Annotated in this window: 68 protein-coding genes and 5 pseudogenes; 56 read left to right on the top strand and 17 right to left on the bottom strand. The window is 39.0% G+C overall.

All coding sequences use genetic code 11. The annotated features are described in order from the left end of the window. Positions 1-128: 128 nt before the first annotated feature. Positions 129-650 carry an ImmA/IrrE family metallo-endopeptidase gene (locus tag CW370_RS20025; RefSeq protein WP_101169926.1) on the bottom strand — a complete coding sequence of 174 codons (522 nt, stop codon included), beginning with the start codon at positions 648-650 and terminating at the stop codon, positions 129-131. Between the two features lie 170 nt (positions 651-820). On the opposite strand from CW370_RS20025, the gene CW370_RS20030 reads away from it, so the two are divergent. Further along, positions 821-1309: a GNAT family N-acetyltransferase gene (locus tag CW370_RS20030; protein WP_101169927.1), complete on the top strand. Its 489-nt coding sequence runs from the start codon at positions 821-823 to the stop codon at positions 1307-1309. Positions 1310-1354: 45 nt separating this feature from the next. On the opposite strand, the gene CW370_RS20035 is transcribed toward CW370_RS20030, so the two are convergent. Then, positions 1355-1714, bottom strand: coding sequence for a hypothetical protein (locus CW370_RS20035; protein WP_101169928.1), 360 nt, complete (start codon positions 1712-1714; stop codon positions 1355-1357). Between the two features lie 241 nt (positions 1715-1955). Then, positions 1956-2315, bottom strand: a complete 360-nt coding sequence (locus CW370_RS20040) for a helix-turn-helix domain-containing protein (RefSeq protein WP_101169929.1) — start codon at positions 2313-2315, stop codon at positions 1956-1958. A 148-nt stretch (positions 2316-2463) separates the two neighbouring features. Between CW370_RS20040 and CW370_RS20045 the strand changes: the two genes are divergently transcribed. The 14 genes and pseudogenes from CW370_RS20045 to CW370_RS20105 all read left to right on the top strand — a co-directional run bounded on the left by CW370_RS20045 (position 2464) and on the right by CW370_RS20105 (position 9352). Next, the gene (locus CW370_RS20045) at positions 2464-2685 is read left to right on the top strand and encodes a helix-turn-helix transcriptional regulator (protein WP_095315165.1); all 222 of its coding nucleotides are present in this window, start codon (positions 2464-2466) and stop codon (positions 2683-2685) included. Between the two features lie 29 nt (positions 2686-2714). Further along, positions 2715-2855 (top strand): hypothetical protein, encoded by a 141-nt coding sequence (locus tag CW370_RS20050; protein ID WP_088679343.1) that lies wholly within the window; start codon positions 2715-2717, stop codon positions 2853-2855. Positions 2856-2928: 73 nt separating this feature from the next. Continuing rightward, positions 2929-3498, top strand: a complete 570-nt coding sequence (locus CW370_RS20055; RefSeq protein WP_015714341.1) for a helix-turn-helix domain-containing protein — start codon at positions 2929-2931, stop codon at positions 3496-3498. After that, positions 3495-3751: pseudogene (locus CW370_RS20060) on the top strand (YqaH family protein). Before CW370_RS20055 ends, CW370_RS20060 begins: the two are co-directional and overlap by 4 nt. Next, positions 3748-3921, top strand: coding sequence for a hypothetical protein (locus CW370_RS21380; protein WP_157829195.1), 174 nt, complete (start codon positions 3748-3750; stop codon positions 3919-3921). The pseudogene CW370_RS20060 and the gene CW370_RS21380 overlap by 4 nt, the downstream one beginning before the upstream one ends. After that, entirely contained in the window at positions 3881-4075 is a 195-nt protein-coding gene (locus CW370_RS20065) for a YqaI family protein (protein ID WP_101169931.1), read from the top strand. The genes CW370_RS21380 and CW370_RS20065 overlap by 41 nt, the downstream gene beginning before the upstream one ends. Before the next feature lie 106 nt (positions 4076-4181). Then, positions 4182-5141, top strand: a complete 960-nt coding sequence (locus tag CW370_RS20070) for a YqaJ viral recombinase family nuclease (protein WP_101169932.1) — start codon at positions 4182-4184, stop codon at positions 5139-5141. 2 nt (positions 5142-5143) lie between these two features. Further along, positions 5144-5998, top strand: a complete 855-nt coding sequence (locus tag CW370_RS20075; RefSeq protein WP_101169933.1) for a recombinase RecT — start codon at positions 5144-5146, stop codon at positions 5996-5998. Between the two features lie 76 nt (positions 5999-6074). Continuing rightward, positions 6075-6752 (top strand): DnaD domain protein, encoded by a 678-nt coding sequence (locus CW370_RS20080; RefSeq protein WP_157829196.1) that lies wholly within the window; start codon positions 6075-6077, stop codon positions 6750-6752. Beyond that, on the top strand, positions 6634-7575 hold the full coding sequence (locus tag CW370_RS20085; RefSeq protein WP_101169935.1) for an ATP-binding protein: 942 nt from the start codon (positions 6634-6636) through the stop codon (positions 7573-7575). Before CW370_RS20080 ends, CW370_RS20085 begins: the two co-directional genes overlap by 119 nt. Then, positions 7566-7715 (top strand): hypothetical protein, encoded by a 150-nt coding sequence (locus CW370_RS20090; protein ID WP_101169936.1) that lies wholly within the window; start codon positions 7566-7568, stop codon positions 7713-7715. The genes CW370_RS20085 and CW370_RS20090 overlap by 10 nt, the downstream gene beginning before the upstream one ends. Positions 7716-7810: 95 nt before the next feature. After that, positions 7811-8239, top strand: coding sequence for a RusA family crossover junction endodeoxyribonuclease (locus tag CW370_RS20095; protein WP_101169937.1), 429 nt, complete (start codon positions 7811-7813; stop codon positions 8237-8239). An 81-nt stretch (positions 8240-8320) separates the two neighbouring features. After that, on the top strand, positions 8321-8527 hold the full coding sequence (locus CW370_RS20100) for an XtrA/YqaO family protein (protein WP_101169938.1): 207 nt from the start codon (positions 8321-8323) through the stop codon (positions 8525-8527). A gap of 213 nt (positions 8528-8740) precedes the next feature. Then, positions 8741-9352 (top strand): sce7726 family protein, encoded by a 612-nt coding sequence (locus CW370_RS20105; RefSeq protein WP_069703855.1) that lies wholly within the window; start codon positions 8741-8743, stop codon positions 9350-9352. Here the strand turns inward: CW370_RS20105 and CW370_RS20110 are convergent. After that, positions 9279-10379: a beta family protein gene (locus CW370_RS20110; RefSeq protein WP_061573736.1), complete on the bottom strand. Its 1101-nt coding sequence runs from the start codon at positions 10377-10379 to the stop codon at positions 9279-9281. The two genes, CW370_RS20105 and CW370_RS20110, sit on opposite strands and share 74 nt — an antisense overlap. 185 nt (positions 10380-10564) lie before the next feature. Between CW370_RS20110 and CW370_RS20115 the strand changes: the two genes are divergently transcribed. The 33 genes from CW370_RS20115 to CW370_RS20280 all read left to right on the top strand — a co-directional run bounded on the left by CW370_RS20115 (position 10565) and on the right by CW370_RS20280 (position 37747). Continuing rightward, a complete protein-coding gene (locus CW370_RS20115; protein WP_046663737.1) occupies positions 10565-11020 on the top strand; it encodes a sigma factor-like helix-turn-helix DNA-binding protein in 456 nt (151 codons plus the stop codon). A gap of 670 nt (positions 11021-11690) precedes the next feature. Beyond that, positions 11691-12299, top strand: a complete 609-nt coding sequence (locus tag CW370_RS20125; RefSeq protein WP_133063222.1) for a hypothetical protein — start codon at positions 11691-11693, stop codon at positions 12297-12299. A gap of 162 nt (positions 12300-12461) precedes the next feature. Next, on the top strand, positions 12462-13181 hold the full coding sequence (gene terS / locus CW370_RS20130) for a phage terminase small subunit (RefSeq protein WP_101169939.1): 720 nt from the start codon (positions 12462-12464) through the stop codon (positions 13179-13181). Beyond that, on the top strand, positions 13174-14469 hold the full coding sequence (locus tag CW370_RS20135) for a PBSX family phage terminase large subunit (protein ID WP_101169940.1): 1296 nt from the start codon (positions 13174-13176) through the stop codon (positions 14467-14469). The genes terS and CW370_RS20135 overlap by 8 nt, the downstream gene beginning before the upstream one ends. Before the next feature lie 3 nt (positions 14470-14472). After that, positions 14473-16005 carry a phage portal protein gene (locus CW370_RS20140; RefSeq protein WP_101169941.1) on the top strand — a complete coding sequence of 511 codons (1533 nt, stop codon included), beginning with the start codon at positions 14473-14475 and terminating at the stop codon, positions 16003-16005. Continuing rightward, positions 16002-16919 carry a phage minor head protein gene (locus CW370_RS20145; RefSeq protein WP_101169942.1) on the top strand — a complete coding sequence of 306 codons (918 nt, stop codon included), beginning with the start codon at positions 16002-16004 and terminating at the stop codon, positions 16917-16919. Before CW370_RS20140 ends, CW370_RS20145 begins: the two co-directional genes overlap by 4 nt. Positions 16920-16962: 43 nt before the next feature. Beyond that, the gene (locus tag CW370_RS20150) at positions 16963-17574 is read left to right on the top strand and encodes a hypothetical protein (RefSeq protein ID WP_101169943.1); all 612 of its coding nucleotides are present in this window, start codon (positions 16963-16965) and stop codon (positions 17572-17574) included. A gap of 48 nt (positions 17575-17622) precedes the next feature. Further along, complete coding sequence (locus CW370_RS20155; protein WP_101169944.1) at positions 17623-18597, top strand: XkdF-like putative serine protease domain-containing protein; 975 nt, start codon at positions 17623-17625, stop codon at positions 18595-18597. A gap of 18 nt (positions 18598-18615) precedes the next feature. After that, positions 18616-19551, top strand: coding sequence for a phage major capsid protein (locus CW370_RS20160; RefSeq protein ID WP_101169945.1), 936 nt, complete (start codon positions 18616-18618; stop codon positions 19549-19551). Positions 19552-19561: 10 nt separating this feature from the next. After that, a complete protein-coding gene (locus CW370_RS20165) occupies positions 19562-19873 on the top strand; it encodes a YqbF domain-containing protein (RefSeq protein ID WP_101169946.1) in 312 nt (103 codons plus the stop codon). Positions 19874-19877: 4 nt separating this feature from the next. Next, positions 19878-20273 carry a protein YqbG gene (gene yqbG, locus CW370_RS20170; protein WP_015714318.1) on the top strand — a complete coding sequence of 132 codons (396 nt, stop codon included), beginning with the start codon at positions 19878-19880 and terminating at the stop codon, positions 20271-20273. Then, complete coding sequence (locus CW370_RS20175) at positions 20270-20632, top strand: YqbH/XkdH family protein (RefSeq protein WP_085186548.1); 363 nt, start codon at positions 20270-20272, stop codon at positions 20630-20632. Before yqbG ends, CW370_RS20175 begins: the two co-directional genes overlap by 4 nt. Further along, the gene (locus CW370_RS20180) at positions 20629-21132 is read left to right on the top strand and encodes an HK97 gp10 family phage protein (RefSeq protein WP_101169947.1); all 504 of its coding nucleotides are present in this window, start codon (positions 20629-20631) and stop codon (positions 21130-21132) included. The genes CW370_RS20175 and CW370_RS20180 overlap by 4 nt, the downstream gene beginning before the upstream one ends. Before the next feature lie 12 nt (positions 21133-21144). Next, positions 21145-21582, top strand: a complete 438-nt coding sequence (locus CW370_RS20185) for a phage tail terminator family protein (protein ID WP_101169948.1) — start codon at positions 21145-21147, stop codon at positions 21580-21582. Then, entirely contained in the window at positions 21579-21770 is a 192-nt protein-coding gene (locus CW370_RS20190) for a hypothetical protein (RefSeq protein WP_033880532.1), read from the top strand. The genes CW370_RS20185 and CW370_RS20190 overlap by 4 nt, the downstream gene beginning before the upstream one ends. Next, entirely contained in the window at positions 21771-23171 is a 1401-nt protein-coding gene (locus CW370_RS20195; protein ID WP_101169949.1) for a phage tail sheath family protein, read from the top strand. A 2-nt stretch (positions 23172-23173) separates the two neighbouring features. Continuing rightward, a complete protein-coding gene (locus CW370_RS20200; protein ID WP_003229930.1) occupies positions 23174-23617 on the top strand; it encodes a phage tail tube protein in 444 nt (147 codons plus the stop codon). Between the two features lie 614 nt (positions 23618-24231). Next, positions 24232-24681, top strand: a complete 450-nt coding sequence (locus tag CW370_RS20205) for a phage tail assembly chaperone (RefSeq protein WP_101169950.1) — start codon at positions 24232-24234, stop codon at positions 24679-24681. Positions 24682-24722: 41 nt separating this feature from the next. After that, positions 24723-24860: a hypothetical protein gene (locus CW370_RS20210; RefSeq protein WP_021480099.1), complete on the top strand. Its 138-nt coding sequence runs from the start codon at positions 24723-24725 to the stop codon at positions 24858-24860. Positions 24861-24862: 2 nt separating this feature from the next. Next, positions 24863-29614, top strand: a complete 4752-nt coding sequence (locus tag CW370_RS20215; protein WP_101169951.1) for a phage tail tape measure protein — start codon at positions 24863-24865, stop codon at positions 29612-29614. After that, a complete protein-coding gene (locus CW370_RS20220; protein ID WP_021480096.1) occupies positions 29607-30266 on the top strand; it encodes a LysM peptidoglycan-binding domain-containing protein in 660 nt (219 codons plus the stop codon). Before CW370_RS20215 ends, CW370_RS20220 begins: the two co-directional genes overlap by 8 nt. A gap of 12 nt (positions 30267-30278) precedes the next feature. Further along, a complete protein-coding gene (locus tag CW370_RS20225; RefSeq protein WP_101169952.1) occupies positions 30279-31259 on the top strand; it encodes an XkdQ/YqbQ family protein in 981 nt (326 codons plus the stop codon). Continuing rightward, the gene (locus CW370_RS20230) at positions 31256-31522 is read left to right on the top strand and encodes a DUF2577 family protein (RefSeq protein WP_101169953.1); all 267 of its coding nucleotides are present in this window, start codon (positions 31256-31258) and stop codon (positions 31520-31522) included. Before CW370_RS20225 ends, CW370_RS20230 begins: the two co-directional genes overlap by 4 nt. Positions 31523-31534: 12 nt before the next feature. Further along, on the top strand, positions 31535-31960 hold the full coding sequence (locus tag CW370_RS20235; protein ID WP_087961243.1) for a DUF2634 domain-containing protein: 426 nt from the start codon (positions 31535-31537) through the stop codon (positions 31958-31960). Next, positions 31953-32999 (top strand): baseplate J/gp47 family protein, encoded by a 1047-nt coding sequence (locus tag CW370_RS20240; RefSeq protein WP_095317836.1) that lies wholly within the window; start codon positions 31953-31955, stop codon positions 32997-32999. The genes CW370_RS20235 and CW370_RS20240 overlap by 8 nt, the downstream gene beginning before the upstream one ends. Beyond that, positions 32983-33561, top strand: coding sequence for a YmfQ family protein (locus tag CW370_RS20245; RefSeq protein ID WP_042976562.1), 579 nt, complete (start codon positions 32983-32985; stop codon positions 33559-33561). The genes CW370_RS20240 and CW370_RS20245 overlap by 17 nt, the downstream gene beginning before the upstream one ends. After that, positions 33558-33830 (top strand): hypothetical protein, encoded by a 273-nt coding sequence (locus tag CW370_RS20250; RefSeq protein WP_101169954.1) that lies wholly within the window; start codon positions 33558-33560, stop codon positions 33828-33830. Before CW370_RS20245 ends, CW370_RS20250 begins: the two co-directional genes overlap by 4 nt. A 3-nt stretch (positions 33831-33833) precedes the next feature. Continuing rightward, positions 33834-34934, top strand: a complete 1101-nt coding sequence (locus tag CW370_RS20255; RefSeq protein ID WP_101169955.1) for a hypothetical protein — start codon at positions 33834-33836, stop codon at positions 34932-34934. An 11-nt stretch (positions 34935-34945) separates the two neighbouring features. Further along, the gene (locus tag CW370_RS20260) at positions 34946-35275 is read left to right on the top strand and encodes an XkdW family protein (protein WP_101169956.1); all 330 of its coding nucleotides are present in this window, start codon (positions 34946-34948) and stop codon (positions 35273-35275) included. Then, a complete protein-coding gene (locus CW370_RS20265) occupies positions 35272-35436 on the top strand; it encodes an XkdX family protein (RefSeq protein WP_101169957.1) in 165 nt (54 codons plus the stop codon). Before CW370_RS20260 ends, CW370_RS20265 begins: the two co-directional genes overlap by 4 nt. A gap of 86 nt (positions 35437-35522) precedes the next feature. Next, entirely contained in the window at positions 35523-36416 is an 894-nt protein-coding gene (xepA, locus tag CW370_RS20270; RefSeq protein WP_101169958.1) for a phage-like element PBSX protein XepA, read from the top strand. A gap of 45 nt (positions 36417-36461) precedes the next feature. Further along, on the top strand, positions 36462-36884 hold the full coding sequence (locus CW370_RS20275) for a phage holin family protein (protein ID WP_101169959.1): 423 nt from the start codon (positions 36462-36464) through the stop codon (positions 36882-36884). A 44-nt stretch (positions 36885-36928) separates the two neighbouring features. Further along, the gene (locus CW370_RS20280; protein WP_101169960.1) at positions 36929-37747 is read left to right on the top strand and encodes a peptidoglycan recognition protein family protein; all 819 of its coding nucleotides are present in this window, start codon (positions 36929-36931) and stop codon (positions 37745-37747) included. Between the two features lie 38 nt (positions 37748-37785). On the opposite strand, the gene CW370_RS20285 is transcribed toward CW370_RS20280, so the two are convergent. Together CW370_RS20285 and CW370_RS20290 are read right to left on the bottom strand one after the other, a co-directional pair. Further along, entirely contained in the window at positions 37786-38085 is a 300-nt protein-coding gene (locus CW370_RS20285; RefSeq protein ID WP_101169961.1) for a contact-dependent growth inhibition system immunity protein, read from the bottom strand. A gap of 4 nt (positions 38086-38089) precedes the next feature. Next, complete coding sequence (locus CW370_RS20290; protein ID WP_101169962.1) at positions 38090-39970, bottom strand: ribonuclease YeeF family protein; 1881 nt, start codon at positions 39968-39970, stop codon at positions 38090-38092. Positions 39971-40552: 582 nt separating this feature from the next. Here CW370_RS20290 and CW370_RS21640 point away from each other — a divergent pair. Further along, positions 40553-40702 (top strand): helix-turn-helix domain-containing protein, encoded by a 150-nt coding sequence (locus tag CW370_RS21640; RefSeq protein ID WP_234398249.1) that lies wholly within the window; start codon positions 40553-40555, stop codon positions 40700-40702. A gap of 200 nt (positions 40703-40902) precedes the next feature. Here CW370_RS21640 and CW370_RS20300 read toward each other — a convergent pair whose 3' ends face one another. Then, on the bottom strand, positions 40903-41346 hold the full coding sequence (locus CW370_RS20300) for a MerR family transcriptional regulator (protein ID WP_029318107.1): 444 nt from the start codon (positions 41344-41346) through the stop codon (positions 40903-40905). A gap of 170 nt (positions 41347-41516) precedes the next feature. On the opposite strand from CW370_RS20300, the gene CW370_RS20305 reads away from it, so the two are divergent. From CW370_RS20305 to CW370_RS21740, 3 genes are all read left to right on the top strand, one after another. Further along, positions 41517-42368, top strand: a complete 852-nt coding sequence (locus CW370_RS20305) for an aldo/keto reductase (protein WP_101169963.1) — start codon at positions 41517-41519, stop codon at positions 42366-42368. A 355-nt stretch (positions 42369-42723) separates the two neighbouring features. Next, a complete protein-coding gene (locus tag CW370_RS20310; protein WP_101169964.1) occupies positions 42724-43851 on the top strand; it encodes a Rap family tetratricopeptide repeat protein in 1128 nt (375 codons plus the stop codon). Between the two features lie 349 nt (positions 43852-44200). Continuing rightward, positions 44201-44323: a hypothetical protein gene (locus CW370_RS21740; RefSeq protein ID WP_267892372.1), complete on the top strand. Its 123-nt coding sequence runs from the start codon at positions 44201-44203 to the stop codon at positions 44321-44323. Between the two features lie 198 nt (positions 44324-44521). Here the strand turns inward: CW370_RS21740 and CW370_RS20320 are convergent, their stop codons facing one another. From CW370_RS20320 to CW370_RS20335, 4 genes are all read right to left on the bottom strand, one after another. After that, a complete protein-coding gene (locus CW370_RS20320) occupies positions 44522-44875 on the bottom strand; it encodes a cyclophilin-like fold protein (protein WP_101169965.1) in 354 nt (117 codons plus the stop codon). Positions 44876-45195: 320 nt separating this feature from the next. Beyond that, positions 45196-45600 carry a cupin domain-containing protein gene (locus CW370_RS20325; protein ID WP_101169966.1) on the bottom strand — a complete coding sequence of 135 codons (405 nt, stop codon included), beginning with the start codon at positions 45598-45600 and terminating at the stop codon, positions 45196-45198. Between the two features lie 77 nt (positions 45601-45677). Next, complete coding sequence (locus CW370_RS20330; RefSeq protein ID WP_101169967.1) at positions 45678-46541, bottom strand: aldo/keto reductase; 864 nt, start codon at positions 46539-46541, stop codon at positions 45678-45680. Positions 46542-46656: 115 nt separating this feature from the next. Next, a complete protein-coding gene (locus tag CW370_RS20335) occupies positions 46657-47412 on the bottom strand; it encodes a carboxymuconolactone decarboxylase family protein (protein ID WP_014477411.1) in 756 nt (251 codons plus the stop codon). A gap of 202 nt (positions 47413-47614) precedes the next feature. Between CW370_RS20335 and CW370_RS21645 the strand changes: the two are divergent. After that, positions 47615-47899: pseudogene (locus tag CW370_RS21645) on the top strand (TetR/AcrR family transcriptional regulator); the annotation flags it as partial. A gap of 494 nt (positions 47900-48393) precedes the next feature. Here the strand turns inward: CW370_RS21645 and CW370_RS20345 are convergent. From CW370_RS20345 to CW370_RS20360, 4 genes are all read right to left on the bottom strand, one after another. Continuing rightward, positions 48394-49563 (bottom strand): MFS transporter, encoded by a 1170-nt coding sequence (locus CW370_RS20345; RefSeq protein WP_101169968.1) that lies wholly within the window; start codon positions 49561-49563, stop codon positions 48394-48396. Positions 49564-49700: 137 nt separating this feature from the next. Further along, the gene (locus CW370_RS20350) at positions 49701-50447 is read right to left on the bottom strand and encodes an SDR family oxidoreductase (RefSeq protein ID WP_014112741.1); all 747 of its coding nucleotides are present in this window, start codon (positions 50445-50447) and stop codon (positions 49701-49703) included. A gap of 248 nt (positions 50448-50695) precedes the next feature. Then, on the bottom strand, positions 50696-50971 hold the full coding sequence (locus CW370_RS20355) for an HPr family phosphocarrier protein (RefSeq protein ID WP_014477407.1): 276 nt from the start codon (positions 50969-50971) through the stop codon (positions 50696-50698). Between the two features lie 169 nt (positions 50972-51140). After that, the gene (locus CW370_RS20360) at positions 51141-52265 is read right to left on the bottom strand and encodes an alpha/beta hydrolase (protein ID WP_101169969.1); all 1125 of its coding nucleotides are present in this window, start codon (positions 52263-52265) and stop codon (positions 51141-51143) included. A 223-nt stretch (positions 52266-52488) separates the two neighbouring features. On the opposite strand from CW370_RS20360, the gene CW370_RS20365 reads away from it, so the two are divergent. Continuing rightward, positions 52489-53034, top strand: a complete 546-nt coding sequence (locus CW370_RS20365; protein ID WP_014112744.1) for a TetR/AcrR family transcriptional regulator — start codon at positions 52489-52491, stop codon at positions 53032-53034. Between the two features lie 41 nt (positions 53035-53075). Here CW370_RS20365 and CW370_RS21780 read toward each other — a convergent pair. Next, positions 53076-53469 (bottom strand): annotated as a pseudogene (locus CW370_RS21780) (SMI1/KNR4 family protein). Positions 53470-53990: 521 nt separating this feature from the next. On the opposite strand from CW370_RS21780, the pseudogene CW370_RS21660 reads away from it, so the two are divergent. Together CW370_RS21660 and spoIVCA are read left to right on the top strand one after the other, a co-directional pair. Next, positions 53991-54169, top strand: a pseudogene (locus CW370_RS21660) (hypothetical protein). Next, positions 54127-55587, top strand: a complete 1461-nt coding sequence (gene spoIVCA, locus CW370_RS20380) for a site-specific DNA recombinase SpoIVCA (protein WP_234398263.1) — start codon at positions 54127-54129, stop codon at positions 55585-55587. The pseudogene CW370_RS21660 and the gene spoIVCA overlap by 43 nt, the downstream one beginning before the upstream one ends. Before the next feature lie 27 nt (positions 55588-55614). Here spoIVCA and CW370_RS21665 read toward each other — a convergent pair. Further along, positions 55615-55751: pseudogene (locus CW370_RS21665) on the bottom strand (sigma factor); the annotation flags it as partial.

Consider the following 55751-nt stretch of genomic DNA (forward strand, 5'->3'; position numbering starts at 1 on the left):
CGTTTTCGGATTTCAAAACGTCAATCAGGCTTATTTCATTCCCTTCCTTATCCTGCCCGATCGGATCGTGAAGGGAGACGTCTTTTTTTGTTTTTTTCAATGCGCGCAAATGCATGAGGATTTCATTATTAATTACAAAAGGGGGGTGCGTAGATTTCCCGTAACGTTTGGCTAAATAAATGTTGGGTCAGCTTCCTGTAATAAATGCTCAAACGTTTCTTTGCGAAAGAAGGGGATACCTTAAATAGCCAAGCCACATTTTCAATTGCATGTGATTGTATGTACGAAAGATTAATATTACGCAACATGAAAGTTGGAATGCAAAAGTGGTATGTAAAATAATTGGACTGCCACTCTAAATAATCTGTCCAAGTTGCAGGCATTGTTTTTTTATCACCTTCATGTCTATATATATGGCAAAATTCATGAGCGAAATCATACCATTGTTCAGTTCGGCTCTTTCGGCTGTCCAAGCATATATTATAAATTCCGCTGTGTTTAAGTGCGAAGCTTGTAACAGGTTTAAACGAAAGCCTGATATCTAATGACTCAGCAATCCGTTCAAAATTAATTTGTTCAGGTTCTGTAATATCAATCTTTCTGTATAAGTTTTCAATCCAATCCTCTAAATGACTGTTTGTATACCTCAAGATAAAAAACCTCCTTAAAGACGACAATCTAAAAATTGGATTCGTTTAAATATTATAGGAAAATCAAGACTTTTTTCATAGGAAAATGCGTCTAAATAGAATTGACTTCACAAGGAAAAAGGAATGTTTATGAACGAGATTGTATTTAGTACTTGTAAGGAGGGCATATGATGATACATATTTGCAAGGCGAATTTCGCCCATGTGCAAGGAATTTCAAAAGTTTGCTCGGATGCCAATTGGGCAACATATCGAGATATCTATCCAAAAGATTACTTAGAATCAATTATAAGAGAGTTTTATAATCCAGATAGAATATTAAAAGAAGTGTCGAGTTCAACCAAAGGATGGGGCGGTTATTTTGTTGCTTTGGAAAATGACACAGTTATTGGAGCAGGAGCGGGTGGAATGATTAGTGGTACATCCGGAGAAATATATGTTTTATATTTAAGTCCCGACAGGAGGAATGAGGGAATTGGCAGTCTATTGCTCGATGCGATAACCAAACAGCAAAAAGAATTTCATGCTACTGAACAATGGATTTCTGTACAGAAAGGAAATCAAAAAGGGATACCTTTTTATGAAGCAAAAGGTTTCACATTACAATATGAGGAGAATGCAGATGGTTATATCTCTTTGAGGTATAAAAGGCAAATATAAACGAAGTCAATTGAAGCTTCATAAAGTTATAAAAAGAAGAGTCTCTTAGAAGGCTCTTCTTGAATTTATTTTATCTTTTCTAATGAACACCATGATTCCAGGAATGATCATAAGTATTGCTGGTATTAAGTAGAACCAATCAATACATATAAGTCCTCCCCCTGAGACAAATAGTAGAACACTGCTCAACTTTGGCTTAAATAAGACAACAATTGAAGCTGTAAACCCAATACATGAAAGGATCAAAGATACCCATGCCTCAACAAGAAGGTCGCTCGTCATTTCAAAGTATCTAATTAAATGAAAAAATAAATCAAGATAGGCGATAACTAAAGCAAAAATAGATGCTACAACACCCAATAGGCTCCCTGTCAAACTTAAAAAAAACTCAATGGTTCTCTTCACAATAAACGCTCCTTATGTAATCAGGCCACTTCATTTTTATATATGAAAATGTAAAAGAAACATAAATGAAAATATAAATGAGAAAAACAACAAAAACCCTTGCCGTGTAAGGGTTTCTAAGGGATTCAAAAATCATTTTGTAAATGAGGATCTAAATGAGATATAAATGAGAATCTAAATCTTATTAGTAAACAGAATTAAACATAATAAACAGAAACAAATAATAATAAACTAACTGCGTTTATTTATCTGATTTCCGTCTTTCCTTTAATTGCTCCGTTATAATCTCCAAAGCAGCCTGTAAGATCTCATCTGTTACCTCACCGTCTTTTGCTGCAAGGAATGTTTCAGGATCGTTTAACACTTTTTTTGCTTGTTCTTTATAGGTTCTATCAAGGTTTTCGCTTTCTGTATCTCTAAGGAGATAGTCAGTAGTAACTTCAAAAAAATCAGCTATTTTAACCAGCGTTTCATAATCTGGTTGGCGGTGTCCTCTCTCGTAGTTAGCATATGTTCCTCTATGAACACCTATTTTTGATGCCATTTCTTCTTGTGTTAGCTTTTTTGATTTTCTAAGAGCAATTAATTTTTTATTAAACATTGGACACACCTCTCCAATAATTATAACGTGTCAAAATGAAACAAATAAAGTTTTGTTTCAAATCGACGAAAAATATATTGACAATGTTTCATATCGACGATATTATAATGTCGAATGATTCGAAATGACACAAAAGGAGTTGAAAATTATGAGAGAATGGTTAATTTCACAACGAGGTAATCAAAGTCAAAAATCAGTTGCCCAAAAAGTTAACATTTCTCGAGGAGCTTACGCCAACATTGAATTAGGGAAAAGAAATCCATCCGTTCAATTAGCTAAAAAAATAGCACGAGAGCTTAACTTTGATTGGACAATTTTTTTTGAAGAAAATGTTGTCGAAACGAAACAAAAAGCTAAAAATCCAGCCTAATAAAAGTTGTAACCAAGGAGGCATTTCTTATGAAAGTCATCTTGAAAAAAGGACCGTTGTTTGAACAGGCAGAAGCCAAAGCTTACAAATACCTCAGAGGCATACTTGTTCAGCGCATGAATGAACACCAAGAGAAGCTTGCACAACAAAATAAAAAGGAATCAGCCTAAGTCATTTATAAACAGCATGGTCTTTTAACTTCAATTTTAAAACTGAAAACTCAATATATCAGGAGGCAAACATATGGAGAACAACCCATACAACATGCGGAATTTACCGCAGATTATGCGTAGTGCCCGAAAGGCTGCAGGTCTTTCCCAATACCAAATCGGCAAGTTAATCGGAGGTAAGGATCAAAGGTATGTTTCAGATGTTGAAAATGGACTTGCCAAGCTTACTCCGGAATTATGTATTAAATGGTTTGAGAAGTGCGATGCCTATGAACATATTGATCTTGTCCATTACTTATTCAAACTTCACCCAACAGCCGCTGCTCCAATAGATCCGGCACTTAATGAATGTGCAAGTAATGCGGTGATTAATATGGTTCACCAATTGGAGGAAGCACTGCAAGCAACCAAACATTTAGCCCGTTGGCTAACGGATAACCGACCAGGTAAAACAGAGGAACTGCCGATGGCTGATATTAAACAGATTTTTGATTTAATCGCGGCTAACAAAACATTGATTTATTCACTTGTTCGTACTCACGGCTTGAAAATGCAGGAGCTTGCAGATAGATGGACGCGGAAAGCACTAGTCGATCAAGTTGCTATGGCAAAACAAGAAGGAAGGCAGGCGGTTTCAGTATGAATACTAATCATTTCTTGAAATCAGATGTTCCTATCGCAAAAAGAAAAATCGAATCAGCAGAAGAGCTATCAATCATGCTGTCAGAAGCATTACGTGATGGTGATTATGAAGAAGCGATTAGTCTCGCTGGAAGCATCAAGGTTCTTACTGAGGATATCAGCCGACTGGCAAACAAAGGACAACTTTATGAAACAGCATTGAAAATGCAACAGCGAGGCATCAACTTAACAGTAGTAGCAGGTGTATAGGATGATGGTTCATTTTGTTCATAAGCCTGCAACTGCTCTGGAAGTTCGTAAATGGTGTGCGATGATTCGTAACAATAGTGAATTCCATCTGTTATGGGATAGACGTGCAGTCAAATTCAGAGAGGAGAATAAGAATGGTCGAAAATCCAATGGTCATAAACAACTGGCACGATAAGCTGCCTGAAACGGATGTGCAAATAGATTTTTACGGTGATGAAGTAACTCCAGTTGATGATTATGTAATTGATGGCGGCGAAATCATTCTCAGAGAGAACTTGGAAAGATATCTAAGGGAGCAACTTGGTTTTGAATTTAAAAATGCGCAATAAAAAAGCCCACTCGGCAAAGTGGACTTCTTTAAAGGCTATCAATAAAAACTCATGTGCAAAATATTTTATCAGATAGCCTCAATAAACACAATGGGGGTTAGGTAGTATGACAAGCAAAAGGGCTGAGATTCATGCTAAGACTACTGAAATGAGCCGTGATGAATGGCTCATTGAAAGAAGAAAAGGAATTGGCGGCTCAGATGCATCTATTATCTTGGGGTTAAACAAGTGGAAGACACCTTTTGAATTATGGTTAGACAAAACAGGACAGGTCCCTGTTAGTGAATCGCAAAGTGAAGCTGCTTACTTTGGATCATTGCTTGAAGACATTGTTGCAAAAGAATTTGAAATACGTAGTGGCAAGAAGGTTAGACGTAAAAAAGCAATACTTAGACATCCAGAACATGATTTCATTTTGGCTAATGTAGATCGAATGATCGTTGGTGAAAAAGCGATCCTTGAGTGTAAAACAACCTCTGCTTACAACTTAAAAGAATGGGAAGACGAAGAAATCCCCGAGAGCTATATCGTGCAGGTCCAGCATTATCTGGGTGTGCTTGGACCTAAATATCGGAAAGCTTATTTTGCTGTGCTGATCGGCGGGAACAAATTTGTCTGGAAAGAGATTGAGAGAGACGACGAGTTAATTGACATGATCTTTGAAGCAGAGATTGAGTTCTGGAATGACAAGGTCTTAGGCGGACAAGCACCTGCTTTAGATGGTTCAAGTGCTGCTGAGGAATACCTCAAAAAACGATATGCCGAAACGGAAAATAACAAAGCTATTGATTTAACTGCGGCTAATCGAGAACGTATTCAACAATACTTGCTTCTTAAAGAACAGATCTCAGAACTTCAAAGCCAGGCAAAAGAATTAGAGAACCAGATCAAACATGAAATGAAGGACGCAGAGTTTGGATTTATCGGAAACTATCAAGCTTGTTGGAAGCCTGTTGTCTCAAATCGAGTTGACACGAAAAAGCTCAAAGAGCAGTTTCCGGATATTTACGAGAAGGTCAAAAAGGAAACTCATTTCAGACGTTTTGCAATCAAGGAGGTTAGCTGATTATGGCTACTAATCAATCAATTAAAAACAACATCCAAAAGAAGCAAAAAAACGCACCTGTGCAACAACAAGGAGCAACCATGAAAGGGCTACTTTCCTCACCATCCGTTATTAAGCGATTTGAGGAAGTGTTAGGGAAGAGGGCTACACAGTTTACTGCCTCTATCTTAAGCCTATATAACAGCGAGCAGATGCTGCAGAAAACAGATCCTATGAGTGTCATCTCATCTGCAATGGTAGCAGCTACACTCGACCTTCCTATAGATAAAAACTTAGGGTATGCCTGGATTGTGCCTTATGGAGGAAAGGCTCAATTCCAGCTTGGATACAAAGGATATATCCAGCTTGCCTTGCGAACAGGCCAATATAAATCCATCAATTGCATACCGATTCATGAAGGCGAATTGCAGAAGTGGAATCCGTTGACTGAGGAGATCGACATTGATTTTGAAAAACGAGAATCAGATGCAGTGATTGGTTATGCAGCTTATTTTGAGTTGATAAATGGCTTCCGAAAAACAGTGTACTGGACAAAGGCACAAGTAGAGAAGCACAAAAAGAAATTCAGTAAATCTGATTTTGGATGGAAAAATGATTGGGATGCGATGGCTCTTAAGACTGTATTAAAAGCAGTTTTGAGTAAGTGGGGGATTCTCTCTGTGGAAATGCAAAAAGCCGTTATTGAAGAAGATGAAACAAGGGAACGGATTGACATTACCAATGAAGCAGACAGTTCAGAAATTATCGATTCCGAGCCTTCAGATAAAGAAGAAACAGAAAAAACAACCTCGCAGGAAGCTGATCCTTTTGACGGAACGCCTGTAGATATAAAAGACGATGAACTTCCGTTTGATTGAGGTCGGCATCTGTGACATACCTGCACTCTGTGAAAGGAAGTAGGTGAGTGACTTGGACATAAAAGCAATGGGGTATGTGGTCATACCCCGACTACCATTCAAAGAGTTTAGGGATGAAAAAATTTATGACCACTTGTTCAAAAGAGCTGAATACAGGCCAAATCAAGAGCTAGAACTTGGGCAGACCATTATCAAAGTTGTGGAACTTGCAAAAGATTTTAACTGGTCAGCTGCACAGATCAAATACTCACTAGACCGAATGGAGAAACAGGGATATATCAAATTGCACCGTCTTCCGCAAAAAAGAGGATTCATCGTCACTATACTTCATTATGCAGACTACATACAGCTAGGAAATTACATGAAGAAAAAAGCTTTGGAACCAGCTGAGATTGAACATCAGGAGGTCGATGACAAAATGAAAAATGCCTTTGAGCTATATGAAAACAAAGTTGCTCGGTCAGTCGGCCCGATGGAGGCACAGCGAATTGGATACATGGTCGACGATTATGGTGAAGAAAAAGTGATGGAGGCTATCAAGACAGCGTTTCAATTAAAGGGGAAAGCTGCAAGTTTGTCATATGTTCAAGCCATCTTATCAAATCCATTCACTCAAAAGAGAAAGGAGAAACAATATGGCTATAAACAAAGCAGTCAGTATAGACACCGCATTTCAAACGATCATGCAGGAACTTCGGGAAAAGTCAGCCCGCTTTTTGGGAACAAAACAGGCCGCATCCGAAGAAAAGGCTGAATTTGATTGTCCTTATTGTAAGGATCGTGGAATTATCGTTTATCGGGTTCATAAGGACACTCCTTGGCGTTTGGATGAACAGTTAGATCTTATGATTCCAGATGAAATGGTGCCTGAAGATGATTTTCTTTTGGGGAAGGTTTGCACGCCGAACAAAGCTAGTGAATGGAAAGATACTTATTCAAAACAGTGTGAATGTGTGAGACGAAAGAAACTTGCCAGACTCATGGCAGCTAGTGGCATTACAGAAGAATTTGAAAAGCTTCTCTTTGGTAACTTCATCACGGACGGTAAGCCAGACATGATCAAGGACGCTTATGAGTGTGCAGTGGAATATTATAAAGATTTTCAAAAGATCAAAGGAGAAAGGCAAAACAGTATCGCATTACTTGGACAGCCAGGCAGTGGCAAAACTCATTTGCTCACAGCGATTATGAATAATCTGATCAAGAAAAAATCAGTACACTGCATGTATTTCCCTTACGTAGAGGGCATGGGTGATTTGAAAGCTAACTTTGATAACTTAGAAGCGAAACTCGATGCCATGAGAAAGGTCGAAGTTCTATTCATTGATGACTTATTCAAACCAATAAACGGTCAGCCAAGGGCAACCGATTGGCAGGTTGAACAAATCCAGTCAGTCTTAAACTACCGATATTTAAATCACAAGCCTTTGCTGATTTCTTCGGAGTTAACAATCGATGAGATTTTGAATATAGACGAGGCCCTTGGTTCACGGATTCACCAGATGTGTCGTGATTACATAGTGATTATTAAAGGCGATCGAATGCAATTAAATCATAGGTTAGGTGATTGGGAATGAAGGAGAAAACGAATGTAAAAGCAGCTGATGGACTTTATATATTCGGACCTCTAAGTCCTACAGAAGGTAAAGATCTTACGCCAACTATCCGTTTACTTGAGGAAAAAATAAAGCAAATGGAGCGGATGCTGAGTGCTTAAAGCAGTCGTGTCTCTGCTGGCAATTTTAATCTCGGCATCGAGAGTAGAAAAAGAAATTCAGCTATGGGAACAGCTTGACGGGAGGTAAAGAACAGTTGGATTGCATTAAGTTCACTGTTTATGGTGAGCCAGTCGCACAAGGACGGCCGCGTGGATCAATACGAAATGGGAAGGTGCATATGCGTGATCCAGCGAAATCAAAGCACTTTAAGCAGTATGTGGCATTGGTTGCATCTCAGCATCGCCCAGAAACAATTATTACTGGTCCTGTCTCAATGGATGTCAAAGTGTACAGACCAATGCCAAAATCACTTTCAAACTCAAAAAAGAAGAAAGAACAAGCCGAAAAAGGTCTTCTGAGGCCTACTACAAAGCCTGATGTTGATAACTATGTAAAAGGCGTGAAAGATGCATTGAATCATCTGATATACAAAGATGATAGTCAGGTTGTGGATCTGAAAGTTAGCAAGTTTTATAGCGAAGAGCCGAGAGTGGAAGTCATGATAAGAGAGGTTTCTGCTTAAAAATAAAAAACACCGAAGCGCTTAGCCTCAGTGTTCTTGATATGGACTGGTACTTATATCATAACACAGGGGGCGCTTTGAGTGTACAATCCAAGAGAAATAAACATCAAAAATGACTTCACTATTCTACAGAAGATTGACCCAGGGAAAGTTCAGATTATCGTTTTAGATGGGAATCAGGGAACTGCTCATGTCTTAGATGCTCCGGTACACGGTAAAACGGTTATTCAAACTGTAAAGGGGAGCTTTGCGCGGGTTGATCATGAGATAGGATACAAAGTCAGGTAAGTTATTGAAGGGGTGGCTACTTAGGCTATTGCAGTGTTTTTTTATTCTACAGGATTGCGGTTCTGCGGGAGATAGGAGACGAATTCTTTAAATTTCATACAACAACCTTAATTGATTTCAACTAAAATTTAGTATATTTTTAAGAAGGAATTTTTACATGAATTGCATATATACTTTTAGTATAGAAATTTTAAGTTTATAAAAGGTGATACTATGTACAAGTTAAAAGACATAGATCTAAGGAGAAGCCTCTTAGATGTATTATATACAGAATGTGAAAATGAACAAGATACTCGCATTGTAAATGAAATGGGTATACTTTATGGAAAGTCTAGAGTGGATGTGGCGGTTATTAATGGGATTAGACATGGTTATGAAATAAAAAGTGAAAGTGACACATTAATAAGATTGCCGTCTCAAATCTCTCACTATAACTTGGTTTTTAATAGGATGACAATAGTCGTTTCTAAAAATTACCTTGATCAAGTAAAGGAGTTAGTTCCTAAATGGTGGGGAATTATTGTTGTTTATAATAATAAAGGAATTCCGCGACTTAAAAGGGTTAGGAAGGGAAGGGAAAATAAGAAATTAGATCCTATGTCAATCTCGCAGTTATTATGGAAAGAAGAAGCATTAGACATTCTGAAAGAAAAGGGTTTACAAAGAGGTTATCTAAGTAAACCCAAGAATGCGATATTGAACTATTTAGCAGAATCACTGGGGTTAGAGGAACTTCAACAGGAAGTTAACTCTAAATTGAAACAACGAGAGAACTGGATAACTGGGAAGCAACATATTCAAGGTGATGATTTACATTTACAGTAACCCAAGAGGTTGGGTTTCCTCTAGAACTTTCAGGGTTAGTAGCGCGTTCATATATGAAATTATCGCCATAGGAGAAGGCTGCACCCATGTATGCTGGATTAGATATAACATCCTGCGCTAAAGCTTTGGTTTGACCAAAGCCTTCTCCACTTGCTTTAACACCTGATCCTCTATAAATTAAAAATTCTGATTTTGTGGTGTATTTAATTGCTGGAGCCATGTCCATTATTCTTGGGTCAAAATCAGTAGAAGTCATAGGGTTAGTGATTGTATAATCACCGAAACTTGGGATTCTTGCGAGATTTAGTTTTAAAAGTCTTTGATAAGTTAGCCATTCAACTCTCGGAATTGAACCGTTATTTTTAGTCGGAACTTTTTTACTTAACTGCACAGGGAAGGAGGTACCGCAAAATGTAATGGTTCTCCAACTATTTAATTTGGGGAAATTAAGTAAAATTTGAATTAACTCATCTACTACTTGATCAACTGATCTGGTTGAAATATCTTTAAAATCTAAAATAATGTCTACATTTTCTTCGGTTAGACCGAAATATTCAAGTTCATCAGTTATATCAGAAGATAATGTTTGTAAATCACTTAAATCATCGGGAGTTAATCTGATACAAAGACCTCTTTTATACTGATCTATTAACTCCTTTAAAACAATGTCGTATTGTTCTTCAGTATTGTATCTATAGAAACTATACACGGGTATACAATGAGTTCCTGCCATTTCTACTGATGAGACGATATATTTTAAAGGGTGAACGTCTCCGTCAATAAAAGTATCATTTTCGACACTAGAATATAGAGAATCAACATCTACAAAAATTGGGTCTTCTTTTGACCACGACTCTTCAATACTTTGCTGAAATCCAGATAGGTGGTCCTCAATAGTTTTGTTTTTGTCGGGTGATTGAATTTCTAATAAAGGTGTTATGTCTTGTTTGCGATGTAGGTGTTTAAGTGCGTTTCTTTCGCCTTTTTTCCATTTTAAAACAGGTACATAGTGTTTTTCGTCAAACATGTTATAACCTCCATTTTGTTTAGGATAAAAGTAATACGATAAAGGAAGAAATAGGTTTCAAAAAAATTCAAAAAAATTCAAAAAAATTAGATTGTCCAAGATGGAAAGCCTGCGGACACTGAACTACAGCATTTACGCTGTTGGTTTGGTGTCCGTTTTTATTTGTTTAAAAAGGAGGACGTTTTATGAATCGAAAAGAAATTGAAAATCTAATCAATAGCTATCATTGGATGGTGAAAGAGGTTCGTCGTTTGCAGAGGGTACTCTATGGTTCAGTAATTCCAATGAAGAATTGGGGGGTTGCTCAATATGGATTAGAAGCTGCTATGCCAAAAGGAAGTCCTGGGAAGAGTCAGGCTGAATTGCGGCAAATGGATATGAGAGAGGAACGTCTTTTCAAGCGTCTTAAGTATTATGAAGAGCGAGTATATGCAGTGGAGTTAGGGGCTGAAAAAATCAAAGGAGAGCAACACAAAGTTATTTATGATTGCATGATGGAGGGGATGAGCTACCGTGCTATTGGTCTTCACCTTGGCATTTCACGGGAAACTGTTCGCAAAATGAAAGACGAGTTGATCAGTCAATTATGCCAAGATTGCCACTTTGAGCGTTTGTTGAATCTGAAAAAATCTGTAGTGTAAAATGGGAGGCAGGTCGGCGCGGATCATTTAATCATTCGCGTTAGGAATAAATTAAAAAACAAAAAACCTCTCTCCTAACGGAGAAAGGCATTAGCGATTGCAATCAAAATTGCGACTGCAAACTCCCGGGAAATTTTGATGTGGATTTCCATAACCACACCCCCCTCTAGGCGAGTAAGGATTTCGACTTGTTCGGATTAACCGTGAGAGCCGCGCTCACCTAGCTTACAAAAGCTTGAAATAATTTTAATATAAAAAAGGATCTGTGTAATGCGTAATCGTTCGACAAATTCTGCAAAATGTTTTTTGTCGAAACCTTTTGCCGATATTAAGGTGGGAGGTGAAAACGTGACAAGAACAATTAATGTTAATCAGCAACATTTGTTAGAACAGTTAGCAGGCGGAGTCAATGCACAATAGAAGCTCTAATTGATATTCTCATCGATAAAAAGGTATTTACTGAAGAAGAATTCGTTAAGTATCAAATGCATCATTTAGAACAATCAGCAGATGAGCACTCTGCGGAGCTTTTAGGTATCAGTAAAGAAGATTACATAAAGAGCAGAAAATAATTAAGCATCCTTTTAGGGTGCTTTTTTTGTTCGACAAATTTTGCAGAAGGTTTTTCTGTTAGGCTCTTTCGCCGATAATAAGATGGGGGGAGATAATGTTGAATTTTGAATCAAAGTATTTGGTTAGATGGGGATTACCGGGTTGGGTGTTTATGATATTTATAACATTGTTGTTCGTAATAAACGAACCAAGTTACATAATCCAAGTTCTCAAATATAAGGGCTTCTCACTTGTAGGGTTTACTGCTCTAGCTGCAGCACTAGGAATAATCTTAGGGCATATCATTCATCAAGTTAGTTTGTTTTTTTGGTTTGTTATTCCTGAATACAGAAAAAGAAAATGGCTAATTTATTTTGACAAGGAATTTAAAATAGATAAGCGAATCGTTGAAGAAGAAGAACTAGGTGAAGGAATAAAAAATATATACAGTTATCGTTTAGGGCAACTTCATGCAAGAAGAGGCTTACTTACAAGTTTGATGTTGTCTTTTTTTACTATAACAATTTTTTGTTGTCTTGATACGGACTTACTTAACGGAAAGACACTAACACTTGGCTTTATAAACGGTGTACTAATAATGATCATGGTGATAAATTATCATTATTTTGACAGAAACCTAGAGTATTTTATGGATAGAGTAAAAGAGTTTGAAAATAAAAGTAATTCCGCTGATGATTTGCATCGATCTAATAATGACAATCAATAGGCACCTTTTTACTAAGGTGTCTTTTAATATTCTCAGCAAACTGCTTCCGTTAAGCCTTAGGGATAAACACTTGGCGGTTAACAGCTTGAGCGCGGTGGCGGTTTAGAGAGAATATTATTTTCAAAACAACTCAAATTCAAAAGGAGGCGGCGGTGGATGTAGATGATTGAAAAGCACATACAGGCGTATAAGGATTATCTCAAAGGTATGAAATACAAAGACCTTGCTGAGAAATATGGGGTGTCTGTAAACACAATCAAATCGTGGAAACAGCGGCATGGTTGGCAAAGAAAAAAGGGTGCACCTTCCAAGAAAAGTGTGCACACAAAAAAAGTAGGTGCACCACTCGGTAACAAAAATGCTTTAGGGAATAAGGGTGGCGCACCAAAGGGAAATCAAAACGCTGCAACTCATGGATTTTTCTCGAAATTCCTGCCGGAAGAAACGCTATCCATCATGGAAGGGATACGGGAGAGCTCACCTGTCGATATGATATGGGACCAAATACAAATCCAATATGCTGCAATAATAAGGGCACAAAAGATCATGTTCGTTTCTGATAAGGAAGAAATGATTAAGGAATTGAAAAAGAAAAAGTCTGTCCTATCTGAGACAAATGAAGTTGAAGAGGAAGAATACGAATTCCAATTTTCCTGGGATCGTCATGCTACTTTCTTGAATGCCCAATCAAGGGCAATGGCAGAGCTCAGGAACCTTATAAAGCAGTTTGACGAATTAGCGCATTCAGAAGATGAACGACGCCTTAAATTAGAGCATATGCGTTTAAATATCAACAAGAAAAAATTAGAGATCGAAGAACTTACCGAAGAAGATAAACCTTTTGAGATCACTATTGTAAACAAGAGTGATGAAAATGATTAAACAAGTAAATCCCCATTTTAAAGAATTTCTCTTTGACTGGAATCAAAAGTTTCAGTTTCTTGTTGGTGGTTATGGGTCATCCAAAAGTTATCATGTTGCTTTGAAGATTGTTCTGAAATTGCTTATAGAAAAGCGTACTGCACTTATTATCAGAGAAGTGTACGATACACATAGGGATTCCACATTTTCTCTTTTTGATGAAATTGTAAGTGATCTGAAATTAGATCATATCGTTAGGTGTGTATCTTCGCCCATGCAGATTCGATTTTCAAATGGCAGTCGCATCATCTTTAAAGGGATGGATAAGCCAGCCAAACTGAAATCAATCAATAATATTTCACTCATTTGGATTGAGGAATGTTCAGAAGTGAAGTATGAGGGATTCAAGGAGCTGTTAGGACGTCTTCGTCACCCGACATTGCCGCTTCACATGATACTTTCAACAAATCCAGTTGGAGAGGACAATTGGACTTTTAAGCATTTCTTCAAGGATGATAGGGAGAAGCGCTTTGTACTGGATGATAAGGAACTTTATGAAAAGCGGATAATCGTTAGCAACGACACCTATTATCATCACTCAACGGCAGATGATAATCTTTTCCTGCCAGAAAGCTACGTCCAGCAACTTGAAGAATTGAAGGAATACGATCCAGACCTTTACCGAATTGCGCGGAAAGGTCATTTTGGCGTGAATGGAATTCGGGTGCTACCGCAGTTTGAAGAGCGACCACATGAAGAGGTTTTGAAGGCAATCGCTGATATTAACCGCCCTCTTAAACGGGTTGGTATGGATTTTGGCTTTGTGGAATCGTATAACGCCGTTGTTAGAGTTGCTGTGGATCACGAGAAGAAATATCTCTATATCTACTGGGAGTATTACAAAAATGGACTGACGGATGATAAGACAGCCGAAGAACTCAAGGAATTTGCAGAGACTAAGGAATTAATCAAGGCGGATTCAGCAGAGCCCAAAACAATACGTTATTTTCAGCAACACGGTTTCAATATGGTAGGTGCCCGAAAGTATCAAGGATCACGTCTCCAATACACAAAGAAGATCAAACGGTTCAAGAAGATCATTTGCTCTGATCGTTGCGAGAACACGATTTATGAACTAAAACCGCTCACTTATGCTACTGATAAGCTGGGGAACATTATAGAAGACGAGTTCACCATAGACCCGCATACACTATCAGCTATCTGGTACGCTCTCGATGATTATGAGGTAACCGATTTGAAAGAAGAATCTAAAGGAAGACCTCAAAGATCAAGACCAGGAAGGAGGTAAAGCGTGTCAAAACAATCTGTTAAAGCACGAGTGATCAAAGCTACTCCACCTACTGAATCAACGAAACAAATTTATGAGGATGAATTTGCGGACACCTATGACAGCAATATTTTACCGCCTCCGTATAACCTAAAAGAATTGAAAATGATTGCTGAGTATTCAACAATCTTACAGCAATGTGTTGATGCCTACAGGACAAATATTGTGGGCTTTGGATTTGATTTTGAGTATTCGTTTGATGTGAATTCGCCAGATGTGACAAACAATGAAAAAACAGAAGCTGAAAGTGAATGGACAAAGCTTGAAGAGTTCGTTAAATATCTTCACTTTGATGAGTCAGCTGAGACTTTACTAGGCTTTGTTATTGAAGACCGAGAAAAGACCGGTAATGGATTTATTGAGGTTATCCGAAACGGTGAAAATAAGCCAGCCGGCATTGAATACATGGATGTTCAAAATGTACGAGTTTGCAAAATGTCTGAACCAATCGAAGTTGATTTTACGTACTTCGAACAAGGACAAATGAAATCAATCAAAAGAGAAAAACGATTTCGTAAGTATGTTCAGATGATTGATGGCCGTATGGTTTATTTTAAGGAATATGGTGATCCTCGTACTTTAAATTTAGAGACAGGCCAATATGATGAACAAACACCTTTCGAAAAACGAGCCAATGAGGTAGTTCACTTCAAAATCGGAAGCGGTACTTATGGAAAGCCCCGATGGATCGGTCATATTGTTAATCTGTACGGGGCTCGTAAAGCAGAAGAGCTAAACTTCATGTATTTCAAACAAGGAAGACATATTCCCGCTGCTATTACAATAGAAAATGGAATGTTGTCTGAGGATTCATACACACAATTGCAGGATTACATGAATGGGCTTGAAGGAGTGGAGAACGCTCATAAGTTTCTTTTACTTGAAGCGGAAGGCATAGCGAAGGGGAAAAACATTCATGGTGATGAAGAGATTGCTCCAGTGAAAGTCGATATTAAGTCACTTGCTGAAATCCTTCAAGAAGATGCTTTGTTTCTTGAATATGACCAAAAGAGCCGAGATAAAATTAGATCGGCTTTTCGTTTGCCTCCACTTTATACTGGTGAAGCTCAAGATTACAACAGAGCGACTGCAGATACAGCAAGGAAGATTACTGAGGAACAAGTCTTTCAGCCAGAAAGAAAATTAATCACAGGTAAACTAAATGCTTTATTTCTAAATGACCTTGAAATTCATAAGGTTCGTCTTCAGCTAAAAGGACCAGACTTTAGAGATCCGCTTGAGATTGCTAAGGTTCTAACACCGTTTATAACAGCTGGTGCAGTTTCTCCGAATGATCTACGTGATCTGGCTGGACGGGTACTTGGTAAGACGCTTGAAGAATGGCCAGAAGAAGAATACAACAGGCCGCTTGGTAAGACTAACGAGTCGTCCGCTTCCGATCCTTTGACTGCGCTGTTTAAATCTAAGACCGGTACTCCTGATATGATTGGGTTATTAAAAGATATGCGGGATGTTCTGGAGGATCTCAAGAGATGAACAAAACAGATAAGCTATTGGACAGTCTGAACGCATTTATTCAAAAAGCCAAGGAAAATCAGTATAAACAATTGGGGGAGATGGTACCTGACTTTCCTGGCAAATCTAATATACCCAAGTATGTGGAGGAATATGAAAAAGGCATCGCTAGATTACTCAGACGCCAGCGTAAGAAGTTTTTAGATGGTCTGAATGGTTTTGTAAGCAAAGACTCAAAAGAGACGTTAGAAGCCCTTTTAGTGTTTTTTACTCAGAACCTTTTTGCGGAGGATGACTTCGAGGAAGAATTTCAGGAACTGACTGAGGGATTCCTGCAACAGACTATTGAAGAGTTGGCTGAAGTAATCATGGATTCTATAGATACAGAAGTGCCTTTTAAAGTCTTATCTACCCGTACAGTTAATTGGATTAAGGATTGGTCAAAGAAGCTGGCTGAGATCATGAAGTTAAACACACATGAAGCGGTGGAGAACATTCTGACAGATGCCATCGAGAACGGTTCATCGATTCAGGACATTGAGTTGACCCTCAAAGACATGCCGCAATTTCATAGGGGACGGGCCCGGAAAACGGCAATCACTGAAGTGCTTGCCGCTTCCTCTGCCGCGCAGCTTGAATCTTATGCACAATCGCCGGCAGTAAAGAAAAAGAAATGGCGGCACAGCGGAAGTAAGAAAAACTACCCACGTGAGAATCACATCAATCTTGATGGCACTGTCATTGGAATCGATGAAGAATTTCAGATACCAGGTAGCACCGAGACCTGCATGTTTCCGAGGGATCCTAAACTCTCAGCAGGCGAACGGGTTCATTGTCATTGTGTTCTATCGCCTGTAGTAGATAACAGGATTTTAGGGTTGTCAGCTGAAGAAAAAGAAGAGATTCGCAGAGAAGTCTTAGCAAATATGGAATAAAGTAGTATAATAACCTCATTACTTTTATGGAGTGGGGATATTTATGAACTGGTTGGAATTTTGGGCCTCAATTGTTAAAACTATTGCTTGGCCGATTATTGTTTTAGTAGCTATTTTGATATTTAGAAAACCTATTGAAACTCTTATTGCACAGCTAAAATTGAAAAGATTGAAATACAAGGATTTTGATGCTGCGTTTGAAGATGACTTAAAAAACGCTGAATCTAAAGTTAACACTTCTGATATTGCAAAAGATACTGAGTCTTCTGGTAACAATCATGACATTGAGGAACGATTTTTTACTCAAATAACTGAAGAAGCGCCTTATTTAGGAGTTTTCATGTCATGGCATGAGCTTGAGATAGAGCTAGTTAAAGCAATGAGGAGACTAGGAAACCCTGTGCAAGAGCGCCCTATGAACTTTCTAAATAGATCTAAACTACATTTTGATTATCTATTGGAAAATGGATATATAACTCAAAACTATTTCGATCTCTTTTTAGACTTGCGGAGGATGAGAAATAAAGCAGTACACCATCCTGAATCTGTAATAACTTATGAGGATTCTATAAGATATCGAAAAATAACTAAAAAGGTAATTAGGCAACTAGAAGATATTAACCCTATAGAACCGGATGTACTTATCCACAGATAAAACACCATTTAGTTAATGGTGTTTTAACTTTTGAAAGGAGGTGAACACATGCCAAGAGAATTGGTAAACGCAAAAATCACCTATGTTTCATACGTCGACAAGGCTGCTAATCAAAAGCAGTTCTTTTTTATGAAATCGGAAAAACAGCCGGACTTTCAAAAAGAGGTCAAGGTTCTTGCGAAAGAAGCAGATGAGCAAAAACTTGTTTACGGTATCGTATATGAGCCTGATACAGTAGACGCCCACGGAGATTTCATGACAGCTGCAGAAATCGAAAAGGCCGCTCATGGATTCCTGAAAGACGCCCGTGAAATTGATAAGCAGCATGATTTTCAGGGTGGTGTCGGTGAGGTGGTTGAGTCCTATGTCGCACCTGCTGACTTTGAAATGAATGGGGAAACCATCAAAAAAGGATCATGGGTCCTTGTCACAAAGGCTTCTGATGAAGTTTGGGAGCAAATCAAAAAAGGCGAAATTACCGGCTATTCAATGGCTGGTACAGCTGAGACAATTGAAAAACAAGAAGAAAAGCCCGTTTCTCAAGAGAAAACAGATGAGAAAGGGCTTTTTAATTTGCTCAAGAACTTTTTTATGGGAAAGCCTCAGCAGTCATATGATGAGCCAGTTGAAAAGGCGGGCAGAAAGTTTTCCGCTTCAAACCTGCAAGAAATTAAAAATGCTCATACTGCTCTCGGTAACTTGCTGAGTCAGGTTGAGACAGAAGAGGAGGAAAAAGAAATGACTTCGGAGGAAGTAACGAAATCAATTCAAGCCGCTTTAGAGCCAATTGAGAAGCGGCTGGCAGATCTAGAAAAAGAAGAAGATCCTAAAAAGAAAGATAAAGAAAAAACAGAAGAAGCGGCTGAAAAAGAAGCTGAGAAGTTGAAAAAAGCTATTACTGATGCTGTTCAACCGCTCGCTGATCGTATTGAAGCAATCGAAAAAAGTCGCGGAACATCTAAGCAAACTGAAGAATCGGGTTCTGAACAAGTTCAAAAATCAATCTGGTCAGGGTTGTTTTAATGGATAAGGAGGATACGAATGAGAAATCAAGAGATTATTAATAAAGCAGAAATGACGCTTTCTTCTTTAGAGAGCGGCGGGATTATGAACCCTACTCAAGCTTCAACTTTTATTCGAATGGTTCAAGATACGCCAACTATTTTAAGAGATGCGCGTGTTATTCAAATGGACCATGACACACAGAAAATCGAGAAGATCGGTTTTGGTCAGCGTATTTTAAGGGCAGCCCAAGAGGGAGTTGCGTTAACTAAAGATCAAAAATCAGTTCCATCAACTAGCACAGTTAACTTAAGCACAAAAGAAGTTATTGCTGAAGTTAACATTACCTATGACACACTTGAAAACAACATCGAAAAAGATAGTCTTCAAAATACAATTATGCAAATGATAGCTGAGCGTGCTGCGGTTGATATTGAAGAGTTGCTTGTAAATGGAGATACATCTTCATCCGACTCATATCTTGCACAATTAGATGGCATCAGAAAACAAGCTACATCTCACATTGTTGATGCTGCAGGTGAGGAACTGACACGGCAGACGTTCAAGCGAGGATATAAAGCTGTACCTCCTAAATATTTGCGAATTCCACAGGAGTTCCGCTTCTATACATCGCCTGGTATTGAGGTCGAATGGAAAGATCGCGTAGCTGATCGTCAAACAAATTTAGGGGATGCAGCTGTTCAAGGTGGCCTTTCATCTGCTTTTGGTGTTCCGATCAAAGGTATTGCAAATTTACAGCCTTATACGATTGGAGAGGGAGATACTGCAGCCGATGTTTCTGATATCATCCTAACTCATCCGAAGAATATTATTCTCGGATTCTCTCGTAACATTCGGATTGAAGTAGATAAGGACATCCGTCGCCGTATGTTTATCATTGTTTTGACAGCGAAATTGGATAGTGTTTTTGAAGAAGAGGACGCCGTAGCCAAGATCGTGAAAGTGAAGGAGTAGGTGGTCTGGTGTGTTTACTGCAAAGCTTATTAAAGGCAAAACATACAATGTGATGGGAGTTACCTTTCGATCAGGTATCAGTCAAACAGTATCGAAAAAACTCTATGAGTATTTAAATGAAAATCCATATTTTGTGCTAGATAAAGATCTTAAGAATCAAAAGGATGATCCGATAAATTATACTGAATCGGAATTGAAAGGTATGAATAAAGCAGAGCATGAATCCATTATTTCTAATCTTGGTGGCAATCCGTCTGACTTCAAAAACGCAGATGAAAGAATTGCCTACATCCTTAACGAAATAGATAACAAAGGGGAGTGACCTTATGCTGTTAATCACTCCCGATGAATTAAAGAGTTATTCAGTTTTTGAGTCTGTAAAGACCAGGCCTGACGAGTTGTTAAAACAGGATATACTTGAGGCAACTGCCGATATCATTCTTAAAGTTGGACATGATTTTACAGATGCAGAGTATATTCCTTTGCCTGAAACGGTTCGACTGGCCCTATTAAAGTTGTCTCAGTTTTATGCTCTTATAAATGGCGACGAGTCAATTATTAAAGGATATACAACTGAAAAAATTGGTGACTATTCATATACTCTGGGGGATGGCAGTTCTCTTCAAAAACCTGATGTGTATGCATTAATAAAAGATTATGTGAAACCGGCTGACCCTGATTTAGAAGGGATTGAAGCGAAAGTGCGGATGAGATCAATATGAGTTATCAATCCTTATTGACTCACAGATGTGACATTTACCATCTACAGGAGAAAAAAGAAAATAGACAGCAAAAATTCGGGGTGCCGGTTGAAGATGTTCAACCGGTTTTTTCGTACCCTGATGAGCCGGACATAGAAAATCAGCCGTGTTATTTTACAGAAAAGAGTCAGTCCATTATCCAACAAGAACCGAATGTAGCTATTTATCAATCATTCCTTGTGCATTTCCCTGCTACTGCTGATATTCGAGTAAATGACAGGGCGGTTTGGGATGGTACTGCTTATAAATTACAGAAGCCCCGCAAAGTCAGGAATCATCATTGGGAAGTTACGGCAGTACGGGAGGTTGAATATTTGTGAAGATCAAAGGTCTTGATCAGTTCATTCAGTCATTAAACCGTGCTTCTCGTGGAGAATTGAAAGGGAAATACGAGGAGTGGCTTGAAGCTATGGGTTTTGAGTTCCTAGACATTATTCAAGATGAAATTATCAGGACGAAGACGGTAGACACACGCCGCTTGCTTAATTCCTTTCAGAAAGGTGACCAGGATAATATCTTTTCAATGACAAAAGGCAGCTTAAAGTTGGATGTTGGAACAAATCTGGAATACGCCTCATACGTGAATGACGGGCACTTTACGATCGATCCGTCTAAAAATCAGGATAGACGATGGGTTCCAGGGCGGTGGAAAGGCGACCGTTTCGAATATGACCCTGCTGAAAGAAAAACCGGAATGTTGCTGAAGTTCCAATGGGTCGACGGTTCTGGCTTTTGGGATAACGCCATGGCTATATTTCAGTTGATGTTTGAGAGAAGCCTTGAGCGGAAGCTGCAGCAGTGGATTGATGAAGAATTTTAAGGCGGTGATGCCATGAATCAAGAGGTAGGTTCAATTATGGGCTATCTATACAAACTGTATCCTGTTCAAGTGTATGAAGAAGAAATACCGCAGGACTTTGCTGTTCCGTCTCTTTACTTTCCACCGGCTTCCACGGTCGATGGGACGGACACAGTATCTACGTTTCAGAAAGCCTATGTTTTAAACGTGAAACTATTTCACGAGAACGCACAGAAGGCTCATAACGAAGCGGAACGAATTGCGGATACACTTAGAAGCAATAGGGGCATAATTCCGCTCATGCAGGAATCTGGCGAGGATACGGGGGATTTTATTCGGCTATCTCGAATAGAAACACGGGTGTCAGACGGTTACGCGACCATTGTCTTAAACTGGACTAGCCGCTATTGGTATGAGCGGGAAGAACAGCGTTCATTGGATGGTTTTAAATTTAAAAGTGGGGTGAAATGATGGCAACTAAAAAAGAGAAAGCAGAAAATGCTTTTTATATTAAGGATTTGCGAGAGCACAGTCGGGAGCTCTTTGGGGTAAAACCCGAGGTGTTTGACGGTGCTCTTTTTCATGTTCATAAAACGAGTATTACAAAATCGGAAGCGAAGAAGTTGATTACTCAGTTTCTTCAAAAGGAGGTCAAATAGATGAATGGCGGAACATTCACACCCGGAGAGGAAAAAGAGCGTGCCGGTATTTACTTTAACTTCAAAACGACCGCGGAGAATCGTGTTCTTGCCGGAGAACGTGGAACAGTTGCGCTGCCGATAGCGTCCAGCTGGGGTGAGGTTAAGAAATTCATTTCTATCTCTTCAATCGAGGACTTGAATAAAAAAGTGGGGTTGAACGTTGATGATCCTTCGCTGTTGCTTTTACGTGAGGCAATGAAAAAGGCAAGTACAGTCCTGCTTTATCGTTTGACGGAAGGTCTTCGTGCTTCAGCAGACATTAGCGAAGGTGTAAAGGCTACTGCTCTTTATGGCGGTACTAAAGGAAATGACATCATTATCAGCATTACAGAAAACGTTATTGACTCTTCAAAAGTGGATGTCACTACCTACCTTGATCAGTCAGAAGTTGATAAACAAACAGTATCTAAAGCTGAAGAGCTTAAAAAAAATAACTATGTCACGTTTACAGGGAAAGGGGATTTAACAGTCACTATTCCGTTAACCGGTACGGCCCCTGAAGACGTTAGCGGGGCTCTTCCGGCATCTTCCGGAATCCGCTTGTCAGGCGGGACAGACAAAACACCGACAAATGCCGATTATACAGCTTTCTTGGAAGCAGCTGAAACGGAATACTTTGACACAATCGCTTTACCTGTAGAGGATAACGAGCAATTAAAAGCAACGTTTGTTGCGTTTATCAAACGGCTGAGAGACAACCAAGGGCAAAAGGTTCAAGGTGTTCTTTCAAATTACAACGGAGACCATGAGGGTATTATCAATGTAACAGGTGGTGTCCTGCTTGAGGATGGAACGGAGATCACTCCTGAAAAAGCTACGGCTTGGGTTGCCGGCGCAAGTGCGGGAGCTACATTTAATCAATCACTTACATTTGTAGAATACGAGGGAGCTGTAGATGTCCTTAACCGAATTGACAACGACGAAATCGTTGAACGATTGTCAAATGGGGAATTCTTGTTTACTTATGATTCTCGTGATAAATCAGTATCGGTTGAAAAGGACATTAATTCACTCACAAGCCTAACAGCAGAGAAAAATAAGATGTTCCAAAAGAACAAAATTGTCCGTGTGTTGGATGCAATCAATAATGATCTGACATCTCAATTGAAAGCATTGATCAAGTCTCGAAAAGCGAGCGGCAGTGACGTTCCCGCTACAAGTGACGGACTGCAGTTTGTAAAAACGCTGATAACTCAATACTTGAGTGTTCTTCAAGATAACGGGGGCATTACTGATTTTGATTCAGAGAATGACATTACAATTGCTCTGAATAATGATCGTGACGGCTTCCTGATTGATCTTGCAGTTCAACCGGTGGATGCAGCTGAAAAATTCTACTTTAATGTTGAGGTGAAATAGGAATGGCATTAAAAGCGCAAAACACCATTTCAGGTAAAGAGGGCAGGTTGTTTCTTGATGGAGAAGAAATGGCCCATATCAAAACGTTTGAAGCCAATGTAGAGAAAAACAAATCCGAGGTCAATATCATGGGTCGTCGGATGACAGGGCACAAAACGACCGGAGCAAATGGAACGGGAACAGCCACTTTTTATAAAGTGACTTCTCAATTTGTTCTTATTATGATGGACTATGTGAAAAAGGGAAGTGATCCTTATTTCACCTTACAAGCTGTTCTGGATGACGCCTCTTCAGGTCGTGGGACTGAACGAGTCACCTTGTACGATGTGAACTTTGATTCTGCGAAAATCGCTGGGCTTGATGTTGATTCTGAAGCATTGGAAGAAGAAGTGCCGTTTACCTTTGAGGATTTTGATGTGCCTGAACAGTTAAAAAGTACGTTTTAAAAATTGAGATAAAAAATGTAACAAAAAACAGTTAACAATTGATACAAATAATTATATACATCAATGTTTTATGTTATAATCACATTAATGTAAAATGTAACACAAACATCTCTGTCATCATTTTTAGTTACATTTTCGTCACTATTTTTGATGACAATAGTGTAACTGTTTTTCCGTATTTTTTAACACAGAAATGAGTAAAATAAAAATACCGGAGTGCGCCAACACTCCGGTCTGTACACAAGCTGTCCTTAAGGGGCTTGCTCGAGTATTTTTTCTAATAGACTTATCCCTTTAACTTTTCCAGAGCTCAAGGGAGGTCTATTTTTTGTTTTTTAAAGTCAACACGGCAACAATTAAAGAGCCCAAACCAACTAATGATGATTGGAAGCTAAAAAATACCATTAGAGCTTGATAAGCTTCAGTTGACATTATATCACCCCCTTTCAACGGGGATGCAAGACTTCCCTTACGACGCTTTATGTACTTTTTTCATTATACTGGTAAGCACATCTTTTTGTAAATTCGATTCCTTGGCTATTTTAGTCAATCAAAAAGAATGTGCTTTTTTTATATCCAAAAAATTTAAATTGTAAATGAAGGAGCTAATAAAAATGAGTAAAACACAAAACGAAAAGGTATACGATCTTTCATTCTTTATGCCAGGACAAACAATTGAAGCGGAAGAAGTAAAAGTGCCGATTTCTAAACGGTTTGTAGACAAAGAGGGCAACGTTGTTCCATTCATTTTCAAAGCAATTACGACTGAACGAATTGACGAGCTGGAGAAAGAGAATACGACTTACAAAAATGTAAAAGGTCGCGGCCGAGTGAAGGACTTGGACAGCAAACGCTTTTATGCTCGGATTGCGGTTGAAACGACTGTTTATCCAAACTTTAAAGCTAAGGAACTACGTGAGGCTTACAAAACAGAAGATCCAGTGGAAGTCGCCAAACGTGTTCTTTCAGTCGGCGGTGAGTATGCGAATTGGCTAAACAAAGCAATTGAAATCAATGGATTTGATGATGATCTCGAAGACCTTGAAGAAGCGGCAAAAAACTAGTAAAGGACGGGGACAAAGAGGCTGTATATCTTTATTACGCGATGCATGAGCTCAAATACGCCCCGTCAGAATTAAGAGAACTATATGAGGCTCCGAAAGAATTCAAGGCGCTCTTATATGGGTTAATCGGTTATAAGCTTGAGCTGTTAGAAAAAGAAGCGAAGAAGGGAGGTAATTAACTATGGCTAAACTAACAGCCACGTTTGAATTACATGATAAGATTTCCCGCAAGCTTCGAATGATACAAGGCAATGCTGAAAGACTTAAGAGGGCCGCTAATGGCCCTCTTATTTTTGAGGCTGAAGACCGGACTGAGAGAGTTATGCGGCGGATTGACCGATCGGCCAACCGTTTGACCGGACGGGCTCGATCGCTTGAAGTGGATTTAGATGATCGAGCTTCGAATGGCTTACATTCTATACGTCAGCAAGCTGAGGATCTTACCGAGGGCAGGCATGAGGTGACGGTTTCCGTAAATGATCAAGCTACACCGCGTTTTCGCTTAATCCGTGGAGGTCTTTCTGATTTGAATCGCTCGCACGCTGAGCCAACTGTTTCAGTTCGTGATCATGCTTCAAACCAATTAGATGAGATCCGTCGTCATGTGTCCGATGTAGATAGCGAACATGCAGAGCCAACTGTTTCTATTAAGGATAGAGCTTCAGCGGCTCTAGATGCAATTGAAGCGAAAATAGACAGCTTGAAGGATGCTACCATTACTCTGGCAGTTGCAGGTGGTTTTTCTGCAGGTTCAATTATGGGTTCAGGTAAAAGTACAATGTCTCAGGATGCTTATGTGTCAGCAACTTCAAACGTTAATAAGAAAGATGTTGCAAGAATGACGGATCAGATCTATTTCAACAATAAAGCGGGCAGTTCTCGGGAAGAAGTCAGTTTATCTTTGAGAAACTTATCGCAACAGACAGGGGCTTCTAAAAAAGCTCTTGCTGAATTGACTGAGTCGTCAAGTAAGATTGCCCAGCTCATGAATGCTGATCAGGCAGAAGTAGATCGTGCTTTCAGTTCAATGTATAACAACTTGAAATTGTCCGGGAAACAAAGCGGAGACTTAATTGCTTATGTATATCGGAATGCTGGTGACCAAGCCGACGATTTATTGGATACGATGAATGAATACAGTTCCACCTTTAAAGACTTGAAGCTCACAGGCGGCCAGATTGCAAACGCCATGATAAAAGGAACAAAGGGTGGCGCCAGAAACTTCGATAACCTTGCCGATAGTATGCGTGAGTTTAACATCCGCCGAACCGAAATGTCTGATAGCCAAGTGGACGCATTTAAAACGCTGTTCGGAGTCAAGGAAACTAAGAAAATGTTCAAGGGCTTCAAAGATGGATCAATAAGCGGAGAGGAAAGTTTATTTAGGGTGGCAAAAGCCCTTTCTAAAGTGAAAGACAAAACAAAGCGGGCTGCTATCGCGACTGAGCTTATTGGAACACAATATGAAGACCTCAAGCAACCGATTCTAGATATGGCTGAAGGTATTGGTACAAGTGCCAAAACAAGTGGTGAATTAGAACGAAGCTTTACGAAACTTCGGGATAATAACCCGATGACACCTGTTAATGATGCCATGAGAGATTTTGAAAGCATATCTAAGGATATGGGAACCTCTCTGCTAACTGGATTAGGGCCGGCCTTTGATAAAATCAGCTCATTCATTAACAGTAAAGAAGGTCAGGAAAAACTTAAAGAGATCAAAAAAGATATTGCCGATCTTGGTGAGGAGATAGGTGATAAGTTAAACGTAGCCATTGAGTGGAGCGTCAACCATTGGGATGATTTGAAAACAGCGATTAAAGTTGTGATCCCTTCTTTAATTGGGTTGATTGGTTATTTGAAAATACTACGTCCGCTGTTAAAAGGCATAGGTACTGTCGGAAGTGATGCAGCAGGAGTAATCCGAAAGTTAATTCCAAAACGTACTCCTAAAGCTGGCACTAATACGCAAAGTGAAAGGAGGAACAGTAATCGTAATGCCAGCACAGGGGGCAGAGAATCCAAAACTGCTACAGGTCCAACGAGTTTACCTCGAAGCGGCAGCTTAACATATTGCTGTTGTAGCGATGGAGGTGAAAATGATCGCATTCGTAGAAGACGAGGGAAAAGAGTTTTAGGTCAACGCAGTAATCCAAACCGAATGAACCCTTCTGACAGAGCAATTACTGTGTCATCTGGACAATTGGAGAGAAGGCGTTCCAGTAGAACTGTAAGTACTAATCCAACCAGAGGATCAAGACCAGCAATAACCACTACGAGATCAGAGCTATACTCAGCTGGTAGAGCTGCAGGCGGTACATCGAAGTTCGGAAAAGTCTTAAGTCCTATGAAAAGTGTTGGCAAGTTTGCAAAGGGAGTCCCTGTATTAGGAACAGCGTTAGCGGCAACAGATTTAATTGGGATGAATAAAGACAATGTTGGTGAAAAAATTGGATCAGCTGGCGGTGGCCTTGCTGGGGCGGCTACAGGAGCAGCTATTGGCAGCGTTATTCCTGGAGTGGGAACAGCCATTGGTGGAATAGTTGGTGGTATAGCAGGCACCATGGGTGGCTCAAGTTTAGGTAAAGCGTTTGATGGTTCAGAAGTAAAGAAGAAACTAGACAGTACATTATTTGATCAAAAATGGTGGTCTGAAAAATGGTCCGGTATTAAGAGTAATGCGAAGACTTCTCTCAATGGGTTAAGTGATACATGGTCTCATGTAAAAGAAAAGGTGAAGTCTACTTTATTTAATAGTGAATGGTGGTCTGAGAAGTGGTCTGGCGTTAAAAGCTGGGCACAGGACAAATGGAATAGTGCATCATCTGTTTGGGAGTCCGTAAAGGGAAAAATAAAATCCACTTTATTCAGTGAGAAGTGGTGGTCAGGAAAATGGGAAGGCGTAAAAAGTTGGGCTCAAAGTAAATGGGACAGCGCGTCTTCTGTTTGGCAATCAGTTAAAGGAAAGCTGAAGTCCACTTTATTTAGCGAGAAATGGTGGTCAGGAAAATGGGAAAGTGTAAAGAGCTGGTCAAAAAATAAATGGGACAATGCTAAATCAATATGGAAAAGTGTTAAGAGTTCCATCTCAGAAACCCTTTTTAGTAAGAAGTGGTGGTCTGAAAAGTGGCAGAGTGTAAAGGAATTGGGAAGCAGTATTTTAGGCGGGGTAAAAGAAGTTGGTGGTAAAGTAGCTTCAAGTGCGAAAAAAACTGCTGGTAAAGCGTGGGGATATGTGAAGAGTGGCCTAAATTATTTATTTGGTTCGGGAAAAGAAAAGCCAAAGAAACATGCTACTGGTGGTTACATTACGAAGCCAACAATATCTTGGATTGGTGAAGCTGGTAAAGAATTCGTTATCCCTGTTGAGAATAATAAAGGTCGCGGCAAAATGCTCCTTTCTCAAGCTGCTTCGAAATTAGGGATGAGTGTTGTTGATGATATAGCGTCTGCTTCATCTGCAGGAGGTGAACCGGCAACTTCCCCGCTAGTCCATAGTGCGGCGGTGACTGCTTCTGTATCTCCTATCATTGACACATCCAGTCTTGATGAACAAGCGACTTCATTTGGTCAACAGTTCACTAAAGGCTTTAATCAAGGAATTGGAGATCATGTTGTTTCTATGGACGCTTGGAAACAGAAAAACGTTGGCCAGCCAATGAACAATTTAATCTCTTATTCTCCGAATTATGGAAAGCAAGTGGTTAATGGCTATGCTAAAGGTCAGAACAGTACTTTAACTGGTACAGATGGCTTCTTGCAGACGAAGGTTAAAACACCATTCCAGAACACCGTAAATAAATCCTCTTCATGGGGAAGTGGAACGGTCAAAGGTTTTGCTTCCGGACAAAATAGTACTCAAACTGGTACTGATCAATATGTCAGCACTCATATTAACAAGCCGTTTATCCGTTCTAAAGAATCATCAAACGGATGGGGAAGCGGTATGATCGGTAATTTTGTTTCAGGCATGACTTCTAAGGCAAGTGAAGTCCATGAGACTGCCAAGGAACTGGCGAAAAAAGTTGAGAAGGCATTTCGTGAAGAGCTGGATATTCATTCACCTTCCCGTGTCATGATGAGTCTCGGTCGTTTTGCCTCTATTGGTATTGTAAAAGGTCTGGATTCTGTGGATGTGAAAAAGTTTGCTGAAAAACAAGCAGGCTCACTAGCTGCCGCTTATTCTGGAATGGGCGCAGTAAGCGGAAATGTGAAGCAATGGCTCATGGCTGCTATCATGGCTACAAAGACACCGATGAGCTGGCTTCCAGGGCTGATGACAATTGCTCAGCATGAGTCAGGCGGTAATCCGAAGGCAATCAACTTATGGGATAGTAATGCGAAAGCAGGACATCCATCTCAGGGGCTCATGCAGACAATCCCAAGTACCTTCAACGCACACAAATTGCCGGGAATGAATAATATTCTTAACCCGATACACAACGCTGCTGCTGCGATTGGCTATATCAAAAGCAGATATGGATCAATTAATAATGTACCAGGCATTAGAAGCATGAAGCACGGAGGTCCATATGTTGGCTACGCTAACGGCGGACTTATTACCAAAGAGCAGATTGCACGTGTCGGTGAAGGAAACAAAAGGGAATGGATCATCCCAGAGGAGAGAGGTATCCGTGGACGTTATTTATTAGCCCAAGCAGCTAAGGCACTCGGAATGGAAGTCACAGACCCATCTCAAAAAGGTCAAACTGAATTATCTTCCGGTCAGGTAACAGCAGCTACAACAGGCAGTCAGCAAACAACTGTTACAGCATCAGGAGGTAAAGAGGTTATTATTCAATTTAATGGCGATCAGCATTTTCACAATGACAAAGACATGAACAGCCTTGTAGCTAAGATTAAGCAGGCCCTTGTCGATGAGCTTGAACAGGATATCAACATTGGAACGAAGGGAGTCGTTGCTTTTGACTAAATCCATATATGAATTCTGGATTTCGCAAGGGAAGGACAAGCTGCGGCTTCCTGTCCTTCCTGAACAAATTGATATTTCAAACACAATTCAAAATGAATCAGTAAAAGTGGCTAGTTTTGGGGAGATCACTTTTATTGATAAACCGGGAGCGAAAGAAATTTCGTTCTCTTCTTTTTTTCCAAAGAAACACAGTCCGCTTGCTGAGTATAAAGGATTTCCTTCTCCTGAAAATGCTATTGCAAAGATCGAGAAATGGGTGAAATCTAAAAAGCCGGTTCAATTCTTAATTACTGGAACGAAAATTAATTTAACTTGCAGTATCGAGGTTTTTTCTTATAGCGAGGGCCAAAAAGATATAGGTGATCGTGATTATGAAATAAAGCTGAAGGAATACAAAACTGCTTCGCCGCGGAAGATCAAGCAGAAGAAAAAGACGAAGAAGAAACGGCCATCTAAATCAGCTCCTAAAACGTACACCGTTAAGAAAGGCGATACACTGTGGGACCTTGCCGGCAAATTTTATGGAGACAGCACAAAATGGCGCAAGATCTGGAACGTCAATAAAAAGGCTATGATCAAACGAAGCAAACGGAATATCAGGCAGCCAGGGCACTGGATCTTTCCTGGTCAAAAATTAAAGATACCGCAGTAAGCAGGTGATGACATGATAGAACTTTTCGTCATTAAAGAAACGGAGTGGCTTGAGCTGGTAACTGAAAGTGTTTCTCTTGAGGGACAACGGTATCAGGCACCCCGATCGATCACAGCAAAGATCATAACGAAACAAGGAACCCATTCATATTACAGCGTATCAGAAGGGGATACGGTTCTGTTTAAGTGGAAAGGGAAAGAGCTGTTTCGAGGTATTGTGTTTTCTCGCAATCCGGAAGAACATGGGCTGACCTTTACGGCTTATGACATGCTGCAATATCTGGTTAAGAACAAAGATGTTTATGTGTTCTCCAATAAGCGTGCAGACGAGATTATTAAACGCCTGGCAAGAGATTTTCAAATCCCAACGACATCCATTGCAAATACGGGTTACACCATTAAATCATTAGTGTTTAAAGATGATACGAGCCTTTATGACATGATTCTGAAAGCCTTGAAACTAACGAAAAGCCAAACCGGAAGGAATTATCAATTATATTCTGCGAAGGGAAAGCTTGGCCTTCGCGCTTGGCCTGATCCGTCAGAAGTATGGGTGCTAGAATCGGGTGTGAACATTACTGGTTATCAATATAGCACTTCGATTAATGACACAGCCACAAGAGTAAAGCTGCGGCGTCAGAAAGACAATAAAACTTATACGGCTACCGCAAGTGACAACACGGGTATCAGCAAATACGGCGTGCTTCAGTATGTAGAAACAGTATCAGATAACATTAACCAGGCACAGCTTCAGCAGCGTGCGAAAGTTAAACAGGCACAGAAGAAAGGCGTCAAAAAAGAACTCAAAAGTATTCAAGCAATTGGGATTCCAGATCTTCAGAGCGGCTTGCCTGTCTATATCTCAATTCCGGAAGTCGGGGTTAAGAAAACATACTGGATTGATACAGATAAACACGAATTTAAAGGATCGACACACACGATGACCATTGATGTGGTTGAGAAAAATTCTATCCCTGATGGTGTTTCCTCATGAGATTAAGTGAAGCAATCAAACATTTGGCTGTCGGTGCAGTTGATTCTGAGTCACCGGTGGATATTATACCAGCTGAAGTGATTTCCGTTTCCCCTGTTGAGATAAGGCTTAATGAAAATGACAAATTAATAATACCTGCCGATTTGATTATTGTTCCAAAGCGGCTGCGGGCCGGTGAAGAAGAAGCATTGAATACAGGTGAGCGTGTGATGATTGTCTCCTTAAAAGGCGGGCAATCATTTTTTATTCTCGACAAAATATAGGAGGTGTTTGGAATGGCTTTGTCTCCGGAAATCGAGTTTGAGGATATAGAGGATGACAGCGAGGTCATAGAGACCTCGCAAACCTACAAAATAGATTTTGAAAATGGCCGTATCACAAATGAAATCATCACAGGCCTTGAAGCGATTAAGCAGTTTGTATATCTGTCTCTCCATACTGAGCGATATGCATATTCTGTTTACAGTCATGACATTGGAAATGAGCTTCAAGAAGTGTTGGCAGATAACGAAACAACAGACGCATATAAGAAAATGGAGATCCCGCGGCTGATAGAGGAAGCACTGATCTATGACGATCGGATTTCTGCTGTTACAGATTTTGAAATAGAAAAACAAGGCGAATCGTTCCGTGTCTCCTTTACAGTCGAGACTGACGAAGGAACATTGGAGATCAAGGAGGTGCTTGGCGAAGATGTTTGAAGATCAAACCTTTGAAGTGATTATGGACCGTATGTTAAACAGCATTTCAGCGGACATTGATACAAGGGAAGGAAGCGTGATTTATAACGCGTTAGCTCCTGCAGCCGCAGAATTGGCCAAGTCTTATATTTGGCTCGATACTGTGCTGGAACTTGTCTTCTCGGACACAGCACAAGGAGAATTTTTAGATCGTCGGGCTACTGAAGCCGGCATCGAGCGAACGGCTGCCACGAAAGCAGTCCGGGCAGCGGAGTTTACTGAAGGAGTAACCATTCCAGTGGGTTCCCGCTTTTTTGTAGATAACCTGTATTTCCAATACACAGCTGACGGGACGTTGGAATGTGAAACAGCGGGGGAAGCGGGGAACGCAAATATTTCCGGCCAGAATCTATTGTCATTAGACACCATACCAGGACTCCAAAAAGCGATCGTGAAAGAGATTCTAATCCCTGGTCGAGAAGAGGAGGATGATGACAGTTTAAGAGCTAGATATTTTACCCGCGTGCGTCGGGAAGCTGTCAGTGCCAATAAAGCTCACTATAAACAATGGGCTGAAGAAGTAGACGGAGTAGGGAAGGTAAAGGTCTTTCCGCTTTGGAACGGGGACGGTACAGTCAAAATTGTCGTGACCAATGCTAACTTGGAACCTGCTTCCGATATTTTAATATCAAAGGTGAAAAACTATATTGATCCTGAACCCGGACAAGGTGAGGGACAAGCGCCAATAGGTGCCTTTGTCACAGTGGAGAGTGCGGTATGGAAAGAGGTTGAGATTTCAGCCGAGGTACTTCCCGAGATCAATAACTCTATCGATCAGGTAAAGCAAGAAATCGAATCAGGTGTTTTAAATCTTTTTAAAAAGATTGCTTTTGAAGATAACGTCATCCGTTTATCGCAGATTAATAATATCGTCTACAATTCACCTTCAGTAAGTGATTACGCAGATATTAAAATCAATGGCGTGGCCGAAAATTTGGTTCTGAGTGACGTCGAAATCCCTAAATTGGGGCAGGTGAACATCATTGAGCAAACTCGATGAAATGACTGCTTACCTGCCGCCGTTCCTTATCAAGTTAAAGGAAATGGCTGAACTTCTTAAAGCGGAAGCTCCGGAATTTGAGAAGCAAAATAACAGCATATTTGATCTGACAGATCAGCTGTTTGTTACTACAGCAACCTGGGGGCTTGAACGATGGGAAAAGATTTTGAACGTACCGCGGGAATCAGGTGACACCGATGAGATCCGCCGATTGCGCATAATCTCTAAAATGTCCAATATACCGCCGGCAACATATAAGGCTATTGAACAGGCATTAAATCGGTTCCTGAAAAATCCGTCTGCTCAGGTCAGGCTACTTCAAGGACAGTACCGTTTTAATGTTGATATTGATATAGATGATATGCAGCATATGAGCGAGCTCATAGAAACATTGGAGAATATGAAGCCAGCTCACTTGGCGTATACCTTGCGAGCTGCTTTGAATGAGCCACTCAAGATAAAAGATACTGTCATTCTGAATAACAGAAGGTATCGAAAAACAAGTGAGCTAAAGGTAGGTTATTCCGTCACGCTCAATAATAACGAGGTGGTCCTTGTATGATTACACAGCTTTATAGAGAGCGAACAGCTGCAGATTTGAAAAATAGAATATCGAAAGTGCTGCTGAATGGAAATGAAACAAAAATTGTGGAAGTCACTATTCAGGGGGCCGTTGTCACGGTGCTTACTCATCGAGAAGAAGATATCAAACACATTGAGAGTGTGCAGATCCTTGATGAACAGAACAACGTGATTACGGAAAGAACAACAGATTTAGATGTAAGTAACAATAGAACGCTGGACTTTAGATTTACTTTTGAGGTGGTGTAATAAATGGCATATGAAGCAAAAACAGACTGGCTGCCAGATGATCCGATCAATGAGGATGATGTAAACCGTTGGGAGAAAGGCATTCAAGATGCGCATAAAGATTTAGCTGTACATAAAAATGACATGAACAACCCTCACAATACAACAAAGGCGCAAATCGGGCTAGGGAACGTAGATAATGTACAGCAAGCTTCGAAAAAAGAATTTGAAGAGCATCGTAATGATTTACAACGGCACATTACACCAGTAGAACGGGAGAATTGGAATGCAAAAGAAACAACTGCCGGAGCTCAGGAAAAAGCGGATAAGGCTTTATCGGATGCAAAACATTACGTGGATACCAACTACAAAAATAACAATCTGACGTTAATTACTGGAGACAATGCTATTCAAGATGCAAGAACAGGAGGGGAAGAATATCCGTTAGGACTGACCTTAATGGACATTGGTCAAGGGAATACTACTGGCTACCCTTTAGGTTATGGCATTGTCAAAAATGAAAAATATAATAATTACCGTTTCACTCAATACTTTTACGGAACAGGAAATGAGTCTGGGACTTACTACGACAGTACAGGAGTTTGGATTAGACACTGGTGGAGTGGTTCAGGCTGGACCTCTTGGCAAAAGATATCGGGGTTCGTTCATGCCAATATTGGAACAACAGGTAAGCAACTTCTTATCAAAGGCGAAAAGCAAAAAATTCGGTTTAATCGAAAGATAAAAGACAGTCATAATGCCTTTGACACTAATGATTGCCGGTTTATCTGTCCAAACAGTGGAATGTTTCTAGTCAATGCCGGTGTATATATCGAAAACGTTCAGAGATATGCCAACTATGAATTAGAGATCTACTTAAACGGAACGATTTATAAGAACATAGCACATTATAGAAATAGTCCTGCTAGCCCGTCTGATACCACAGATTTCAATGTTGGAGTATATGGAGCTGCCACTGTTCCAGCTGATAAGGGGGATTATATAGAGATGTATCTTTATGTGGGTTATGACGGTAATACTTCACGGTATATCTCTGATAACTCAGGATGGTATAACTACTTTGATATCACAGAAATCGGCGGCAGAAATTACCCGAGATTCTAGGAGGTGCTTCTATGATTTTGTATGATGCGATTATGTACAAGTACCCTAACGCAGTACCGAGAAAAGATTTTGAATTACGGAATGACGGGAATGGCTCATACATTGAGAAATGGAATATCAGGGCGCCGTTACCGACTCAGGAAGAATTAGAGGCCTGGTGGGAGGAGTCACAGAAAAAAACGTCTTATGAACCTCCCAATCAGATTGAGCTACTCGCGAAAGAGTTATCTCAGGAGAAGCTAGCTCGTAAACAGCTTGAAGAATTAAATCAAACTTTGGGAAGCGAGCTCTCAAAAATAAAGTTGCAACTGCTTACTCTACAAGGAGGGAGAGATTCATGAATTATTGGGTGCTGGCTTTGCATTATAACTGGGCTTCTTCTGAAATGGTGAAACAGGCAATTCATTTCAAAGATTGCTCGTCCGAAGACTTACAGAAAGGAATAGAGAAAAATCTAATCACAGCAGAACAGTATAAAGAGATCACCGGAGAAGCCATTTAGGCTTTTTTATTTTGCCTTAAAGGGGGTGGTTCCGTTGTAAACCCATGCTCACCACTAATGATCTACTATAGCAAGGAGGATTTTTAATGGCATCATATAGTTTTCAATTTCCAACAGATGCAACCGGTAAGCCAGGAGCGGCTAAACCTTATCGAGAAGGGAACAGGGATTTTGTAGTACCCGTGGCTACTATTTCAGGTAATGCGGAGCTGCTGACGAACGCAGTTTTAAAAGCGACTGAAGTGTACACGCAATATGGCCAAGATCGATTAGGTCAGATTTTAATTTCAAAAGTAAAAGGTCACGCTTATTCTGATCGTGAAGGTACCCTATTCATAGAAGAAAGTAACGATATGAATTCATGGACCACAGTCTCTTCATTGGTTGTTAAAGCAAATACACTTGGCGAAACCGAATGGATTCATTTAACTAAACGATATTTCCGTTTCAGATACGCAAATGGTAACCTACAACAATCTGAATTTTTACTATACCAGTCATTGGGGGCAGGTGAAGAGGATATAAACATTAACCACACTGTTCCTATTACAGCAGTTGCTCCGTTCTCAGTCCAGTTAGATAAAAGCGGGTTAACTAATGATGGTCGTTTAAAAGTTCAAACTGAAGGCTTGAACCTTAGCTCATTAGACACTCAAGCAAAAACAATGGATATTATCTTTCACGATAAAACAGAAACGATAGGTGAGGGTAACCCATTCACCGTTGGCTCATTCAAAACGTTACTCATTGAGGTTTATGGGACGGCTGAGACAAGTGAATTGAAGTTCTGGGGTAAATCCTTATCGGGAACAAAAAGAGCCCTTAGAGGGCAAAAAGTGGATGATGGAACGTTTGCCACTAACACAAAAGGGAAATCAGAAGCTTGGTCATTTAACATTACTGGCTTTAAAGAAATTGTTATGGAGCTTACAGCTTTAACAAATGGAAACTTTTCAGTTAGAGGGACGGCCGTCTCATAAGATCTGGCTGTCCTTTTTTATTTGCCTCGGAGGAGGTGATTAGAAATGGAGGAGACAAGTTTGTTTATCAATTTTGAAACATTAGATTTAGCAAGAGTATATTTATTTGGAGGGGTGAAGTACCTTGATTTACTTCTAGTGCTTAGTATAATTGACGTTTTAACAGGAGTAATTAAGGCATGGAAATTCAAAAAACTGCGGAGCCGAAGCGCATGGTTTGGCTATGTCCGCAAGCTGCTCAATTTCTTTGCGGTTATTTTAGCAAACGTTATTGATACAGTCCTCAATTTAAACGGTGTCCTAACTTTTGGTACCGTTCTTTTTTATATAGCTAATGAAGGATTGTCAATAACTGAAAACTTAGCACAGATCGATGTTAAAATCCCATCAACAATAACAGATCGATTACAAACAATGGAGAACGAAAAAGAACAGAGTAAGAATAACGCAGACAAAGCTGCTGGCTAAGCCAGTGGCTTTTTTTATTACACAAACAGAAGGAGAGAGGATATATGGCCATTAAAGTTGTAAAGAATCTAGTCTCTAAATCAAAGTATGGATTGAAATGTCCTAATCCAATGAAAGCTGAATATATCACTATTCATAACACTGCTAATGATGCTTCAGCAGCCAATGAAATTTCATATATGAAGAATAACTCTAGCTCAACGAGTTTTCACTTTGCAGTAGACGATAAACAAGTCGTTCAAGGAATTCCAACTAATCGTAACGCTTGGCACACAGGAGATGGAACAAACGGTACAGGGAATCGTAAGTCGATTGGTGTCGAAATTTGTTATAGCAAGTCAGGAGGGGCACGATATAAGGCAGCGGAAAAACTCGCTATTAAGTTTGTAGCGCAACTACTTAAAGAACGAGGATGGGGTGTTGACCGTGTCCGCAAGCATCAAGACTGGAACGGTAAGTATTGTCCGCATCGTATTTTGTCAGAGGGAAGATGGAATCAAGTTAAGGCTGCCATTGAAAAAGAATTAAAGGCGCTAGGTGGGAAAACAAGCTTAAGCAAAGCAAGTGTAGCTAAAAAGAAAACAACAAACACAAGCAGCAAAAAAACGTTATATGCGCTGCCTTCTGGCATCTATAAAGTGACAAGCCCTATGCGAAAAGGGGATGACGTAAGGAAGATTCAAAATGCTCTGGCAGCTCTTTATTTCTATCCAGATAAAGGGGCGAAGAATAATGGAATTGACGGTGTGTATGGCCCAAAAACAGCAGATGCCGTAAGACGGTTCCAGCTGATGAATGGACTAAATCCTGATGGCATTTATGGACCGAAAACGAAAGCAAAAATTAAAGGGCTTTTGAAGTAATAAAAGGTCCCTTGAATTTTCAAGGGACCTTTTATGGATTATAAAGTTTCAATATTCTTTTCTATTTTTTGAATAACTTGTTCGAGCCATACTAATGGAGATACTCCGTAACTACGAATGTCTACTCCGTCAGCAGCTTCATCGATAAAATCATTCTTTTCTTCATCCGTATAATCACTGTTAATAAAATCTTTTAATGCTACTATATCAGTTTCTTGCTCTTCTTTTGGAATATCTTCTAAGTATTCGTCCAGTGCTGATTCTGGAGTTTCTATATCTTGATGAAAAATACCTCCTAGAAATTGAAAAACAGGTTCGGAAATGTTTGTATCTATCATGGTATCACCTCGTTGGGTAGCCAGTTAATATAAAGCTACCATCTTTGTTCTTTTTCAATATAATTTTAGCATTAGTTAAATCAGTAATTGTATCTTCTCCCTTTGGTATTCCTCTTCCTAAAACTTCATTCCCTTTATAAGAGAGTACTAAAGGCTTTTTTACATCACTATTTAACCATTTTTCTATTTTCGCTTTATTATTTGTGAGAGCACTATTAGCGACTCTTTCTGCAGTTGCTCTATCTTTAAATGATGATGAACCGGATATCTTCTTGTTACTCATTTTGCTCTTATCAAGTCTTTGAATTAGTTCTTCGTCGGTCTTCCCAACATGTCTTTCTATAAGATGCCCGCCTTTTGCCTCGTGAGCAGCTAATCCTCCACCAGGTGCGAGAGGGGTACTATCACCTTGTTTGACATTACCTATACCCATGTTGTTAGAAGTCTCAGATTTTCTAAGTACACTCTCTTTTTTATCTTCAATAATACTTTTTAATAAAGGCGTATTCTTTATATTATATGTATTGTCGATGTCTTGGGCAATCCCTACAAGTGCAAGATCATTCTTATTTCTAACAATAGAATTGATGTAAGCTTTGCCTTTGTTTATCCCTTTATTGACATGAGCAGCAGCTGTTCCACCTTCAACCACTTTACCTACTTTAGAAAGCTTGGTTGTAGTTTGTACTGCGGCACCCGCACCTTTTGGCCCAACGATATTTCCTATCGCATAACTGATATAATGCCCTTTTTCGTATGCATCGCCATTTACCATTTTATCATTCCATGAGTCGACCAGGTTTGTCCAGATGATTTTTGAATAAGAGGGGACGCTTAATACTGTTGTTATTGTTTTTGTAAGTTTTAATTCGATAGGAAGCTGTGAATATTCCCAGGCGCCCACAACCAAGTCTTTGACGCCATATATCGTATCGTCAATCGCATCGTTAAGCCCATCATTAACTCCATCGATGAAATCAATTGCTGCCTTACCGGCATTGATCACACTTTCACCAACTTCTTCGAGCTGTTTTGCTTGTTCAAGCTGCACCACATATTGTAACTGTGCAGGCTCAAGGTTCTCATACCCGATCTTCTTGGCAATTTCTAAGTATTCATCCGGATCCGTCACTCCGTCAGCTAACTTCTTCTTCAGCTCTTTGATTTCTCGCTCTTTAGCTTCCTCTTTCTTAATCGTCAAATAAGCTTCCGTTCGCTTTTCAATATCGCCTTTTTTCTTATGTATATCACTCTCACGGTACGCCTTGGCGTTGTAGTGAATGGGCGTAGCGTTTTTGCCTTTGCCCGTTGCTTCTTGGAGCTTTTGGAAATCTGACTTGATGAATTGTTCATTTGGTTCTGACATGGCATATTCTGTCAGTAAATCTTCGTCAAGGTCACCTAGTTTTTCAATTGTTTTTTTGCGTTTATCATTGGCATCTGCAAGCTCATCTTTGAAGGTTTCTATTGAAAACAAGTCGAGCGGGAGGATGTCGTCGATATCGTTTAGAATATCTTTCATGGCTTTTTTCTGTTCAGACATGATGGACTTTGATTTTTTATGGGCGTTAGCCAGTTCATGTTCTAGAAAAGACTCTTCAATATAAGCATCAGAGAGGCCTTTGTCCTCGACAGCTCCAGCAATGCTGTTAAAGAATGCAATTTTCATGTCAATGTAATCGATCCATTGATCAGTCACACCAACATGATCGTGATAGAATGCTTTAATGTTATTAGCGCCTTTACCTGAGAATTCGCTGTCGTCCAGTTCAGCGACGCTTTGTAAAGCCTTTCTCAAGTTGACCATTTGCGTCCTTAGTTCTTTATATTCTTTGGCGCGGTCTGTAGCTTCAAACATAAGTGTTTTGGCTTCAAATACTTTCATGATCATATCCTTTCAATTTAATCATATAACAAAATATTACCATGGAAGAAAGAAGAAACGAACTTAAAATTAACTTGATTGATCGTATCAAGGATACCAAAGAAAAAGTTTAAGGTTTTTTTGCTGTTCAAACACTTTTGAAAATATCAAAATACATAATAAGGAATAAGGAGGGGGTCCTGTAAATCCGTTTTACCATTTGCATATGCTATAATCGATCAAAACACAAAAGGGAGGTAACGGGTGGTACTCTTCTTCGCCATACTCGCAGCAGTCATCATACCGCCCTCCTAATTAATCGAAACACAAGGTATTCCACTAACATAAATCCCTAATCTAAAAGTCCGAGTTCAATTTCTCGGCCCCACCTAACTCAGTTGTTGCCCAAGGGGAGTAAATTATCCGAAGTGGCTGCTGCTCTGGATTATTTAAGAAAAAATTTTTCTCATGAAATAAAGTTAGACGGACTAGCTAAAAAAGTAAACCTTAGCCAGCAGCTTTATATCATCATTTTTAAACAAGTGACAACCATAAACTCCGATCCAATACCAAAGAGTTTTACGTCTTCATGAAGCAAGGCGGTTGATTATCGGAAAAGATATGAGGGTTGCTGACGCTGCCTTTCAAGTTGGCCATGAAAGTCCTTCTTATTTTAATAGAGAGTATAGAAAGATGTTCGGAAAGCCCTCAGGGAAAAATCGTAAAGAGAATCTGAATTTATATAATATATAGTCCAGATCAAGAAGCCGCATACAGATGCGACTCCTATCAATTTATATTTAATAGAAAGTAACCTTAAGGACTTTCAGCCCTATCGCCGTATATAAACAAATTTAATCCCTCATAATCTGTCATAAAACTTAGCATATTCAATATGGATTCCAATTTAGAAGTTTAAAAGCGATTGATGGGCTCATGAATATCTCTCAAATCTACCGGACAGTGGGTGAGTAAAATACGTCACTATGCATATGCTGTATTTTTTCCCAGTTGGCGGGATTAGTTGTATCAGGAGAGCCGTGCTCCATAATTGCCTGATATAGGGCAGTTTTTTGTTCCAAATGGGCAATGTGCTGTTTGGCTTCTTCGAGCTGAGAGAGTGCTTCTTCTTTATGCTCCATCATGAGTGTGTACCGTTGTGGAATGGTCGAATCTCCTTCAAGACAGAGATTCACGTACGTTTTAATGACTTCAATCGGCATCCCGGATTGCCTGAGGCATTTGACGCCAAACAGCCAGTTGATTGATTCTTCGTCGAACAAACGAATATTGTTTTTATTGCGCTGCACGCTCGGCACCAGGCCTTTATCCGTGTAAAAGCGCACCGCATGCTCGGTGAGTCCGGTTATCATCGCTGCTTCTTTGACTGTATGCATGTGTAATCCTCCTTTAAAAATTTTTTTAAAAAAGTGCTAGCCTTCGTGTTACACGAAGGTAATAAGCTTATTATAACGCAAACTACCCGTAGCGGAATTCATTCTGTGTGCCCGATTTTCGCGCTGCGTGCTGTTTGTCGTTCTACATTTGAACAATAGGAGGAATTACAATGCAAACCGTAACATTAAACAATGGAGTGAAAATGCCAATTATCGGCTTCGGTGTTTACCAAGTCCCCGATGCTCAAGAATGTGAAAACGCAGTATATGAAGCACTGATGGCCGGTTATCGTCTGATTGACACCGCTTCCGGTTACCTAAACGAGGAAGCAGTTGGACGTGCAATCAAGCGGAGCAGCGTACCGCGTGAGGAGCTATTCATTACGACCAAGCTCTGGATTCAGGATGCCGGCTATGAAAGCGCCAAGATAGCATTTTCCAAATCATTGAGTAAGCTACAGCTGGATTATCTTGATTTATACCTTATTCACCAACCATACGGCGATTACTACGGTGCTTGGCGTGCGATGGAGGACCTGTACCGTGAAGGCAAAATCAGGGCAATCGGAGTCAGCAACTTCCACCCCGACCGTCTAATGGATCTCATCATGCATAATGAAATCGTGCCAGCCGTCAATCAAATCGAAACGCATCCATTCTACCAGCAAAAAGAAAGTGCTGCTTTTATGAAAGAGCAGGGAGTACAACACGAGTCGTGGGCACCGTTCGCTGAAGGACGCAATAACATGTTCAGCAACGAAGTGTTGACTTCCATTGCGGAAAAACACAATAAATCTGTCGCCCAGGTCGTGCTGCGTTGGCTTGTTCAGCGTGAAGTCGTTACAATCCCAAAATCGGTGCGCAAAGAACGGATTGTCGAAAACTTTGACATTTTCGATTTTGAGTTGAGCTTAGAGGATATCGAACAAATTTCAACTCTTGATAAAGGAGAAAGCCTTTTCGGGTCGCACCGAGATCCACAAATTGTAAAATCAATAAGTGCTATGAAATTTGATCTGTAACTGCCAGAGGAGATAATAGTGAAATATTTATTACCATTGTATGTAGGTGAACAAGATTCGCTTATCTTTCTTAGAAATAAGAAAAAGCCGTTATGCAACGGCTAAAGGGAATTAGAAGTAATGTTGTTTATCGAATCAAACAAGGAATTCATGAGTAGGTGCTAGAGTTACATTCCGGGATGCTTCCTCCATTATACAGGAGAAAGAACGGATAGAGTCCTTACAAAAAAGCAGGCATAATGCCTGCTTTTTTATTATGAACGAACCGAAGAAAATGTTTGCGGTTTTTTTGCGGTCCGAACACTTTTTAGAAATGTTAGAATATTACATAAAAAGACATAAAAGGAGGGGTCCTGTGAATCCGGTTTTATCATCGTCAGAAGTTGGCGTAAAGATCAATGAATGGTATAAAATGATACGTCAATTTAGTGTCCCGGATGCAGAGATTTTAAAGGCAGAGGTGGAGCAAGAAATCCAACGGATGGAGGAAGATGAGTATTTACTCATTTACTTCTCCCTAATGAAATTCCGTCATCAGCTCATGTTAGATTATTTGGAACCCGTAACTACACGTATAAGACCAACTATTGAGGAACTTCTTGAAAAAATTGAGACTTCAAATAAAGGCATATCTGGCCTGTTGTCGTATTATTCTCTGTTTTTCAGAGGGATGTACGAGTTTGATAAGAAGCAATACATGAAAGCTATCTACTATTATAGAGAAGCCGAAAAGCAGCTTATATATGTCCCTGATGAGATCGAAAGGGCAGAGTTTCATTTTAAGTTAGCTGAAGCATATTATGGTATGAAGCAAAGTCATGTGTCTATGCATCACGTTAAACAAGCATTGGATATTTATAATCAATATGAACTTTATAAGGTGCGAAAAGTTCAATGTATGTTTGTTATTTCAGGAAATTATATTGATTTTAAACGTTATGAAAAAAGTCAGCCGCACCTTGAAAAAGCATTAGAGTTATCTAGGGAATTGAATAACAAGAGGTTGATTAGTTCTGCGTTATATAATTTAGGCACCAATTTTGCTGACAGCGGTGATTACGAGCAAGCGGAAGTATTCATGAAGCAAGCTGTGGAGATTACAGAAAAAGAAAAGCTCACAAACTTGCCACATTCTTTATTTTCTTATGCGAAAATCCTATTCAAACAAGGAAAAATGAATGAAGCTATCCAAGTAAGTAAGAAGGGTTTGTCAGCAGCTCTTTATCAAGGTGATGAGCTTTTTGCAAAATTACAGGGATATTTAAAAGCTCTTTATGTCGATGCAGAAGATCAACATGGTGTTAATCAAACCATAGAGTACTTAGAAAAAAATAAGAACTACTCATATATTGAAGACATTGCCTGTGAGACCGCAGCTGCTTACGCAAAATCAAAAGAATTTGAAACATCCTATGTATATTATCAGAAAATGCTTGAGACTCAAACACAAATTCAAAGGGGAGAATGCCTGTATGACTTTTAAAAAGAAGGTATGCCTTATCCTGGGTTTGTCACTTGTATTAGTATGTGGTTTCGGAGTCAACTTAACCGTAGATCAAACTCAAAACACATTTCATATTGCTTCAGATCGTCTTCAAACTTGATAATATTACTTCTAAACCTCCTTCTAAAATGGAGGTTTTTTTATTTGATATCAACAGAAACAATGGAATCAAATGCGATATAATTAGTATCCCTTTTAAATCCTTGAGGCCTAACCTTATTTTTTGGGGAGAGAAAAAGGCAATAGGGCACCGCAATTTAAATTTCGGTGAGACCGCAATAACTTTTTGGCCCTCATTAAATCAAAATAGTTATGGAGATTATCAAAGTTGGTTAATAAAAACAAATTAAAATTTATTGGAGGAATTAAAATGGCAAAGTATGAAGAAGTAAAAAATGGCGTTATTTTTCCTGCGGGAGAAAAAATGGAGCATTTTTCTCAATTTTTTTGAGAACAAAGTTATCTAAAAAGGTAGCCTCAAAATTAAATAGACTAAATTAATAAGAGGATAGTATGTTCAATATAAGAGCACATATCCTCTTTTCTTTTGCATATTTAAATTATTAAACAGTTGTTGATAATAACGTACAATATATGAGAACTTAAGTTTGTTTTTAGTGAAGGACATAGCCCACAGCTTGTTCTTAATTTAATCAATTTTTTCAATTGTAACTGTAATATTACCTTTAAAACTTGCAAGCTTTTCTGTTCCGGACACTATCCTACCTAATTTAATAAGTCCCTTTGCATAACCAAAATCCCTATAAAATATAGCTAAATTTCCCCAAGGAGCATAATACGTAATATCCCCTAAAGAAGCATCGGTACCATCTGGAGAATCGGTAGTAGACAATCTTTTTGGAAGATCGCTAATCTTTTCCGTTCCCGCATAGTCTTCAAATGTTAGCATAAGAGGAAGAAGTTTTATAAAATCACTTGCTGCTTTACTGTCATTCAAAGTAGCAGTATATAAGTCCTCACCAACAGTTAATCTTATTTTCATTTATTTCACGCCTTCTTTTATTTATTTCACTGATTTTGTTGGACGAATTAGGATTTCACTTACAGCAACAGATTCCGGTGTGCTAATTGTGCCAATTCGTTGATTACTCAACAAATCAACCAAAATTGTTGAGTATCTATAAAAGGTTGGTTAAGTCAGCATGTCTAATATGCATATCATCAACCAATCGCTGCATTATTTTAATAACTTCTTGGCTTAAGGTAACGGCTGTACCAATTTCAATACTTTTCCGTCCTTTTGTTTGTATGACCGTCATAATAACTAACGCATCGAATCATTTGATTCGATGCGTTAGTTATTTACAATTTGTTATAGGTTTCATCATCAACAGGTTCTAACCATTCCGGCTTACCTGCAGTGATTGCAATGTGTACAAACCAACTATCTTTTGTAGCGCCATGCCAATGTTTAACACCATCGTGAGTGACTATAACATCACCAGCTTTTAAGAATTGAGCAGGTTTTCCTTCTTCTTGGTACCAACCTTCGCCAGCAGTTACTAATAAAATTTGAAAACCATCATGATGGATATGCCAGTTATTTCGGCATCCTGGTTCAAAAGTCACACTTCCAACACCAACGTTGATTTTAGGGTCAGAGACTAATCCTTTAAGGTAACTTTGACCCACGAAAAATTGCGAAAAAGGATTTTTTTCTCCCGCAGGAAAAATAACGCCATTTTTTACTTCTTCATATTTTGCCATTTTAATTCCTCCGATAAATTTTATTTTTATTAACCAGCTTACAAGCAGGTGTTTGTCCGACTTTCATTTATATTCTGTTATTTTAACTTACCCCCAAATACCGGGAAGAAACTATGCTCACCATAATTCTGGATTTGCTCTACATTTTTCAAAGTCTCCATATCTGCATCGCTGATTACAAAATCAAGTTCTGCATTGTTTCTCATGTGATCTGGATTTGCTGTCTTAGGAATGACTACAAGACCAAGCTGGATATCATATCGTAGGCAAAGCTGAGCAACAGATACTCCGTACTTATCAGCTATTACCTTAACCTCTACATTATCGAGAACTGCACCGTGCGCAATTGGTGAATATGCCTCTACTAGGATGTCATTCTTCTGGCAGAATTCAATTAGTTCCAAAGGAGTATTGCTCACATGTGCTAATATCTGATTTACCATAGGCTTGATCTCACAATTTTCAAGAATATTCTCTATGTCATCCTGAAGGAAATTAGAAAGACCGATTGCCCTTACCTTTCCTGCCTTATAAGCATCCTCCATTGCTTTCCATACTTCTTTGTTCTCTTCGAAATAACGGTTCTCCTCACGGAACTCCACCCAAGGCTGTGGGCTGTGGATAATAAGAAGATCAATATAATTTAATCCCAATTTTGTTAAAGACTCATCAATGGAATGCGTAACTGCATCATAGGTCTTTGCTTCTGCAGCAACCTTTGTCGTAATGAAAAGTTCTTCTCTTGTAACACCGCAGGAACGGATTCCTTCACCTACACCAGTTTCATTCATATAAGCTTGAGCAGTATCAATATGACGATACCCGATAGAAACCGCATCACGCACTGCCTGTGCAGCCTGTGCATCGTCTAGTAGCCAGGTACCAAGACCTAATTTGGGAATTTCTGTACCATTTGATAATTTGTAAGTATCGTTAAACATGCTTTTGTCCCCTTTACATTGTTATGTTTTTGAATCACATTTCTCTTAAGGAGTTTCTTCAAGTGAAACAGAGATCTTGACTCTCCAGCATTTACTTAATCCTTAACCGTTTGCCTTAATTTTCAGGTATAATTTCATTGATGCAAGCTAATGCGTTTAGTGTTCTCGGAAAGCCTATATATGGGAGGCAGTGAGTGATGGCGGTGACCAATGTTTCCTTACCATTGCCTACATTTTTGTTACCCAGCACATGTGACTTTACTTGGCTTTCGCAACCACCCAACGTACTGATAATACAGAGTGTCAACAACTCCCGTGTTTTCAAATCAAGTCCTCCACGGGTGTAAAAGTCTCCAAAGCAAAAAGAGGAAAGATAATCCTGCATATGCTTTTGATTTTTTGGAGTAGACTCACGCATTTTTGTAATGACATCTCCAAAAATCTCTACCTGTACGGATAGTCCCTTGTCAAAGCGATTTTCTTCATCTACAGTCTTTTGGCTTTCTATTGGTAAAGTGACATTCTTCGCTTTGAAAACCTCATTAACTTCATTGATGGCGTTTAATGTTTTAGGAAAACCGATATATGGAGCACACTGGTAAACTGCCTCTTTAATTTCTACTGGTGTGAGCCCAACGTTTAGTGCCGCAGCAACGTGTGCCTTGAGCTGAGGCAATGTCTGGTTGGCAGTAAGCACTACCAGGGTAATCAACTCGCGTTGCCTGTCATCCAGATTTCCATGATGAGAAATTTCCCCAAATATGAAGCGGCTAAGGATGTCTTGAAAATCAGGATCGGTAGCGTATACGGCTGGTACTCCATTTCCAAATAGCTTTTTGTACTTTTCTTTGCTCTTTTCAACACGATCCATAAATAGCCCTCCTGCTTAAATTTACATTACTTATACTGTTCCAAAAGTAGAAAAGCATGATGTTTGTAAAAACAATTATTGATGATTAATCAACACCTGTTTATAATTATAAAAAAGCCCTTCACGCTTTCAATGGTTAAATTAACGTAATTCGTTGATTACTCAACACATAAACTAAATTTGTTGAGTATCATTGGAAAGATTGGTGAATAGAAGAATAGCCCAAAGCCAGGTAGCTTTAAAAAAATGCTGTAATTGAACTGATGTCCGAAAAAAGTTTTGATGACATTACTATTCAGGATATTGCAGACTGAGCAGATGTTAATCGAGGGACAATTTATCTTCATTACACGGATAAATAAGACATCTTGAAATGACATTTCAAGAAGGAAATTATGTCTGTTTTGAATACTGTGAGCGCAATTATTTATTCTTTTCAACGATGTTAGCGAGTAAAGTGCCCCTTATTTTCGCAGTCGTTTTCTGGATTTGGTTATAGAAGAGTATAAAGCTGAAGTGATGTAACGAGGGAAAAAATAAAGATTTAAATGATGTAGTACTTCTCAATTTTTTAGCTCACCATTTTTTAATCATAATTGATATAAACGTATAGAATTTGATTGCAAGTGAATATAAAGAATGTAATGAAAATAAACTTTCATAACCATAAATAAGAAATTATAATGTTGAGGGCCTAGTGATGAATAACTCGTGAAGGTTCAAGTTCTTTCGGCCGCATCAATGATACCAAGAGTTTTAACACCCTTGGTATTTTTTATGTCTTTGAAGAAAATGTGTTTGTGACCAAAAGTGCCACTAACTTATAGTGAGTGATCTGTTTACAGTTCATATGATTGTCAAATATAAATACATGATTTATCTGTTGAAAATATAAGGTTAAAAAAAGCCGATCATCCTCAAAAGGACAGTCGGCTCTTTCTTAATAAAAATATGAAATGAAAGTTCATTAAAATATCGAGTTTATCTAAAAAATTGTTTTGTGGGACTATACATGTTCGTTCTGAGTAAAATCGATATCAAGCTCAATATAACTGATAAAAATCCTACTAACACGACGTATTGTGTACCTAATTGTGATATAAATAATCCACCTACAGCTGTACCAATTGTTGTTCCTACATTAGCAGATGTTACAAATAATCCATTTGCGAAATCAGGAGCTTCTGGTGCAGCAGACGTAATCCAATATTGATTTATATTATTTCCTATACCAGCTACTATTCCCCAAACTAAAGTAATGACAGCCATTGGTAAAGTAAATTGTCCTATTAAAAATAATATGATGTATACAATTCCTAATACAAATGGGTAAGAAACAACAGTCTTGATGGTATCTTTAGTAAGTAACTTACCTGCAATAATATTCCCAATGATGTTTGCCACACCGAATATGACTAATATGAAACTAATTGTATTAGGAGACATATTCGTAACTGTTTTCAGATACTCAGCAAGATAACTATAAACCCCAAATATTGCTGAATTTATTAAAATGACTGTAACAATGGAAAGCCAAGTAATTGTTTTTTTTAATACACTTACCTGTTTGCCGTAAGAAAGTCTTTCTTTTACAGGCATAGAAGGAAAAAATACTAATGTAGCAATGAATGTTAGAGCATTCACAATTGCAAAGAATAACATTGCGATATGAAGCGAAACTGTACTAGCAAGAAAACTTGCGATTGGTACACCAAGTACCATACCTGCAGAAACGCCCATAAGTACCTTGGCAACAGCTTTTGGAGCTTCTTCCTTGTCAACTGAGTTAGCAGCTATTGTAAAAGCCGCTGAAAAATAAATGGGGTGAAAAATGGCTGGAATTACACGAGCAATGATAGCTATCGTAAAGTTTGTTGCAAACAGAGAGACAATGTTACCCAGAACAAAAATACCAAGTACAAGTAACATTACCTTCTTGCGATTGATCCCCGAAAATAATAACGGCATAGTAGGACCGCAAATAGCAACAGTAAGTGCAAAGAGACTTACCAGCCACCCGGCCTTAGATACACTAATATGAAAATAATCAGCAATAGAGGGTAATATCCCTATAACCCCCATTTCAGTATTGATAATGCCGAAAGTTCCTACGGTGAGTATTAATATTAATAAATTATTTCGTTTAACCAAAATAACAACTCCAATCTTTATTGATGGATCAACAAGCAATAGTAAAAAATGCCCCAAACCATATAGGGGCATTTTTTTATTATAGAATTTAAAGTAACTGGCATGCAGGGCTAATAATCCTTAATCGCCAACATTCATTAGATAACTTGTTTGGTTGGACGAATCAAAATTTCACTTACTGCAACGGTTTCAGGCGTACTGATCGCATAAGCTACTGCATCTGCAATATCGCTTGGTTTAAGAGAAAAACCTTCTCCTGTATCCATAAGATCCTTTACCCATTCGCGGTTTTTAGGATCATTAATTGTTGTATAAAGTTCAGTACTGACAGCACCCGGTGAAACAATAGTTGACCGAATATTATTTTCCCTTTCCTCCTGACGCAATCCCTCCATAATCGCTCTAACCGCAAACTTAGTCCCGCAGTATACAGCTGAATCTGGATAAACAACATGTCCAGCTACGGAATCAGTTGCAATAATGTGACCGGACTGTTGTTGTTTCATAATAGGTAATGCAGCAGCAATTCCATTTAAAACACCCATAATGTTAATATCCAACATTTGACGCCATTCATCAAAGCGAGTTTCTGAAAGTGGAGCAGTTGGCATGATTCCAGCGTTATTGTACATTACATCTATACGGCCATATTTTTTAACTGCCAAATCTACAACTGCTTGAACATCTTCTTTATTCGTTACATCTGCAACAGCATATGAAATTTCCGCGTTGGGTAACGTTTCAACAAGAGCTTTCAAACGATCTTCACGACGAGCAGCTATAACTAGTTTTGCTCCTTCTTGTGCAAGTTTCTTAGTAGTTGCTTCGCCAATCCCACTTGATGCACCTATAATAATCACAACTTTACCTTGAATATTTGACATATTGCATAACACCCTTCTTTGAAACATTTCTTTATATTGTGTCCAAGATTTCTTTCATTTAAATGAACATCGATCGAATAATGAACATTTGTTTATTATTAATTAGATATGTGATACATACAATGATTAAATGAATGCAATTTGTTGATTATTCAACAAGTCAACAAATATTGTTGATTATTTTAGAAAAAGCTAAGTATTTGTATAACCTGCATATCAGTGTCTTTAGTTTGTAAGAAGATAGAGTTTTACTGTACATAATCATTTTTTATTAAACTATCTTTGATCATTTCGATAGCCTGAACCTCGTCAGCTCCAATAGCCTTTAAATATATTTCGGTTCCAGGTTTAATTTCCAAGTCCATAATGTCCATTATAGACTTAGGTGAGTGTTTTAGATTGATTCTTTTCCCACGGCATTCAAGAAAGATATCTGATGCAAATTGATGAGCTAAACTTACTAACAGGATTGCTGGTCTCGCAAATCCTGTTTCCTTATTGACAATAAACTGTTTTTTAATCATTCTTCACCTCATAACATTATTATTGACAAAAGGAATTTTAGAGAAATAAAACTCATTTTATAAAATTACTTTGTTTTAAAAAATGAGAATCCAGGAAGATTTGCTTTATTATAATTGTTTCGTTTGAAGTACCATTGGTACGCAAAGCTCTCTGCAATTTTCAATCCGACTATTTTTTCTTCAGGTTTTTTTTGAAGAAGGACTCGAGCTTGTCAAAAGGGATTAGATTCACTCGGTCATACAGATCCACGTGACCTGCACCCGGAACAATGTAGATTTCCTTCGGTTTGCCCGCCAGCTTGTAGGCTTCTTCACTAAACTCTCTGGAATGAGCGTTTTCACCTGTGATGAAAAGCATTGGACGAGGAGAAATCGTCTGTATATCTTCGAATGGGTAAAAATTCATGAATTTGACGTTGCTGGTGAGCGTCGGGTGCGTTGTGAGTTCTGGCGACGATCCTTTAGGCGTGTATTCACCTCTTGGAGTGCGGTAGAAGTCATAAAACTCTCGCTCAATAGCGGTAGATTTTTCATTCAGTTCATGTACTGTCCCACTGGTGTATTTGGTTTTGCCGCCTGTGAACTCCGCATAGCGTTGCTCCGCTGCCTCTTCGAGAATCTTCTTTCTCTGCTCGAGAGTCTGCGAGTGTTTAAGCCCGTTACGGTTAGCAGCACCCATGTCGTACATACTGACTGTCGCAACGGCTTTCATGCGCGGGTCGATCTTGGCTGCGCTGATGGCAAAGCTCCCGCTGCCACAAATCCCTAGAACACCAATCCGCTCCTTGTCAACAAACGGCCGGGTGCCTAGGAAATCCACCGCAGCACTGAAATCCTCGGCATAGATATCCGGCGAAACAGCGTTGCGAGGCTGACCTTCACTCTCTCCCCAGAAAGACAAATCCAAGGACAACGTAACGAACCCCTTTTCAGCCATTTTTTGCGCATACAGATTTGAACTTTGTTCTTTTACTGCGCCCATAGGATGCCCGACAATGATCGCGGGATTTTTGGTGTTCTGATTCAAACCTTTAGGAATAAAAAGATTCCCTGCAACTTTCATGTTGTATTGATTTTTAAACGAAACATTCTTTTTGTTTACCTTGTTGCTTTTGTAAAAGTTGTCTGCTCCATTGGACAGATCCGGCTTGTATCCAACGGTCTTGGATACAGTGTCAACGCTAGCCTTTGATGCAACGTCAGCACTAGTCTTTGATGCAAAGGTCACCGCGGATAAAAGCAAGCCCAATGATATCCCTGTGAGTACAAGCGTGATAGTAAACTTTTTTTCAATTTTAAATAACACCCTTTCTTACTTTTGTTTTAAAAATAATTCTCTTGTAATTAAATGGTGTATATTGACTTTGTTGAAAGCATCGTTGATTGATTAATCAACATTTGTTTATAATTATAAATAGATACACGATGCTCTCAATGGTTAAATGAACGTAATTCGTTGATTAATCAACACTTCAACCTAAATTGTTGATAATCTTAAGAAAGTGTGGTGACCAGCTATGTCCAAAGTGGATAGAAGAATAACCAAAAGTCAAGAAGCGATTAAGAGTGCTCTGATTGAGCTGATGAGTGAAAAAAGTTTTGATCACATTACAATTAAGGATATTGCTGACAGAGCAAATGTTAATCGAGGAACCATTTATCTTCATTACTTAGATAAATTTGATCTATTAGATAAGATTATGGAAGAACATATAAACAATATGGGAGATTTTTGCGAGTCAGCTACTGAAATGGATTGGATTGAATCGACTGTTCACTGCATGGAATATCTTGAGAGTAATTATTTATTCTTTTCGACGATGTTGGCCAGTGAGGGAGCTCGATATTTTCGCAGTCAGTTCCTTAAGTTTAATATCGAAGAGTTTAAGAAAGATGTAGATATAACGAAAGGCAAAAATTATGGCCAAAGTGAAGATGTCATTGTTGAATTTGTTGCAAATGCTTACGTGGGAGTAGTGGAATGGTGGCTAAAAAATGAAATGCCTTATCCACCTCGTGCTATGGCAGAAAAAGTGGGAGAGTTGTTAGAGAGGATTATATAATTACTACTATCAAAATTTCATATCATCAATGAACCAAGGGGTTATTGAAGAAAATTATTTACAGCAGTATAACCGTATCCTTCATGGTTGTCCCAAAGGATAACAGGATATTCGCCATCTACCATTTTATTTGTATCAAGACAATAAGAGTATTCATCTATATACTCAATAACAACTAGACCTGGTATACGCTTGTAAAACGTTCTGTATTCTTTTGTTTGCTCTACAACTTCAGCTCCATGAGAGTCATAACCGAGTATCATAGTCCGAACGTGCCTCCTGAACCATACTCAGTTAAAACCACTTATAACTGTCTGGAAGGGTTACTCTGAGATCTTCTTCTATCTCTTTAATTTGTTTATCAATGACTTCTCCAGTAAGAATTGAATATTTTTTATTCTCATCAAAGAATTTTTTTTCTTTAGAGTAATTCACATTTAGCCTCACGTACATTTAATTTTGGTTTGCAATTCATCGATCTTATTAAGTTCGTACTCATAATCACAGTTTTCTTCTCAAAAAAATTCATAGGAGCAGTATTTATTTTCATATGGCTATTTTAATAGACATGCCACCAGGGACACGTGCAATACCATAAAAATATTCAGTGGTTTAATAACCTAAAAACAGTGCTCATTTTATTGAGGTCCTTGAGTAATAAGGATACCAAATGAACAGGTTGGATCTTTATCGTTTTAGCTCACCATTTTTTAACCATATTTCATATAAACGTATAGAAATGGTGCAAAGTGAATATACAGAGTGTAATGAAAATAAGCTTTCATAACCAATGATATGGATTTACTATGTTGAGGGACTAGTGGGCGTGGTATACGTCAGAGAATAAACCGATGATTTAAACCATCGGTTTTTTTATTTGTTTTCATACTCATTGAAAATCACCTCATTAGGACAAACAGTTATTACATAGCATTACCCAAGGGGTGATGCATTTAATGAAGGTGATAATCATCGAGGGATCGCAAGCTGACAAATGCATTAACGATTGCTATCATTATTTAATAAAACTTTATAGAAAGGAGATCCAGGGTGATAGCAATATATGTAAGGGTATCGACCGAGGAACAAGCGATCAAGGGATCGAGCATCGACAGCCAGATCGAGGCCTGCATAAAGAAAGCAGGGACTAAGGATGTGCTGAAGTATGCCGATGAAGGATTTTCTGGAGAGCTTTTAGAACGTCCGGCTTTGAATCGCCTGAGGGAGGATGCAAGCAAAGGACTTATAAGTCAAGTTATTTGTTATGATCCTGACCGTCTTTCTCGGAAATTAATGAATCAGCTTATCATTGATGATGAACTGCGAAAGCGAAACATACCCTTGATTTTTGTAAATGGCGAGTATGCCAATTCTCCAGAGGGTCAATTGTTTTTCGCAATGCGCGGGGCAATTTCAGAATTTGAAAAAGCCAAAATCAAAGAACGGACTTCAAGCGGCCGACTTCAAAAAATGAAAAAAGGCATGATTATTAAAGATTCCAAACTATATGGCTATAAATTTGTTAAAGAGAGAAGAACTCTTGAGATATTTGAAGAGGAAGCCAAAATTATTCGAATGATTTTTAACTATTTCACCGATCATAAAAGCCCTTTTTTCGGCAGAGTAAATGGTATTGCTCTACATTTAACTCAGATGGGGGTTAAAACAAAAAAAGGCGCCAAAGTATGGCACAGGCAGGTTGTTCGACAGATATTAATGAACTCTTCTTATAAGGGTGAACATAAGCAGTATAAATATGACACTGAGGGTTCTTATGTTTCAAAACAGGCAGGAAACAAATCTATAATTAAAATTAGACCTGAAGAAGAGCAAATAACTGTGGCAATTCCAGCAATTGTTCCAGCTGAACAATGGGATTATGCTCAAGAACTCTTAGGTCAAAGTAAAAGAAAACACTTGAGTATTAGCCCTCACAATTACTTGTTATCGGGTTTGGTTAGATGCGGGAAATGCGGAAATACCATGACAGGTAAGAAAAGAAAATCACATGGTAAAGACTATTATGTGTATACTTGCCGGAAAAATTATTCTGGAGCGAAGGACCGCGGCTGCGGAAAAGAAATGTCTGAGAATAAATTGAACCGGCATGTATGGGGTGAAATTTTTAAATTTATCACAAATCCTCAAAAGTATGCTTCTTTTAAAGAGATTGAACAATCAAATCACTTGTCTGATGAATTAGAACTTATTCAAAAAGAGATAGAGAAAACAAAAAAAGGCCGCAAGCGTCTTTTAACGCTAATCAGCCTAAGTGATGACGATGATTTAGATATTGATGAAATCAAAGTACAGATTATTGAGCTGCAAAAAAAACAAAACCAGCTTACTGAAAAGTGTAACGAAATTCAATCAAAAATGAAAGTATTAGATGATACAAGCTCAAGCGAAAATGCTCTAAAGAGAGCCATCGACTATTTTCAATCAATCGGTGCAGATAACTTAACTCTTGAAGATAAAAAAACAATTGTTAACTTTATCGTGAAAGAAGTTACCGTTGTGGATTCTGACACCGTATATATTGAAACGTATTAAAGAGGGGTGTATGCACCCCCCTTTTGTAATTACAATCTCATTTTCAATACACCTCGCTGCATACGTCGCCAGCTTTGTCCCTTTTCCAGCGGAATAGCTTTCAATTCCTTTAATAAGCCCGATCGTTCCGATGGAGATTAAGTCCTCTGCATCCTCACCTGTAT

The organism is Bacillus sp. SN32, from assembly GCF_002837495.1.
Taxonomy (GTDB): Bacteria; Bacillota; Bacilli; order Bacillales; family Bacillaceae; genus Bacillus; species Bacillus subtilis.

Excerpts from the sequence above, each read along its gene's own strand:
- CW370_RS20145 (WP_101169942.1), top strand. The coding sequence starts at position 16,002 with ATGAACAAAACAGATAAGCTATTGGACAGTCTGAACGCATTTATTCAA.
- CW370_RS20040 (WP_101169929.1), bottom strand. The coding sequence starts at position 2,315 with ATGTTTAATAAAAAATTAATTGCTCTTAGAAAATCAAAAAAGCTAACA.
- CW370_RS20160 (WP_101169945.1), top strand. The coding sequence starts at position 18,616 with ATGAGAAATCAAGAGATTATTAATAAAGCAGAAATGACGCTTTCTTCT.
- CW370_RS20085 (WP_101169935.1), top strand. The coding sequence starts at position 6,634 with ATGGCTATAAACAAAGCAGTCAGTATAGACACCGCATTTCAAACGATC.
- CW370_RS20115 (WP_046663737.1), top strand. The coding sequence starts at position 10,565 with ATGAATCGAAAAGAAATTGAAAATCTAATCAATAGCTATCATTGGATG.
- CW370_RS20205 (WP_101169950.1), top strand. The coding sequence starts at position 24,232 with ATGAGTAAAACACAAAACGAAAAGGTATACGATCTTTCATTCTTTATG.
- CW370_RS20225 (WP_101169952.1), top strand. The coding sequence starts at position 30,279 with ATGATAGAACTTTTCGTCATTAAAGAAACGGAGTGGCTTGAGCTGGTA.
- CW370_RS20355 (WP_014477407.1), bottom strand. The coding sequence starts at position 50,971 with ATGATTAAAAAACAGTTTATTGTCAATAAGGAAACAGGATTTGCGAGA.
- CW370_RS20260 (WP_101169956.1), top strand. The coding sequence starts at position 34,946 with ATGATTTTGTATGATGCGATTATGTACAAGTACCCTAACGCAGTACCG.
- CW370_RS20255 (WP_101169955.1), top strand. The coding sequence starts at position 33,834 with ATGGCATATGAAGCAAAAACAGACTGGCTGCCAGATGATCCGATCAAT.
- CW370_RS20280 (WP_101169960.1), top strand. The coding sequence starts at position 36,929 with ATGGCCATTAAAGTTGTAAAGAATCTAGTCTCTAAATCAAAGTATGGA.
- CW370_RS20175 (WP_085186548.1), top strand. The coding sequence starts at position 20,270 with ATGAGTTATCAATCCTTATTGACTCACAGATGTGACATTTACCATCTA.
- CW370_RS20350 (WP_014112741.1), bottom strand. The coding sequence starts at position 50,447 with ATGTCAAATATTCAAGGTAAAGTTGTGATTATTATAGGTGCATCAAGT.
- CW370_RS20365 (WP_014112744.1), top strand. The coding sequence starts at position 52,489 with ATGTCCAAAGTGGATAGAAGAATAACCAAAAGTCAAGAAGCGATTAAG.
- CW370_RS20330 (WP_101169967.1), bottom strand. The coding sequence starts at position 46,541 with ATGTTTAACGATACTTACAAATTATCAAATGGTACAGAAATTCCCAAA.
- CW370_RS20185 (WP_101169948.1), top strand. The coding sequence starts at position 21,145 with ATGAATCAAGAGGTAGGTTCAATTATGGGCTATCTATACAAACTGTAT.
- terS (WP_101169939.1), top strand. The coding sequence starts at position 12,462 with ATGATTGAAAAGCACATACAGGCGTATAAGGATTATCTCAAAGGTATG.
- CW370_RS20235 (WP_087961243.1), top strand. The coding sequence starts at position 31,535 with ATGGCTTTGTCTCCGGAAATCGAGTTTGAGGATATAGAGGATGACAGC.
- CW370_RS20210 (WP_021480099.1), top strand. The coding sequence starts at position 24,723 with ATGCATGAGCTCAAATACGCCCCGTCAGAATTAAGAGAACTATATGAG.
- CW370_RS20050 (WP_088679343.1), top strand. The coding sequence starts at position 2,715 with ATGAAAGTCATCTTGAAAAAAGGACCGTTGTTTGAACAGGCAGAAGCC.
- CW370_RS20105 (WP_069703855.1), top strand. The coding sequence starts at position 8,741 with ATGTACAAGTTAAAAGACATAGATCTAAGGAGAAGCCTCTTAGATGTA.
- CW370_RS20275 (WP_101169959.1), top strand. The coding sequence starts at position 36,462 with ATGGAGGAGACAAGTTTGTTTATCAATTTTGAAACATTAGATTTAGCA.
- xepA (WP_101169958.1), top strand. The coding sequence starts at position 35,523 with ATGGCATCATATAGTTTTCAATTTCCAACAGATGCAACCGGTAAGCCA.
- CW370_RS20305 (WP_101169963.1), top strand. The coding sequence starts at position 41,517 with ATGCAAACCGTAACATTAAACAATGGAGTGAAAATGCCAATTATCGGC.
- CW370_RS20215 (WP_101169951.1), top strand. The coding sequence starts at position 24,863 with ATGGCTAAACTAACAGCCACGTTTGAATTACATGATAAGATTTCCCGC.
- CW370_RS20290 (WP_101169962.1), bottom strand. The coding sequence starts at position 39,970 with ATGAAAGTATTTGAAGCCAAAACACTTATGTTTGAAGCTACAGACCGC.
- CW370_RS20075 (WP_101169933.1), top strand. The coding sequence starts at position 5,144 with ATGGCTACTAATCAATCAATTAAAAACAACATCCAAAAGAAGCAAAAA.
- CW370_RS20030 (WP_101169927.1), top strand. The coding sequence starts at position 821 with ATGATACATATTTGCAAGGCGAATTTCGCCCATGTGCAAGGAATTTCA.
- yqbG (WP_015714318.1), top strand. The coding sequence starts at position 19,878 with ATGCTGTTAATCACTCCCGATGAATTAAAGAGTTATTCAGTTTTTGAG.
- CW370_RS20320 (WP_101169965.1), bottom strand. The coding sequence starts at position 44,875 with ATGAAAATAAGATTAACTGTTGGTGAGGACTTATATACTGCTACTTTG.
- CW370_RS20065 (WP_101169931.1), top strand. The coding sequence starts at position 3,881 with ATGGTCGAAAATCCAATGGTCATAAACAACTGGCACGATAAGCTGCCT.
- CW370_RS20150 (WP_101169943.1), top strand. The coding sequence starts at position 16,963 with ATGAACTGGTTGGAATTTTGGGCCTCAATTGTTAAAACTATTGCTTGG.
- CW370_RS20300 (WP_029318107.1), bottom strand. The coding sequence starts at position 41,346 with ATGCATACAGTCAAAGAAGCAGCGATGATAACCGGACTCACCGAGCAT.
- CW370_RS21380 (WP_157829195.1), top strand. The coding sequence starts at position 3,748 with ATGATGGTTCATTTTGTTCATAAGCCTGCAACTGCTCTGGAAGTTCGT.
- CW370_RS20285 (WP_101169961.1), bottom strand. The coding sequence starts at position 38,085 with ATGATAGATACAAACATTTCCGAACCTGTTTTTCAATTTCTAGGAGGT.
- CW370_RS20240 (WP_095317836.1), top strand. The coding sequence starts at position 31,953 with ATGTTTGAAGATCAAACCTTTGAAGTGATTATGGACCGTATGTTAAAC.
- CW370_RS20190 (WP_033880532.1), top strand. The coding sequence starts at position 21,579 with ATGATGGCAACTAAAAAAGAGAAAGCAGAAAATGCTTTTTATATTAAG.
- CW370_RS20110 (WP_061573736.1), bottom strand. The coding sequence starts at position 10,379 with ATGTTTGACGAAAAACACTATGTACCTGTTTTAAAATGGAAAAAAGGC.
- CW370_RS20070 (WP_101169932.1), top strand. The coding sequence starts at position 4,182 with ATGACAAGCAAAAGGGCTGAGATTCATGCTAAGACTACTGAAATGAGC.
- CW370_RS20250 (WP_101169954.1), top strand. The coding sequence starts at position 33,558 with ATGATTACACAGCTTTATAGAGAGCGAACAGCTGCAGATTTGAAAAAT.
- CW370_RS20135 (WP_101169940.1), top strand. The coding sequence starts at position 13,174 with ATGATTAAACAAGTAAATCCCCATTTTAAAGAATTTCTCTTTGACTGG.
- CW370_RS20265 (WP_101169957.1), top strand. The coding sequence starts at position 35,272 with ATGAATTATTGGGTGCTGGCTTTGCATTATAACTGGGCTTCTTCTGAA.
- CW370_RS20335 (WP_014477411.1), bottom strand. The coding sequence starts at position 47,412 with ATGGATCGTGTTGAAAAGAGCAAAGAAAAGTACAAAAAGCTATTTGGA.
- CW370_RS20200 (WP_003229930.1), top strand. The coding sequence starts at position 23,174 with ATGGCATTAAAAGCGCAAAACACCATTTCAGGTAAAGAGGGCAGGTTG.
- CW370_RS20045 (WP_095315165.1), top strand. The coding sequence starts at position 2,464 with ATGAGAGAATGGTTAATTTCACAACGAGGTAATCAAAGTCAAAAATCA.
- CW370_RS20195 (WP_101169949.1), top strand. The coding sequence starts at position 21,771 with ATGAATGGCGGAACATTCACACCCGGAGAGGAAAAAGAGCGTGCCGGT.
- CW370_RS20155 (WP_101169944.1), top strand. The coding sequence starts at position 17,623 with ATGCCAAGAGAATTGGTAAACGCAAAAATCACCTATGTTTCATACGTC.
- CW370_RS20230 (WP_101169953.1), top strand. The coding sequence starts at position 31,256 with ATGAGATTAAGTGAAGCAATCAAACATTTGGCTGTCGGTGCAGTTGAT.
- CW370_RS20325 (WP_101169966.1), bottom strand. The coding sequence starts at position 45,600 with ATGGCAAAATATGAAGAAGTAAAAAATGGCGTTATTTTTCCTGCGGGA.
- CW370_RS20055 (WP_015714341.1), top strand. The coding sequence starts at position 2,929 with ATGGAGAACAACCCATACAACATGCGGAATTTACCGCAGATTATGCGT.